The organism is Synechococcus sp. UW179B, assembly GCF_900474245.1.
GTDB lineage: Bacteria > Cyanobacteriota > Cyanobacteriia > PCC-6307 > Cyanobiaceae > Synechococcus_C.
This window is the reverse complement of record NZ_UCNZ01000010.1, coordinates 113,516-169,313: the sequence shown is the minus strand read 5'-3', so window position 1 is coordinate 169,313 and position 55,798 is coordinate 113,516. Positions and strand designations below refer to the sequence as shown.

Below are 55,798 nucleotides of genomic sequence, written 5' to 3'. Positions count from 1 at the left end.
TACGCCAAGCATCAAAAGCCCCAAAAGGAAGAAAGTAAATGACCCCATATAAAAGCAAAAGATAGACAAGAGGGAACACATCAACCTTTGGAGACAGATCGCCCCAAGGGGTTCGAATGATGCGAGGGCTCGATACGTGGTCGATCAAGGCTTAAGCAAGGGTTGGAGATGATGCAAGAGTAGGCGCACAAGCAACCTCTTCGCTTGCTAGGCCATTTGTAATGCAGAGGATCTCTCCCCAAAAGCAAGCTGCTTTAGCCGCAGTGATTTTTGCCGTTGTCGCAATCACACTCCAGTGGTGGCGACTCATGAGCTTGAACGCAAGCTACGACCAAGGGATATTTTTTCAAATTTTGTGGAACGGGCTCAGCGGTCATCCATTCGAAAGCACGCTTTCATCACAGCTATCCACCAACGTGATCCATAGCGGGGAATTTCCAGCTCTTGGATACCAGCGCCTAAGTCAGCATTTCACTCCCATTTTGGTGACCTGGATCCCACTGATTGGCCTACTTGGCATCTGGGGCTTACCAATCATTCAGGTGGGAATGATTACAGCCGCTGGAATCGTTTTATACAAGCTTGCAGCTCTTGACCTCAGCCCATCACTATCAGCAAAAATAACATTTTCTTTCTACTTTGCCAATGCCGTCATCGCTCCAACACTTGCAAACTTTACCGATCTCTGCCAACTACCACTGCTTGTATTTGCTCTTCTCTATGGATTGAGAACACACAACAAATTACTAACGCTCATATGCACTGTCTTAATTCCATTAGTCAGAGAAGATACAGGCGTTGTTCTAGCAGGAATTGCTCTTTGGCTAGGAGTAAAACAACCTCAACGCCGGCCCCTCGCTACAGCAATGTTTTTGGTCGGAGTGAGCTGGGTTGTCATTGTTACCAACGTCTTAATGCCGATGTTCGGCGATGACAATGCGCGGAGATTCATGGTTTCCAATTTTGGACAGTTTGCACCCGGCGTTGATCGTGCCACAAGCCTTGACATCTTGGGCCAGGTATTGCGCCAACCCATCACTTTGCTTCGCGAGCTAGTGAGTCCGCCAGGAGACACTCTGTTGTACCTCGCCGGACAAGGGCTCCCGCTTCTATTTATCCCATTGATTGCAACTGATGCTTGGCTAATGATGGGATTTCCACTACTGGGCTTACTACTTGCAAAAGGCAGCAATGATCCACTCTCTATCAACATACGATATACATTTTTGGTCGTTCCAGGACTTTTCGGAGGATCAATCTATTGGTGGCGATCTAGAGAAAAGATCTTCTCGTCAAAGCGATTTCGACAAATCTGGACTGGATGCATGGTTCTATCCTTACTTTTCGCAATCGCAGGAAACCAAAATCGTAGCTTTTCATTTTTAATCCCCGATAGCATTCAACCTTGGCTTTATAACAACCCTGTTCAGCAGTGGAAGCATGGACAATCAGCACGCGCGTCAATAAAGGAGATCCCGGCTCAAGCATCTGTTAGCGCAAACACCAATCTCGTCCCATGGCTAGCCAATCGCTCTGTGCTTGTAAGATTCCCCCACTCACTTAATTTTCAAGACGAAACCGGCATTCAAAAATCAGTGGACTGGATTGCGGTCGACCTTAAGGATTTAAGCCATTTCGCATCTGCGTTCCCACGAGATCGGAAAATGCTCAACAAGAGCTTATCTAAGCTACAGAAAAACAGAAGTATTTACTCCGTTTATTCAATCAATGATGGCGTTGTCCTAATGCAAAAACATAAATCGCAATCAAAAAAGTTAGAGAAAGAGCTTGACCAGTTAATTATTAATTTGTCAGCCCAAAACGATGCCCCTCAATGAATGATTAAATCACTCATTGAGGGGCTCTCGCCGGGTCCGCTCTGTCGCGGAACCGATTGATCTAGGAACTAGATGCCGTAATCAGACGGCGTTCTCCACGATCAGCAGACCCTGAATCAAAGAACTAGAACTCATGGACACCTCCTCCTGAAGGGATAAGTGATCGCCGGCAATGCATTCGGAAGGAAATCAGTGCTAGAAGCACTAAAAAACTTCCACAAAGCTGCGAACAGTACTCACTTATCCTAACTGAATATTCTCCATAGGGCCTCAAAAAATCCTTAAGCACGCCCAGAAAGCAACGAAGAGACGGGGGCTTAATCAGTTTTGAGGAACTTTCATGGCCAACTCAGCGACAGTAAGAAAGAGAGCTTTGACGAAGACAACAAAAAAGCGCTCAATTAAATAAGCGCTTGAAGTAATCAGAAAAGCAATCGAATTTTTCGACTTAATCAGAGAGCGTTGCCGCGGGGCAGAACCTCTTCAGGGAAGACGAAGTTTTCGTGCGGCTGGTCAGCCGGTGCCATCCAGGCACGCAGACCTTCATTCAGAAGAATATTCTTCGTGTAGAAGGTTTCAAATTCAGGATCCTCAGCAGCGCGGATTTCCTGTGACACGAAGTCATAGGCACGCAAGTTGAGGGCAAGGCCAATGATGCCGATGGAGCTGGTCCACAGGCCCATCACAGGCACAAACAGCATGAAGAAGTGCAGCCAACGCTTGTTAGAGAACGCAATTCCGAAGATTTGGCTCCAGAAACGGTTGGCGGTGACCATCGAATAGGTCTCTTCTTCTTGGGTGGGTTCAAACGCCTTAAAGGTGTTCGACTGTTCACCATCCTCAAAAAGAGTGTTTTCCACGGTTGCGCCGTGAATAGCGCAAAGCAGTGCACCGCCAAGAATGCCGGCCACTCCCATCATGTGGAAAGGATTCAGGGTCCAGTTATGGAAGCCCTGGAGGAACAACAGGAAGCGGAAAATTGCAGCCACACCAAAGGAGGGTGCAAAGAACCAGCTGCTCTGTCCCAAGGGGTACATCAGGAAGACACTGACGAACACCGCAATCGGACCGGAGAAGGCGATGGCGTTGTAAGGACGAATGCCGACCAAACGAGCAATTTCGAACTGACGCAGCATGAAGCCGATCAGTGCAAAGGCGCCGTGGAGTGCGACGAAAGCCCAAAGGCCTCCGAGCTGACACCAGCGGACGAAGTCACCCTGGGCTTCTGGGCCCCAGAGCAAGAGAAGGCTGTGACCCATCGCATCAGCGGGGGTGGACACAGCAGCGGTGAGAAAGTTGCAACCCTCGAGGTACGACGACGCAATGCCGTGGGTGTACCAGGAAGTTACAAAGGTGGTTCCCGTTAACCAGCCACCAATCGAGAGGTAGGCCGTGGGAAGAAGGAGAATGCCGGACCAGCCGACAAACACAAATCGGTCGCGTTTGAGCCAGTCATCGAGGACGTCGAACCATCCCCGCTGCGGCATGCGACCTGCAGCGATCGTCATGAGAGAGCTTCATGAAGCTTTACGTTTGTGAGCCTAGAGGCCTTGGCTCTTTTTGCAGGGGCAACACAGCCGAGAAACCCATAGATGAGTGAAAATACTCAAGCCTCCGTTTCCAGCTCCTAGTGAGGAGAATGGAATCACAAACACTCTTTTATCTGTGTACGTCGTCGAATTAGCTCTTCGCATGAGCCCGATGCCTATCTCTGTCCAACGCAAGGAATCGGGAGATGCCGAATCTGTGTATCAGCAGGTTCGGCAAGCCCTTGAGCAGGGACAGCCACGCTTGCTTGAAATGACCTGCGAAAAAGTAGAAGGCAAACGACTCAGCGTTCTAACGAGCGACGTTTTAGCGGTTCAGATTTACGAGAAGACAGCAGCTTCCGGGGGGAGCAAACGCCCAGGCTTTTCACTCGACAGCTAAATCCCTGTGGGAACGGACACCAACGAGCGGGTTCTTCAGTTTGAAAGCGTGAGTTTTTGCTGGCCCTCTGGCACCCACGCTCTGGACCGCTGCAGCTTCAGCGTTCCAGGGCCAGGCCTTTGGATGCTTGTAGGGAGCAACGGCAGCGGAAAGAGCACTCTCTTTCGCATGATCGGAGGCTTGATCCAACCTCAGTCAGGACAAATGGACTGCAACGTCCAAACAGCCTTGGTGTTCCAAAATCCCGACCATCAACTGCTCCTTCCCAGTTGCGGTAGCGATCTTCTCCTCAACCTTCCCCCCACGCTTGCCCCGGCCCTCAAGCGAAAGCGGATCGCCCACCTGCTCGAACAGGTTGGGCTCGCCGGTATGGCTGGCCGGCAAATTCACACCTTGAGTGGAGGCCAAAAACAGCGCCTAGCGATTGCTGGTGCTCTAGCCAGCGAAGCCAAACTTCTGCTGCTTGATGAGCCCACAGCCCTGTTAGACCCATCCAGCCAAAACTCGGTCCTGGCAACCGTTCAACAGCTTTGTCACCGCTCACTCAATCCACTCACAGCTCTTTGGATCACGCATCGACTGGATGAACTGGACCATGCTGACGGCGCAGCACTGATGGAAAAGGGCATGATTGGCCCCTGGGAAAAAGGCCTCGCCTTGCGCCGCACACTCAAGGCACTTGCCTAAGTCAGGGCCTGGCAGTTAAGGTCTCCAGGTCTCAATCCTCGGTAGCTCAGCGGTAGAGCGGTCGACTGTTAATCGATTGGTCGCAGGTTCGAATCCCGCCCGGGGAGTTTCAAACGAATGTCATCACCTTCACGGTGGTGACATTTTTTTTGCCTAGGTGGCAATGGTTTTTCTTCATTCAGAAAAAAACTGCCACCCAACGTCCTCCAAATCAAAAGATTTCCTGTAGAGCCGCAGGCGTCAATCTCCGCGTTACTCCAGCAAAACCCAGTCAGGCATTCATTTTCCAGGGACATGCCACCCATGAAGGCAAGCACCGGAATTCTGCACAAACTGGTTGATCTTGAGAGAATTACTCCTTAATGGCGCGGCCTTACCTCGTCCATCTGTTTTTTCGCCAGCATTTAGATGAAGCCTTCCATCCTGCTGATCGAAGACGACCGGGACATGAGCGAACTGGTAGGCGGCCACTTAGAGCACAGTGGTTTTGATGTTCAACGCGCCGACGACGGTATTAAGGGTCAGGCTCTCGCACTGCAATACACCCCGGATTTAATCCTTCTCGATTTAATGCTGCCCAATGTGGACGGGCTCACCCTCTGCCAACGACTGCGCAGAGATGAAAGAACAGCTTCTATTCCCATCCTGATGTTGACAGCTTTAGGCGGCACGAAAGACAAAGTGAGCGGATTCAATTCAGGAGCTGATGATTACCTCACAAAACCCTTCGACCTCGAAGAGCTTCAAGCACGCGTGAAAGCGCTTCTGAGGCGTAGCAACAGAGCTCCTATCGGAACATCCGGGAATCATCACGAAATTCTTAGTTATGGACCGCTAACCCTGGTACCAGAACGTTTTGAGGCCATTTGGTTCGATCATCCCGTCCGCCTCACCCACCTGGAATTCGAGCTTCTTCATTGCCTGCTCCAACGCCATGGTCAAACGGTTGCCCCCTCTCTCATCCTCAAAGAGGTCTGGGGTTATGAGCCAGACGACGATATCGAAACGATTCGCGTTCACGTCCGTCACCTACGCACCAAATTAGAACCAGACCCACGCAAACCCCGTTTTATCAAAACGGTTTATGGAGCTGGGTACTGCCTTGAACTGCCCACCGGGTCTCAACTCGATGGACTGCAAGATGTGCTCACTCAAGCGCGCCAAGATCGAGAGCAAAAAGCTGAAGCCACAAATCGGGCAACCGCTTGATCTTGAGCGATTAGAGCCCCATCAAATCCAGAAACGTCACTTCCCAGGCCAATCTGGGTTGCACAAACGAAAGCAATTGAACGCGTAATTTCTCGAGTTTTCTGAGAATTTGCTCGTTCTTTTGCTCCCTCCAATGGTGCTGTTGTAGCCAATTGATGAGCCAAAGCTGTTGCTCACCATCAAGGGCCTCAGTGAGATCACGGGCGAGGCCGAGGGCTTCAATCGGCTGGGTTGGCAAGGCGTGCAAACGTCCCATCAAATCGGCAGAAACCCTGGACCACTGCTTGACATGACCCAATAGCGCGCCTGGAGAGCCCCCAGCCATTGCAACCAACTCAGGCTGCATGAGCGCTTGCTTTGCAGACTCTTGGTCGACCTCAGCGGGTAAACGTTGGAGCACGGACTGCATGTCTTCCACACTTAGCTGGATCAATCGAATCAACTGACAGCGGGATCGAATCGTGGAGAGCAACCGTTCGGGAGCCGCTGACAACAAAATCAACACTCCATGGCCTGGTTCCTCAAGAGTTTTGAGCAGAGCATTCGCAGCGGCTTCCGCCATCGCTTCAGGCTCCTCAAGCACAACAAGACCTCGCGACGACTCCAGAGGTTGCCGTGACAAGAAACGACTGATGTCGCGAATCTGATCCAACCTCACAAGGGGAGGGGTTCGCCGACTCACGCCGGCCTCTTCAGCTTCAGAGCGGGAGAGCAAACGTCCCTGATGGCTGTAGCTGGGTTCGACCCAGAGGAGATCAGGGTGGTTGCGCTCTGCCAAGCGACGGCGCTGGCGCGGATTGCACTGGCCTTCACTGAGCACACCCTCGAGGAATCGCAAAACAGCCAGGCGACGGCCTACGCCTTCTGGACCAGCGAAGAGATAGGCAGGAGCGAGCCGGTCTTGCTGCAGAGCTGCCTTTAAAAGGGTCTCAGCTAAAGGCTGGCCCACCAAATCAGTAAACAGATCCTGGTCTTCGCGCAACACCTGGCTCATGACTGCCAAGCTGCCGCCCGGGTGAGCAAGGCCGTTTGAATCGCCTCCGCAACCTCCAGAAGCGGACGGTCAGCCACAACCGACACCCAGCCTCGCGTCTTAGCCAAATCAGAGAAACCCTTGGCAACGCGCTCTAAGAAAGCAAAACCTTCCGCTTCCATTCGATCTTCCTCACGACTTCCGCGGCGCTGAACGCTCAATTCCAAAGGGAGATCAAGCCAGATCGTCATGTCGGGGCTGAGCCCTCGCGTGGCAATGCGTTCAAGCTCAGTGATAAGCACACGGTCGAGACTTCGTCCATATCCCTGGTACGCCATCGTCGATCCCGTGAACCGATCACTGAGCACCCAATCACCCCGCTCCAAAGCAGGCTGAATGACTCGGTCCACATGTTGGGCACGATCCGCTGCATACATCAACAACTCTGCTGTTGGCCCCGGGTCAGCATCTTGAGGGGGGTGGAGCAGAAGCTCACGCAGGCTTTTCCCCAAGGCCGTTCCTCCCGGTTCTCGGGTAACAATCAGCTGAGACCCCGCAGGCATCAGTCCGCTCGTCGGGAGCCAACTCGATAGCTGCTGAAGCTGGGTGGTTTTGCCACAACCATCAATGCCTTCCAGCACCAGCAGTCGTCCCTTGCTCCTGGCCATGGTTAACGAAGCCGCAGGCTGAGGGCATTCAGCACAACTGACACCGAGCTGAACGCCATGAGCAACGCTGCCAAGGGCGGGGACAGCAGGAGTCCAAAGCCGGGCAGAAGCACACCCGCAGCAATCGGCAAAGCAATGAGGTTGTAACCAAAAGCCCAAATCAAGTTCTGACGGATCTTGGACATCGTTCGCTTCGCCAAGCAAAGGGCCTCGGGCACCGCTTCGAGCCGGTCACCAAGCAGCACAAGATCAGCCGTGTCCTGAGCGATTTGAGTGCCTGTGCCGACGGCGATGCCGAGGTCGGCTGCCGCCAAAGCGGGGGCATCGTTAATTCCGTCACCCACCATCGCCACAGCACCCTGGTCTCTCAAAAGCTCAAGCCGTTCAAGCTTTTGATGCGGCAAGAGCTGCCAAGCCAGATCAGCGTCTGCAAAGCCAAGCTCACGTCCCACCCGTTCCACGGTCTGGCGACGGTCTCCACTCAGCATCGCGACGGACTGGCCCTGATCTCGTAAGCGCTGGATAGCGAGCGATGCATCCGGGCGAAGTCGATCGTCAACGGTGACGAGACCCAGTGGATTTTCTGCCAAAGCAACAGCCACTAACGACTGCCCACGCTGGACAGCCGAATCGAGGGTTTGTTGCTGTTGCTCCGTCCAGGACACCCCTTGATCCTGTAGCCATTCCGGAGAACCAACGCGGACCAGACCTTCCACTCCCTGCAAACGACCTTCCATCCCCGCACCCGGAGTGGTGCGGCTGGACTCAACCCCTAGGAGAGGCAACTGAAGCCGCTGTGCCTCCTGCAACAGCGCATGGGCGAGTGGATGCCGGCTTGTCTGCTCAAGGCTGGCCGCTAACTGAAGCGTCTGCGGTGGATCCTTGCTCGCCAACACCGAATCAACCAGAGGCCGGCCAAGGGTGAGCGTGCCTGTTTTATCGAACACCATGCGCTGCACGGAGGCTGCCAGCTCGATCACATCACCGCCTCGAAACAACCAGCCCTGCTTCGCGGCCAAGCCTGACGAGACGGTGATCACGGTGGGAGTGGCCAATCCCAAAGCACAAGGGCAAGCCACCACAAGCACCGCAATGGAGAGTTGGAGAGCGAGACCAAGAGGCGTCTCAGCTCCCGCACCAAGAGAGCCATGGAGACCATGCGCATGGCCGTGATCCATCAAGGCCACAGGGACATCAAGGACCTGAGGCCAAAGGCGACAACCGACCTGCCACCAGAACAGGAACGTGAGAATGGCAAAGCTCACCACCGCATAACAAAACTGGCCGGCTACACGATCGGCAAGCCCCTGAATCGGCGCTTTTCTTGCCTGGGCTTGCTCCACCAAATCAATGATCCGAGCCAGAGCGGTTTCACGACCAATCCGCTGCACCTCAACCATCAGGGTGGCTTCCAGATTGAGGCTGCCGGAACTGAGCTCAGCGCCTGGAGAAGCATCCAGCGGTAAGGGTTCACCCGTCAGGCTGGAAAGATCCACAGCCGAATGCCCCTCACGCACGATTCCATCCACCGGGACGCGGTCGCCGGCCAAAAGCTGAACACGCTCTCCTGGCCGAAGCGCCGAAACGGGCACCTCACGGATCGTGCCATCGTCCATCAACAGGCGCGCCACATCAGGCTGGAGAGCCGCTAAGTCCTGCAGTGCCCGGCCCGTGCGGCGGCGCGCCCGCTCTTCCAGAAAGCGGCCGAGCAACACAAAGCCCAGGAGCATGACCGGCTCGTTAAAGAAGCAGGGCCAACCCACCTGCGGCCAAGCCAAAGCGACCAAGCTCGCCAGGTAGGCACTTCCAACGCCCAGGCTCACCAGGGTGTCCATCGTCGGCACCCCCATGCGGGCGGCTCGCCATCCGGCGATGAGAATGGGTCGCCCAGGCCCCACCAAAGCAACCGTGGCCAAGCCGGCGTGAAAAGGGAGAGAACCAAGAGGTGGAACGTGGACGGTTCCGGCTTCAGCCAGATGCCCCACCACGGACAACACGAGCAGCACAAGCGCGACGATTAACTGACGCCACTGCTGCCACCACCCCCAACTGCGATCAGCCTCAACCGCTGCACCAAATGCATTGGTCTCGCGAGGCTGGGCAAGGAAACCTCTCGCCGTTAAAGCCTGAACAACACCATCAAGATCCGCAACGGCATCGTCTTCAAAACGAATCCAAGCGCTGCGGGTTACCAGATTCACGCTGGCTTCACAGACCCCGGGTTGATCCAGAAGTGTGCGTTCGACCGAACGAACGCAACCACCACACTTCATTCCATCCACGTCCAAAAGCATCGTGGGTGGTGAATTTGTGGCGCTAGCGGAATTTGTCACAACTGCAGAACGCATCAACGAACGCTAGGCAGGGCTGCTGATTGCAGTCAGGATGGGAACACACCTTTTTTGGCTTCCTGTGCCGCGCAGCAATCGAAACGACAACTTTATCGACAAAAGCTTCACGGTCATGGCCGATCTGATCGTGAAGCTACTGCCGATTAATGCCCGTGCCAAAGAAGCTTATGTGTACTACCGCGACGGCCTCTCCGCCCAGAACGACGGCGATTACGCCGAAGCCTTGGAAAACTACGAGGAAAGCCTGAAGCTGGAGGAGAACGCGATCGACCGGGGCGAGACCCTCAAAAACATCGCCATCATTTACATGAGCAATGGCGAGGAAGAGCGGGCGCTGGAGACCTACCAAAAGGCCTTGGATGAGAACCCCAAGCAACCGTCATGCCTGAAAAACATGGGTCTGATTTATGAAAAACGAGGTCGTACAGCGGAGGAAGAGGGGCGTCGTGATGATGCAGATGGCTGGTTTGACCTGGCAGCTGACGTTTGGACCCAAGCCGTCAGGCTGAATCCTGGTGGCTATCTCGATATCGAGAACTGGCTGAAATCAACTGGCCGCAGCAACGTCGACGTGTACTTCTGAACCTCATGCTTGGTCGTCAGCAGGGTTAACGCCAAGGGCAAGAACCAGCGCTTCCGTGATCGAACCAGCTTCGTGCAGCTCCAAATCCACGCTGGCCTGCCCTTTGGCGAGTCCACAGCCTTTGGGAACCACGGCTCGTCTGAATCCAAGACGGACGGCCTCTTGCAAGCGCAACTCCAACTGCCCAACAGGCCTGAGCTGACCACCAAGGCCAAGTTCACCCAGCAGGACGGTCCCTGCCGGCAAGATGAGATCGCGATAACTCGCCACAACAGCTGCAGCCACGCCCAAATCAGCCGCAGGCTCCTCCACATCAAGACCACCCGCTACAGCTAGGTAGCAGTCGAAACGTGAGAGGGGCAGGCCCATGTGCTTTTCGAGCACCGCAAGGATCTGATGCAATCGATTCACTGCAATCCCTGTAGCCGTCCGTCTTGGACTCGCATAGCTCGTGGTGCTGACCAAGGCCTGAAGATCCACCACAAGAGGCCTGGTGCCCTCACAGGCCACGATCGTGGCGACACCGCTGGCCTCATCTCCACTCAGGAACAACTCACTCGGATTGTTGACCTCCACAAGACCTTGGCCCTGCATTTCGAACACACCCAGTTCATGGGTGGCACCAAAGCGATTTTTTACGGCACGCAGAAGTCGATGACTGGCAAAACGATCCCCCTCAAACGTGAGCACGGCGTCGACCAAGTGCTCTAGGACCTTCGGCCCTGCCAACATGCCCTCCTTGGTCACATGGCCGACAAGCAGCAAAGCTGTGTTCTGGCGCTTGGCCAATCGCTGCAGAGACGCGGCGCATTCCCTCACTTGAGCAACCGACCCTGGAGCACTCGACAGGTTGGCGTCATGCAAGGCCTGAATGCTGTCGATGATCGCCACATCGGGCCGCAGAGCCTCAAGCTCTTCCAACACCAACTCCAGGTCTGTCTCGGCAAGCAGTTGAAGCCCCTCGCTCTCTCCACCCAAACGCAACCAGCGCAACTTCACTTGCTGGGCTGATTCCTCAGCACTCACATACAAAACGGACAGCCGGTTCGCCATGACCGATGCGCTTTGCAGCAGCAGCGTGCTTTTGCCGATCCCTGGGTCACCCCCCACGAGCACGAGCGAGCCGGGGACGACGCCACCGCCCAAGACGCGATCCAATTCTGGATAACCGCTCTCAAGCCGCTGAATCGGGCGATCACCCAGATCAGACATGGCGGTGGAACGTCGCGCCACTGGAGCTGCTGCTGACTCGGCGGGCGCGCGTCTGCGCCGGCCGTCGGGTTTCGGAGCTGTTTGCTCAACCAAAGAATTCCAGCTGCCGCAACTGCTGCAGCGGCCAAAAAACTGTCGAGTCTGGGCACCACAGCTCTGGCAAACGAAGATTGAAGCGGGTCGGGACACGTCGAACTATGAAGAAAGTTGGCTTTCGGTGAAAAAACGGGGCCTCCGTCCACTTATCTGTAGCCAATACCTGTACGAAATAAGTTCGGATATGACGGCCACAGCCGCCAGCAAGGAAACGATTCTCGTTGTCGACGACGAGGCCAGTATTCGACGCATTCTGGAAACTCGTCTGTCGATGATTGGTTACAACGTTGTAACCGCCTGCGACGGCACTGAAGCTCTCGAAAGCTTTGAACAGTGCAATCCAGACCTGGTGGTCTTGGACGTGATGATGCCCAAGCTGGACGGCTACGGCGTCTGCCAAGAATTGCGCAAGGAGTCGGATGTTCCGATCGTGATGCTCACCGCCTTGGGTGACGTTGCAGACAGGATTACTGGCCTTGAGCTCGGTGCTGACGACTATGTCGTCAAACCGTTTAGTCCTAAAGAGCTAGAAGCAAGAATCCGCTGCGTTCTTCGCCGCGTTGAGAAAGAACAGGTGGCTGGCATCCCCAACTCTGGGGTGATTCAAGTCGCAGATCTCCGCATCGACACCAATAAGCGTCAGGTGTTCCGTGCGGATGAACGCATCCGCCTCACCGGAATGGAGTTCAGTCTCCTCGAACTGCTCGTGGGTCGCTCTGGTGAACCATTCAGCCGCGGTGAAATCTTGAAGGATGTGTGGGGATATACACCTGAGCGTCACGTGGACACGAGGGTCGTGGATGTTCACATCTCACGGCTTCGCTCCAAACTCGAAGACGATCCGGCCAATCCCGAGCTGATCCTTACGGCTCGGGGAACCGGTTACTTGTTCCAGCGCATCATCGATTCCGTTGCACCCGAAGGATCCTGAATTCAGCCCGGCCGACGAAGCCAGGAGCAAACCACGCCGATCGAAGGCGGTTAGAAGACTGGTGATTTGGTACCGGCGCAATAGCGCCGTGACCACCCTTGTTGATACCGCTACCACCTCTGCCAGCGCCGCGGGCAATGTGGCTGAATCGGTTGGATCAATGGCAGGGAGCGTCGTCACCAACGCCGGAAGCATGGCGGGACAGATGCTCCAACCGGTGATGGACCCCCTACGCCGCCTGCAAAGTTCAGAGGTCGGCGCTGACGGGCTGATCCATGAGCGTGATCGCCTTTGGGTCGCCGTGGATGGCATGGGTGGAGACCATTCCCCTGGGGAGATCCTGGACGGCTCTCTTCAAGCCATCGATCGGCTGCCCTTGCGGATTCGCTTTGTTGGCGAAACAAACCGTGTCCTGGAAGCTGCGGAGGCCTCTGGACTCACAGAACCGCTCAACAACGCCATCAATGCAGGGCACCTGGAGCTGATCCCCAGCGGCCCCTCCGTGGAAATGCACGAAGAAGCCACGGTTGTGCGCCGGAAGCGCGATGCCAGCATCAATGTCGCCATGGACCTGGTGAAGCGCGGAGACGCCTTGGCGATTTACTCCGCAGGAAATTCTGGTGCTGTGATGGCTTCGGCCATCTTTCGCCTCGGTCGCTTAGCGGGTATCGATCGACCTGCCATTGGAGCTCTGTTTCCCACCAAAGACCCCGGCCAACCGGTGCTCGTGCTGGATGTAGGAGCCAACATGGACTGCAAGCCTGCCTATATGCATCAATTTGCGTTGCTCGGCAACATCTATTCGCGCGACGTTCTCCAAGTCGATCGCCCTCGAATTGGCTTGCTCAACATTGGCGAAGAAGAATGCAAAGGCAATGAACTCGCCCTACGCACCCACGAGTTACTGAAAGAGGAAACCCGTCTTCATTTCGCCGGAAATTGCGAAGGAAGAGATGTTTTATCCGGGGAATTTGATGTGGTGGTTTGCGATGGCTTTACGGGCAATGTGCTGCTGAAATTCCTTGAGTCCGTCGGCAGTGTTCTGCTCGGTGTGCTCAGGGCCGAATTACCGCGGGGACGCCGCGGCAAAGTTGGCTCAGCCTTCCTACGCAGCAATCTCAAACGCATCAAAAAACGGCTCGACCACGCGGAACACGGCGGCGCGCTTCTGCTTGGGGTGAATGGGATTTGCGTGATCGGTCATGGAAGCAGCAAAGCCCTATCTGTAGTGAGCGCTCTGCGCTTGGCACACTCCGCTGCAAGTCATGGTGTGATGGACGATCTCGCCGAACTCAGCAAGCCAGCACCGCTCAAAAGCTGAAGCCCCCTCGCTGGACTGTGATTGACTGACGCCACTCACACCGCTTCCACATTGGCTGGATCTCCCCCACCCTTCCGTGGCATGGCTCTGGTCGCAAGTGGCAGCGCCCAGGCGAACCAAACCATCAGCAATGCTGACCTCAGCGAGCGGGTGCAGACCAGCGATGAATGGATTCGCACCCGCACCGGAATTCAGTCTCGGCGTGTCAGCACTCCGGATGAGTCGCTAAACGACCTGGCGATCCGTGCTGGGGCAAAGGCCCTGGAGATGGCCCACTGGGAGCCAGACACCCTCGACATGGTGTTATTGGCCACCTCCACCCCTGACGACCTGTTTGGGTCCGCACCAAAGGTTCAGGCCGGATTGAAAGCGCACAATGCCGTGGCCTTTGACCTCACGGCGGCCTGCAGCGGCTTTCTATTCGCGCTCGTGACAGCCGCCCAGTATCTGCGCACTGGCGCCATGCAACGGGTGCTGGTGATCGGCGCCGACCAGTTGAGCCGATTTGTTGACTGGGACGACAGAAGCACCTGTGTGCTGTTTGGTGACGGGGCTGGCGCCGTTGCCCTCGAAGCCACTTCTGCAGAAGCGGACGGCTTGTTGGGTTTTCGGCTGCGCAGCGATGGCAGCCGCGGCCATTCCCTGACCTTGCCCCAGATCCCCACCAGTCTTCCCCTGGTCAACACCACGCGCCATCAATGCGGTGGCTATCTACCGATTCAGATGAATGGACAAGAGGTGTACAAATTTGCCGTGCGCGAAGTGCCAGCCATCCTCAAGGAGCTTCTAGAACAAACATCCACAACCCCAGAGCAGCTGGACTGGCTGCTGCTCCATCAAGCCAACCAGCGCATTTTGGATGCCGTGGCGGATCGATTTTCCATCCCTCACTCCAAGGTCTTGAGCAACTTGGCGAACTACGGCAACACCTCTGCCTCCACGATCCCGCTCATGCTTGATGAAGCTGTGCGCGACGGGCGCGTAGCCCCTGGTCACCTACTGGCCAGTAGTGGCTTTGGCGCTGGCCTCAGTTGGGGAGCCGCATTGTTGCGTTGGCAAGGTCCCGCTTAGGCTCCCAGCCATCTTTACCTGCCAACCGATGACGATCGCCTGGGTGTTCCCCGGACAGGGGTCTCAGAAGTCGGGCATGGCTGCGCCCGTGCTGACCCTTCCAGGAGCGGAAGAACGATTTGCACTCGCCTCCCGTCTGCTTGGCCGAGATTTGCTGGCGATCTGCCAAGGAGAACCCGATGGGGACGCTGATCCAGCCGATCTCAACGACACCCGCAACACGCAACCAGCGCTCTTCGTCGTTGAAAGCCTGATTGTGGATGAACTCCGCAGGCAGGAGCGCGAGCCCGCATTTGTCGCTGGCCATAGCCTCGGAGAACTGGTGGCCCTGTATGCCGCTGGTGTCTTTGATGTGACCACAGGCCTTGCGTTGATGCAGCGGCGCTCGGAGCTGATGGCAGCCGCTGGAGGCGGAGCGATGACTGCCGTCATCGGCTTTGACCGCGATCAGCTTGAAAGCCTTGTCAACAGCACGGCCGGCGTGGTGATCGCCAATGACAACAGCGCTGCGCAGGTGGTGATCTCAGGGACACCGGACGCCGTCAAAAGCGTGAGTGAGCAACTCACCTGCAAGCGCGCCATTCCCCTCGCCGTCTCCGGGGCCTTCCACTCGCCCCTGATGGCAGAAGCGGCTGCAGCCTTCAAGGTCCACCTGGAGGGTCTCACCTTCGAAGATGCTCGCGTCCCTGTGCTGAGCAACACCGATCCCACCCCCTGCAGCGACGCCGATCAACTGAAGCAGCGCTTGTCTCAGCAGATGACCACGGGCGTTCGCTGGAGAGAAACCATGGAGTCGCTGACCTCAGCCGGGGTCGACACCTTGATCGAGATCGGGCCAGGAAATGTGCTGAGTGGCTTGGCCAAAAGAGCCATGACGGGTGTCACGTCCGCCCAGCTCTCGAGCTCCGCTGATTTGGGTCTCTAAAAAGCCATGTCTCGCCTTGTGCCCACCACGGACGACAGCTCGACTGTTGTGACATCCATCACGCCTAAACCCAGCCTGATCTACCAACTCGTTAGCTACTTGCTGGTTTTTCCTGTCTTTCGAGGGCTCTTAAAAGGTCGCACGAGCGGCAACGCTTTGGTGCCCCTGCAGGGGCCATTGGTGGTAGTTGCAAATCACGGCTCCCATCTCGATCCACCGTTGCTTGGCCACGCCTTGGGCCGTCCTGTGGCCTTCATGGCCAAGGCCGAGCTCTTCCGGATTCCAATCTTGGGGGCCCTGATTCGGGCCTGCGGTGCGTACCCGGTGAAACGGGGAGCCAGTGATCGAGAGGCGATTCGTACAGCAACAGCTCGGCTGGAAGAAGGCTGGGCCATTGGTGTCTTTCTGGATGGCACCCGTCAAACGGACGGCCGCGTGAATCAACCAAGACCGGGCGCAGCCCTCCTTGCAGCGCGCAGCGGCGCCCCCCTTCTCCCGGTGGCCATCATCAATAGCCATCGCGCCCTAGGCGCGGGGAAAAGCTGGCCAAGACTCGTTCCTGTTGAACTTCGCATCGGAGAGCCAATTCCTGCTCCTACAGGACGCAGAAAGCCAGAGCTAGAGGCCACCACAAGGGAGCTTCAGCAGCGCATCAACGCCTTGATCGATCAAGGCGTCGGGAAGCCTTGAGGCCAATTCCGTAGCGCCCAAGGCTTGAGGTCCCGACCTGTGATGACCCAGGTCAGCGCCCTGATCCCATCACCCAAACGCTTGCCCCACGTCTCCTCTCGACAGGCGGGCTGACAGGCCACAGGAACTCCCGTTAAGCGAATCCCCCGGCTTCCTGCCACAAGCCGTCCCACGGTCATGGCGCGGGGCAAATGATCTTCACTCGTCACCAAATAAACGTGCCGCACACCGTCGCGTTTCAAGTCATCGACCAAGGAGGTGAAGTTACTGAAGGTGTCTTTGGCTCTGTAATCCAGCAAGACACGGCTCTGATCCATCCCCGCATCCCTGACGAGCCACTGTGCATACTCCGGATTGCTGCCACCACTGACAACCAGGGGCAAAGACAATTGCTGCGCCAAGCGCAGTCCCACTCTTTCGCGATCGAGGTCTCCGCCCAGCACGAGAATCCGTTGAGGAGGCTGCACGGTGGTGAGGGCCTGACGAAACGGCCTTAAGGGGCCTGCAGTGCTTGCCCACGCCAGAGCCGCAAGGATCACAAACGTGGAACGCCAACCTGGGGCCATCAGACAGGTCCCACCGGAGACGTGGGGTAAATGGGCAGCACAAGCTCCCAGGGGCCTGGAGCGGCCTCCTGCTCCCAGTGACAACAACGCTGGAGCAGATGCTGCACATCCGACGCAACATCCAGCTCCATGCTGAGAGCTGGAGAGGGGTCCTCGTCCTCACTCAGTAAACGAGGACGTTCCAGCTCTTCCACCGGAATGGAGCCAGAGAGTAGGCGGTAGCGACCCGCCACTCGACCACGACGGGGAAGGGTCTGCACGATCGAGAAGGGCTCCAAAGCCTGACTGGCCGGCAAGGCCACGGATAACCGTGGGGCCATCAAAGCGAAACTGCTCGCACCGTGCAAAGGGCACCCCAACTGCTGGGCCAAGGTGCGTGCCATCACCACGGTCAAGCGAGTTCCCGTGAATCCTCCAGGACCTGTGCTCACAGCCAAACGGACAATCGAAGCCCATTCCGCTCGTGGAAGCAGCTCCTCAACAGCAGAAATCAAACCATTAGTGAGCTGACGTCCCATCGAGCGAGACAGGATGCGAGTCCCCCCAGCAGGGTTTTCAGCGTCGCAAACAGCAAGACCAAGGGTTTCGCTCGAACTATGCAAAGCCAACAGCCAACGGCTCATCGAGGCAACTCCTGCTCTGGGCGCAACCGCTGCCATCGTCCGTAATCAGCCTCAAAGCTGGTGCAAGCGCGCACATCCCATTCCACGCCGACACCACCCCCGCTCAGGTCATGAAGACTGATATGAATGCGAGGTTCTTCAGGACACACGTCAGGCCTGTCAGTGAGATGAGCCACACCATGCTGCCGCTCCACCGCGTGATAGGCCTGACAACGATCCACCCAGCGGCAATCCACGCAGATGCACATGCACCCCACCTCTGCAGAGGACTCCATTCTGGAGGGGGATGCCGGCCAGATGGCAGGTCAACTCATGACACGGCTGCAGCCACAACGCTGGCCGATCCCTCTCGATCGCTTCCCCGCAGGAACGGTGCTGGTGGGCGGAGCCGTCCGTGACGGATTGCTTAACCGTTTAACGGAGCATCCAGATCTCGACATGGTGGTTCCGGACGATGCGCTGGGAATGGTCCAAAAACTCTCTCAAGAGTTTGGAGGCGCCTGTGTGGTGCTTGATCGAGACAGGGACATGGCCCGCCTGGTTCTGGGGAGATGGACCATCGATCTTGCAAGACAAGACGGTGATGATCTCACCGCTGATCTGTTGCGAAGGGACTATCGAATTAACGCCATTGCTCTCACCCTCACGACGGAACCAAAACTGTTGGATCCCAGCGGTGGACTTGCGGATCTACGCGATCAACGCATTGCTGCCGTTCACGAACAGAACCTCTTGGATGATCCCCTGCGCTTGCTGAGAGCTCCAAGACTGGCCGCCGAGCTCTCGATGAGGATCGACGAGGCAACACTCGAGATGATCGCGCGCCATCGTCAGCAATTGCCCAAGGTGGCACCAGAGCGGATACAAGCGGAGCTGCTGAAGCTCGTTCAAGCCAACAACGCCGATCAAGCGATCAGCTTGCTGCACTCTTTGCAATTGATCGCGCCATGGTGTTCCGATCAAACGCCAAAAACGTTCAATACAAGCGCTTTAACAGCAGCAGAACAACAACTCGCCTTGCCGCTAGCGCGCTTAACGCAGTTACTCAGCGATCAAGGCGTGCGCGATTTGCGGTTTAGCAGGAAACAAATCCAACGCTGCTTGCGACTGAGAACCTGGTGGTTGAGAGATCAACAGCAAAGCGCTGAGACCCTGGAAGAGCAGGAGCGCTTAAAACTGCATCAAGAGCTTGAAGAGGATCTCCCGGCCTTCACATTGGCTTGGCCATTGGAGCGCCAAACGAAATGGCTCAGTCGCTGGCGTGACCAGGAGGACACCTTGTTCCATCCCAGTGCACCCCTGAATGGTCGAGCGTTGCAGGCGGAACTTGGCTTGCGTCCAGGCCCCGAGCTTGGGGAGCTGATTCATCATCTTTGCCTTGAACGGGCCTTCGGGCGGATTGACAGCGAAGCCGAAGCCATTCAGTGCGCACGCGACTGGATTAACAGGCCGCTGTGATTAACTGACTTGCCTTAACGACAGCGATCGGCCTGATAGGCAGTTTTCTTCTCTCTCTCCCCCCCGTCTCATGAGCGTGCGTCTTTACATCGGCAACTTGCCGCAAACATTCGAAGCCAAAGAGTTGGAGACCCAACTCACCAGCGTGGGGGAGGGAATCCGCTTCAAAACCGTGCTCGATCGAGAAACGGGAGCCTGTCGTGGCTTTGGGTTCGCCAATGTTGACGACGAAAAAGTTGCCGATGCTTTGATCGAGCAATTCAACGGCAAGGACTTCAATGGCAACACTCTGCGCGTAGAACGCTCTGAACGACGAGAGAGCAACGCAGGTGGCGGAGCTGGTCGTCGAGGCGGTCCCGGCGGCCCTGGCAATGCCCCAGGCTCGGCACGGAAAGCTGTCAACAAGGTGGTTCACAGCGACGCAAAAGCAGAATCGGCACCCGATCCTCGCTGGGCTGGAGAACTATCCAAACTCAAAGATTTACTTGCAGACCAGAAGACTTCAGTCTGAGTTTCTTGAGCTTTGTGATCACTTAGCGAGACTGAGCGATCACAAAGCATCTTGGAAGTTCAAGAGCTTTGCTCAATTTGCCAACGAAGGCACGGCGATTGAAAACATCATAATTATTGCGTTCAATCGCATCGAGAATTCCCCTATAAAGACGGAGAGAAGTCCAAACAGGCCAGCGCGCGTCTGCAGACAACCAGCGCACCCCAGCTTCCGAACGAACGAACCATTCTCTGGCACGGGCCAGCTGAAACATCATCAGCTCAATCCAAGCCTCATTGATCTTTCCGGCCAAAAGATCATCTTCACTGACTCCAAAATTGCGGAGATCTTCTTGCGGGAGATAGATACGACCTCGCGCACGATCTTCACCAACATCACGAAGAATGTTGGTGAGTTGATTCGCAATCCCCAGGGCAACGGCTGCGTCTGAAGGATCAGGACACTCACTCCATGGAGCTGAGGTGTAAGCCTCATCAACACCCATCACTCCCTGAGTCATCAAGCCAACGGTTCCCGCAACGCGATAGCAATAGAGCTTTAAATCTTCAAAAGTGGGGTAGCGGGTCCAAGACAGATCCATGCGCTGCCCTTCAATCATGTCTAAATAAGGCTGAATATCCTGCGGATATCGCTGCAAAGTGTCGTGCATCACTGCATCCAAATTGTCTTCAACAGAGCCGTCGAAAAGTGCTCTGGTTTTTTCTTCCCAACGATCGAGTCGCTCGGCAAGCTCCTCGACCGGACGGAATTGAGCCTCCTCGCTATCCATGAGTTCATCGGTCCGTCGACACCAGACGTAAATGGCCCAAATTGCCCGCCTCTTCTCAAGCGGCAACAACAACGTGCCCAAATAAAACGTCTTTGCCCACTCGGCTGTCTCAGAACGACAAGCCTCGAAGGCTGCATCGAGATCCGAAGCTGCGAGGGTCATGACTCAGGCCGAGACCGGCTCGCTGACAGAAGCAGATGATGACAGCTGATCATGCTTGCGGTCTACAGCCTCAGCACAAAGTTTGCCGCTCAACACAGCACCCTCCATAGAAGCCAGATAGCGCTGCATGGTGTAATCGCCTGCCAAGAAGAAGTTTTTGATAGGAGTTGTTTGATCAGGTCGAAGCTGCTGACAACCAGGAGTTGTTTTGTAGACAGACAAAGGTGTTTTAACAACCTTTGACTTACGAAGCTTTGCAGGATTATCAGTCCCAAAATGCATGGGGAATAACTTCTTAAGCTCGCCCATTGTTGCTTCAATAATATCCTCATCACTCCGGCCGATCCAATCCTTCGCAGGTGCAAAGACAAGCTCAAGCATTGAACGATCCGGGTCCTCATACTCCTTACACGCAATACTCATATCGGCATAAACACTCAGCAGAGGTGAACGGCTGAACAGCAAATGATCGATATCCGTCAGCTTTCGATCAAACCAGAGATGAATATTGATCACCGGCACTCCGCGGAGACCATCCAACTTACGAAAAACATCCATTTGCTGCCATGCCTCTGGTATCAGCAGCTTGAACGGATCCACAGGAAGTGCGCTCACGTAAGCATCAGCAACAAGATCAAAACTTTCCTTCCCCTTCACTCCTCCGATATGAAAAGCAGCAACGCTTCCATCGGCGTTGAGTTTAATCTCTCTCAATGGGCTATCCAGGTGAACTTCACCGCCTAATGATTGGACATGTTCAACAATTGGATCGCAAAGACGTTCTGGAGGTGCTCCATCGAGAAAAGCCATCCGAGAGCCATTTTTTTCCTGTAAAAAACGATTGAGAGCGGTTAGTAAGACCGTGGCTGAAATTTCGTCAGGATCAATAAAATTCAAAGCCTTACTCATGGCAATGAAGACTTCATCATTCACACGCTCAGGAATGTTGTGAAGCTTGAGCCACTCAGTCCATGAATATTTATCGCACTCTTCCACATAACCCTGCCCCCTCAGCATTGCTGGCACCAGGCCAAGACCAAAACTGATTTTCTCTGGCCAGGACAGCATGTCGTTGTTACCCAAAATTGCCGCAACACCATTAATAGGTGCCGGTAAGTCTGGAAAATCAAAACGACTATAAGTACCAGGCTCCTCTGGCTGATTGAAAATCATCGAGTGGCTCTTCCATTGGAGCCTGTCCTCAATATTCAGTTCTTTGAACAACTGCAGCATGTTCGGATAGGCCCCGAAAAAAATATGCAAACCCGTTTCGTACCAGTCGCCGTCTTCATCTTTCCAAGCAGCAACTTTCCCGCCAAGCACGTCCCTGGCTTCCATGAGGATGGGGGTATGACCGGCGTCCGCCAGATATTTCGCACAGGAGAGACCCGCCAGACCTGCTCCCGCAATGGCGATACGCATGCTTCAAACCACAATTTGAAGACAACCTTAAAAGGATCACGGCCCGGTTCGCTTCCTAAAGTCTTCGACAACCGCAAGCGCGGTGTCCTTACGCAATACAAGCCCCATGGCCGACACCCTGCTGAAGAGCACCACTCGCCACGTGCGCCTATTCACAGCTCGAGTGGATGACGGGCGGCTCGTCCCAGCCCCCAATCAGCTCACTCTCGACCTCGATCCAGACAATGAGTTCCTTTGGGACGAAAACTGTATTCAGACGGTTCAACAACGCTTCCGTGAGCTGGTTGAAGCCCATGCAGGACAGCCTCTGAACGATTACAACCTTCGCCGAATCGGCTCTGAACTCGAGGGAAGTATCCGCCAGCTTCTGCAGGCAGGCCAGCTGAGCTACAACCCTGATTGCCGGGTTCTGAACTACTCCATGGGCCTGCCCCGCACACCTGAACTGCTGTGAGCCGCTCCCCCTACGACCGTCCACGGGGCGGGAATCCCCGTCGTCCTGATGAGCGCAGAGGAGGTCGTTACAACCCTCCGCCACCAGGCAACAACGAGGGTGGAGATGGAGGTGGTCGTTTCAACACCACCAGAATTGCTGTCCTCGCTGGAGTTCTGGTGGTGGGGATCGGAATCGGCAGTGCCGTGACAAGCACCACCCAGGGAGATCAAGGCAACATCGCCAGCAGCCAGCAGTTGGATATGGCGGTGCCCGATCCAGAGTTCTGCAGGCAATGGGGAGCCAGCGCCTTTGTGATGGACATTGAGATGTACACCACACTCAACCCATCCAGCAGCTTCGTCACGCAGCCCACCCTCCAACCAGGCTGTGTAATTCGCCGAGAGAACTGGGCTGTATTACGCAAAGAAGGCGCCGTCACCGCCGCTCAGGAAAGGCAATGCAAACAAAGGATGAACACCTTTGCTTACATCGGATCCGTGAGGGACAAACCCGTTGTTCGCTGCGTCTACCAAACCGACATCACGCAAAACAAATTTCTCACCAAGGGAATCGCCGACGACACCGTGGGAATCACCCCAGAAGCTGATCAGTTTTAAGGCGCGTCAAGATCTGTGATCACGGGCTCTGGCCCTACAGCCGCAGGTCTTGGCTGACGCAAAGGACTATCGGCGCTGGCAAACACCGGCAAAACATCACAGCGAAACGCCTCTGCCGCCCGTGAGCAGTAGCGAGCTGGATGGGTAATCAGCCTTAATTGCCGCCGCACCTGCAGGCCCGCCACGGATGGCTTGTGCAAACTACCTGCCGTGAGCTCCCTCTCAATCGAGACCACCGGCAGGAAAGCCGCACCTAAACCTGATTGCACAGCATTTTTGATGGCCTCAAGGGAATTGAGCTCCATCTCAATCCGCAATCTCTGCACATCCAAGCCAGAACGCGCCAGCAGCTGATCCACCATCTTGCGCGTGGTGGACTGGGCATCTAAACAAACAAATCCCAAGCGATAGAGATCCTCCTTACTCAGTTCAGGCAGGCGAGCCAGGGGATGCTTCACAGGAAGCACCAGGGCCAATTCATCACTGGCGTAAGGAACCACCTGCAGCAACTCGTTCAACTCAGCAGGTAATTCGCCGCCGATGATGGCGAGATCGATCTGGCCATTCGCCACGCTCCAACCGGTTCGTCTCGTGCTGTGAACATGCAGCTGCACGGCCACATCTGGGAATTTTTGCCGAAACAGACCAATCATTCGGGGCATCAGGTACGTCCCCGTGGTTTGGCTAGCACCCACCACGAGAGATCCCCCCTTCAGGTTGTGCAAGTCATCCAAAGCGCGACACGCTTCATGGCATTGACTCAGAATTCGATCGCAATAGCTCAGCAGCAAATGACCGGCTTCGGTGAGCTGAGCCTTGCGACCTCCACGATCAAACAAGGACACCTCAAGCTGCTTCTCCAGGTTCTGGATCTGCAAACTGACCGCTGGCTGCGTCACATAAAGACTGTCAGCAGCTTTTTTAAAGCTGCCTTCGCTGACGATGGCGCGGAGAATACGCAGCTGATCCAGTGTGAAAGGCAGATCGGCCATATGCGACAGCCGACCCGGCAGGGATAGCTCCAAGATTTTATAGGGAAGGAACCCACCGCCCGGCAGAATTACCCTCCATGCAGCAACTCTTTGGATGAGCTCCTAGGCGGCGGAAGGCATCACTCCAGCGTGGTGATGCTGGTGATGCTTTTGGTCTTCGCTGTGATTCACAGCGGCGGGGCTGCCCTTCGCACGCGCGCTGAAGCCAAAATTGGGGCCAGGGCCTGGCGCTTGCTTTTCGCTGCCTTGAGTATTCCTTCCGCGATTGTCGTCATCGGCTATTTCCTTGCCCATCGCTATGACGGCATAAGGCTCTGGAATCTTCAAGGCACGGAGGGCTTGGTGCCCGTGATCTGGGTGCTCACAGCCATTAGTTTTCTGTTTCTTTATCCAGCCACCTACAACCTGCTGGAAATCCCCGCTGTCCTGAAGCCGCAAGTGCGTCTCTACGCCAGCGGCATCATCCGGATTAGCCGTCACCCTCAAGCCGTTGGCCAGGTTCTCTGGTGCTTTAGCCATGCCCTATGGATCGGCAGCAGCTTCATGGTCGTGACCTGCATCGGCCTGATCGGACATCACCTATTCGCTGTTTGGCATGGAGATCGACGCTTACAAGCTCGATTTGGTGATGACTTCGTAAAGCTGAAACAAAGCACATCCGTGCTGCCTTTCGCCGCTGTCCTCGATGGACGTCAGACCCTGATTTGGAGCGAATTGCTGCGGCCAGCACAACTCGGCATCGCGATCGCGGTGGGGGTTTTCTGGTGGGCCCATCGCTTCATTTCATTGGGAGGCATCGCGTTCCTTCACTCACCTCTTGAAGGGCTTTTGAGCTGAGCTGCCTACACTCAAATCACTCTGCTTCACTCGGATGCCGTCGGCTGCCGATTTTGCCTGGCTGATCCCAGTGCTCCCCCTCGTTGGGGCATTGATCACAGGTCTTGGTCTGATTAGCTTCAATCGCACCATTAACCGGCTCAAAAAACCGGTTGCCTTGCTGCTGATCAGCTGCATTGGAGCTGCAGCGGTCATTAGCTATGCCGTTCTGTTTGAGCAGTTGGGTGGAGCGCCCCCCGTTGAGCATCTGTTCATCTGGGCGAGTGCTGGAGATTTCAGTCTTCCGATGGGGTACGTGGTCGACCCGCTGGCAGCAGTGATGCTCGCCTTGGTGACCACGGTGGCGCTGCTGGTGATGATTTATTCCCACGGCTACATGGCCCACGACAAGGGCTATGTGCGCTTTTTCACCTACCTAGCCATCTTCAGCAGTTCCATGTTGGGGCTCGTGGTGAGCCCCAACCTTCTGGAAATTTATGTTTTCTGGGAGCTGGTGGGGATGGCCTCCTACCTCTTGGTGGGCTTCTGGTACGACCGTGAAGGCGCTGCTCACGCCGCCCAAAAAGCATTCGTCGTCAATCGCGTTGGCGACTTCGGTCTCCTGCTAGGCATCCTCGGGCTTTATTGGGCCACTGGAAGCTTCGGATTCCAGGGCATTGCCGATGGCTTATCTGCAGCCGTCAGCAGTGGTGTCGTACCTGGCTGGGCTGCACTCGCTCTCTGCCTGTTTGTCTTTATGGGGCCAATGGCGAAGTCGGCCCAATTTCCACTCCACGTGTGGTTGCCTGATGCCATGGAGGGGCCCACACCGATCTCTGCTTTGATCCACGCGGCCACCATGGTCGCCGCAGGCGTTTTCCTCGTCGCCAGGCTGGAACCCCTTTACAGCCAATTCCCAGCTGTAGGCACATTTATCGCCGTCATTGGAACGATCACCTGTTTCTTGGGAGCCTCCATCGCTCTCACGCAGATGGATCTCAAGAAAGGGCTTGCTTACAGCACCGTGTCGCAGCTGGGTTACATGATGCTGGCCATGGGGTGCGGCGCTCCCGTTGCTGGCATGTTCCACCTGGTGACCCATGCCTTCTTCAAGGCGATGTTGTTCCTTGGATCTGGATCTGTGATCCATGCCATGGAAGATGTGGTGGGTCACGAACCTGTCCTGGCCCAAGACATGCGGCTGATGGGTGGACTGCGCAAAAAGATGCCGATCACGGCCATCACTTTTTTAATCGGGTGTGTTGCCATTAGTGGCATCCCACCCCTGGCTGGCTTCTGGAGCAAGGATGAGATTCTTGGCCAGGCCTTCAACAGTTTCCCGCTGCTCTGGGCTGTTGGTTTCGCGACTGCGGGCATGACCGCCTTTTACATGTTCCGCCTTTACTTCCTGACCTTCGAAGGGGAGTTCCGGGGGAACAACTCTGCTCTGCAACAGGAGCTCATGGCTGCCGCAGGGAAACAAGTCGAGGAGGGTCACGATCACCACGCAGCCGGCAGTGTCCACGAGTCACCCTGGTCCATGACCCTTCCCCTAGCGGTTCTCGCCGTGCCCTCAGCCCTGATCGGCCTGCTCGGCACCCCCTGGAATAGCCGTTTTGCTGGGCTGCTGAATCCCGAAGAGGCTGCGGAAATGGCCGAACACTTCAGCTGGGGAGACTTCCTTCCGCTCGCCGGAGCGTCCGTTGCGATTTCCGTCACCGGACTCACGGTGGCCGTTCTCGCCTACGCCCTGCGCAGGATCGACCTCGGCGAACTGGTGGCAGCTCGGTTCCCAACCCTCAATGCCTTTTTGGCAAACAAATGGTACTTAGATGCCATCAACGAGAAATTATTTGTACGCAGTAGTCGCAAGCTGGCCCGCGAAGTCCTGGAAGTGGATGCAAAGGTTGTCGATGGTGTGGTGAATTTCACCGGTTTGCTCACCCTTGGTAGTGGCGAAGGCCTCAAATACTTCGAAACGGGTCGAGCCCAGTTCTATGCCCTGATCGTGTTCGGTGGAGTGATTGCCATGGTGGTTCTCTTCGGCGCTCTGGGCTGAGCGATTCGTTGATTTCCAACCTTCAGGAGTGGGGGTTATGTGTGTCAACGCCTATCGAGTGGATGCGCATTCGCCCAAGATTTCTACACTGCCAAAAGTGGTGAAAGACCTGTCCCGTGCTCGAATTTGCCGTTAGTGCACCCTTTGATCCGGCATTCGACATCTCAAGCGGTATCGTTCCGGCCACTTTCCCGTGGTTGAGCCTTTCGATCCTGTTTCCCATTGTTGGGGCCTTCATTGTTCCCTTCGTGCCAGACGATGGAGATGGCAAACAGGTGCGCTGGTTTGCACTCGGAATTGCCCTCACCACTTTCCTCATTACAGCGGCGGCCTATCTCACGGGATATGACCCCAGTTACAGCGGACTCCAACTATCGGAACGGGTGAGCTGGCTGCCCAATCTCGGGCTCACATGGGCTGTTGGGGCCGACGGCCTCTCCATGCCGCTAATCCTGCTAACGAGCTTCATCACAGCCTTGGCGGTTTTGGCAGCCTGGCCCGTGACGTTTAAGCCCAAGCTGTTCTTCTTCCTGATCCTGGCGATGGATGGCGGCCAAATTGCCGTCTTCGCTGTTCAAGACATGCTTCTGTTCTTCCTCGCCTGGGAGCTGGAGCTACTTCCGGTGTATCTCTTGCTGGCCATTTGGGGAGGGAAAAAACGTCAATACGCGGCCACCAAGTTCATTCTCTACACAGCTGGCAGCTCTCTGTTCATCCTCTTGGCAGCCCTTGCCATGGGCTTTTTTGGAGGGGGCGTGCCCAACTTTGAATACAGCGTTCTTGCCCAAAAGGGTTTCAGCACTGGATTTGAGTTGCTCTGTTATGCGGGGTTATTGATTGCCTTCGGGGTGAAATTACCGATTGTTCCCCTCCATACCTGGCTTCCTGATGCCCATGGTGAGGCCACGGCACCTGTTCACATGTTGCTGGCAGGCATTTTGCTCAAGATGGTGGGCTATGCCTTGATGCGCTTTAACGCCGAAATTCTGCCTGTCGCGCATGCCCAATTCGCGCCCCTCCTAGTGGTGCTGGGAGTCGTGAACATCATCTATGCGGCGCTCACCTCCTTCGCTCAACGCAATCTCAAACGCAAGATCGCTTACAGCTCCATCAGCCATATGGGTTTCGTGCTCATCGGCATTGGCAGCTTCAGCGAGCTGGGGACGAGTGGAGCCATGCTCCAAATGATTAGCCATGGATTAATCGGCGCCAGTCTTTTCTTCCTCGTGGGTGCCACCTACGACCGCACTCACACACTTCAGTTGGATGAGATGGGGGGCATTGGCCAAAAAATGCGGATCATGTTTGCCCTGTGGACTGTTTGCTGCCTCGCCTCCCTTGCTCTGCCTGGGATGAGCGGATTTGTGAGCGAACTGATGGTGTTCACAGGCTTTGCCACCGATGAGGCCTACACCCTCAGCTTCCGAATCGTGATTGATGGCCTAGCTGCCATCGGCGTGATCCTGACTCCGATCTATTTGCTGTCGATGTTGAGAGAGATCTTCTTTGGGAAAGAAAACAGAGAACTCGTTTCTCACTCCAATCTTGTGGACGCTGAGCCCAGGGAGGTTTACATCATCGGTTGTCTGCTCGTTCCAATCATTGGCATCGGGCTCTATCCAAAGCTGATGACCGACAGTTACAGCAACACGATCTCAGCTCTTGTAAGGCGTGATGTTGACGCCATGGAGAGGGTCACACGACCCACAGCGCCACTCATCCGCAGCAGTTCCATTGTGCCAGCGCTCTTCTCGGCACCAAAACTGACACAAGCATCTCAGCCCGTCTCGTAAAGATCTTCGTCCTTTCTCTGGAAATGCGATTCAGACCCTGAATCGCTCCTTAATTTTCAGACGCCTGTCGCACACTCTGTTCGCCATGCGTCAGATCAATTTCAGTTTAATTTTCATCTTCGGCCTCGGCACGGTGTTTTTCACGTTGGAGAACACCAGCCCCACCACGGTGAATGTTTTGCCATGGATGCACTACACCTTGCCTCTGGCCGCTCTGCTGCTCTTAGCAGCGGGTATCGGAGCTGCTGCTGCCTGGCTTTTTGCAAGCTGGAGTGGAATGCTCAATACGGTGGAGCGATTGGGCAAAGCCACTGAATTCGAAGCTCAGCAGGTTCGCATTCAAGAATTAGAAACCGACCTCGATCGCTACCGCTCAACGGTCCAGACCCAGTTAGGACTGCTGCCATCAGGCAACAGTGACTCGGCCTCAACCACAAGCGCGAATCCCACCGTCGACATCGATTCCAATTCCTAAAAAGGAAAGGCTTGACGGGAAGAAGGAAGCGAATCTCCTGTGGGGACTGGCGTCCCCCGGATTGGGCCGATACCTTGCCATCAGATTGAGGTTGTTTTTGTCTGATGCTGGCCTGACCTCAAAAGCGGATGCCGGCGCCCGTCTTGCGATCCGTCTTCTCCAGGATGCCGCCCAAAGCGGCACGCTTGATCCTTGGGATGTCGACGTCATCTCAGTGGTAGATGGATTTTTAGATCAACTCAGACAACGCATCGACGTTCCTCGACGGGTTGCTGCTCAGCTGGGCCAACAGGGAGGAAGCTACGAACGTGATTTGGCCGAAAGCAGCGAAGCCTTTCTTGCGGCTTCCGTGCTGGTGGGGCTCAAGGCGGAGGTGCTTGAAGCCAGCACCCTCCCTCCAGACCCGGTCGTGGAAGACGCCTTTGACCCCGACTTCATGGAACAGGGTTGGCTCGATCCCCGCTTCAATTTGCCGCGCCATCCTGAACGCCACCTCTTAAGACGTCCTGTGGCTCCACCTCCCCTGAGGAGGCCGGTCACGCTTGGGGAACTGATCGAACAACTGGAGACCATTGCCGAGCAACTGGAGACAGACGAACTGGACATGCGCCGGCGTCAGCGCCAGAAGCGCTTTAGCAATCGAGAGGCGATTGCCCAGGTCGCAGCCTTGGCCCATCGGGAAAAACTTCCTGAAACCACTGCCGCCTTGGGAGTTTTCTTGAAAGAATGGGAGCAAGCCTTGCACTGGGTTGATTTTGAGCTTCTTGTCAGCCGTTGGGCAGAGGCGGCGGCTCCTGACCTCGACACAGACCGCGTTGGAGTGTTCTGGGCCCTTTTGTTTCTGTCTTCTCAGAGTCAGGTCGAGCTAGAGCAAGTGGGCTCGCTGCACGCACCCATTCGTTTAAAGCGTCTGCTCCTTGCCGGCGAAATCACTCAGTTGCCGATCACCAGTCTGGAAGTGCCAGATATCACGCCGACCTTGCCTGCGATTGCCGCCTAATCACCCTCTTATGTTGATGACTACGTTTTCAAGCTTGGTACGTCAATGAAGGCCATGATCCTGGCCGCAGGCAAGGGAACCCGGGTGCAGCCGATCACGCATGTGATCCCGAAACCCATGATTCCGATCCTGCAGAAACCGGTGATGGAGTTCCTGCTGGAGCTGCTCAAAGAGCATGGTTTCACTGAGGTCATGGTCAACGTGTCTCATTTGGCCGAGGAAATCGAAAACTATTTCCGAGATGGTCAGCGTTTTGGTGTCGAAATCGCTTACAGCTTCGAGGGAAGCATTCAGGACGGCGAACTGATCGGAGACGCCCTGGGTTCTGCGGGTGGTCTCAAAAAAATCCAAGATTTTCAGACCTTTTTTGACGACACCTTTGTGGTGTTGTGTGGTGATGCCCTCATCGACCTCGACCTCACCGAGGCTGTCAGACGTCACCGCGCCAAAGGCGCACTGGCCAGTCTTGTCACCAAAACGGTCCCCAAAGACCAGGTGAGCAGTTATGGCGTTGTGGTGAGTGATGACGATGGCAAAATCCAAGCCTTTCAAGAGAAACCCAGTGTTGAGGAAGCGTTAAGCGACACGATCAACACCGGCATCTATCTCTTCGAGCCTGAGATTTTCGAGCACATTCCCTCCGGAAAATCCTTCGACATCGGTTCCGATCTCTTTCCCACTTTGGTGAAGCAAGGCGCTCCGTTTTATGCCCTCCCCATGGATTTTGAATGGGTCGACATCGGCAAAGTACCTGATTACTGGCAAGCCATTCGCAGCGTTCTCCAAGGAGAAGTTCGTCAAGTTGGCGTTCCTGGGAAAGAGGTCAAGCCCGGTGTGTTTACGGGCCTGAATGTGGCGGCCAATTGGGACAAAATCAATGTTGAAGGCCCGGTCTATGTCGGCGGAATGACCAAAATTGAAGATGGTGCCACCTTGATCGGTCCCACGATGATTGGGCCAAGCTGCTACATCTGCGAAGGTGCAACCATCGACAACTCGATCATTTTTGATTACTCAAGGATCGGGACGGGCGTGCAATTAGTGGAAAAACTCGTGTTTGGCCGCTATTGCGTTGACAAGGAAGGCGATCACATCGATCTCCAGGAAGCTTCACTCGATTGGTTGATCACGGATGCCCGTCGTCAGGATTTGGTGGAGCCCTCTCCCCAACAGAAAGCGATGGCAGAACTCCTGGGCACCGACCTCACCCAGGCAAGCTGACGGCAGCCTGTTTCAAAATCGCTGGAATGCGTTCTTCTGCTTTGATCGCCATCAGATGAACGCCTTGAGCCACTCCTAGGTATCGCTGAACCTGTTCAGCAGCAATTTGAATGCCTTCTGCCGCCGGGTCCGCCGCGCCCTCCAAGCGGGCGATCAGACTGTCAGGAATGCAGGCACCAGGCACCATCCGATTGATAAACGCTGCATTGCGCGCCGACTTCAACAAGAACACACCCGCTAGCACTGGAAGTTCCATGGGCTCTGAGATCTCACGGCAAAACCGTTCCAATACAGCAGCATCCATCACCATCTGCGTCTGAACAAAACGCGCTCCTGCGGCTTTTTTTCGCTCCATCCGTCGCACCAAGCCTGACCAACTTGCACATTGGGGATCTGCCGCCGCTCCCGCGAAGATGTCGGTAGGACCATCAGCAAGATCACCCTTCACCGGATCATCTCCCCGATTGAAGGCCGTGACCTGCTGCAGCAAGCGCACAGATTCCAGTTCATTCACAGGACGGGCCTTGGGCTGATCACCAGCACGCACAGGATCCCCGGTAAGGCAAAGAAGATTACGGATCCCCAACGCATGGGCACCCAACAGATCAGCTTGAATCGCAATGCGATTGCGATCGCGACAGGCCATCTGCAGCACGGGCTCGATGCCTTCGTCCAAAAGGAGACGAGCCACAGCAAGACTGCTCATCCGCATGACTGCACGACTGCCATCCGTGACATTGACAGCATGGACAAACCCCTTGAGGGCCCTTGCCATCTCGAGAGCATGGGATGGGTCTCCACCTCGTGGAGGCATCACTTCAGCCGTAATGGTGACGGCTCCAGCCTCGAGGCTGCTTTGCAGCGCTGAACGCAAACGAATGATCGCTACTGAAAACCACTATGGAAGATCAGGTTCTCCATACCTGCTTAAGATGCAAACCATGGTCCAAGAAGAATGGCCATCGGTGAGGAGCCCTGTTCAATGACTGTTTCCCTCTCCAGCCGTGAAATAGAGATCATCGAACTGGTAGCCATGGGGCTGACCAATCAAGAGATCGCTGAACGACTGACGATCAGCAAGCGTACGGTCGACAATCACGTGAGCAATGTGTTCACAAAAACCGGCTCAAAAAATCGCGTGGCTTTGTTGAACTGGGCGATGGATCACGGAAAAATTTGCCGAGATGGCTTCAATTGCTGCACCCTTCCCCCTGATGCCTCCGACGCGTCCTGATTGGAAGAGGGGCAGGGATTGGGATATCCGTTAAGGAGCAGCTCGCCAAAGAAAGTCCAAACAAACTGGCATAAGCGAGGCAGGCTTCACGATCCAATCCTGTGAAACGCAGGATCCCATCAGAGTCATATAGACCGAGCATGCCGTCTCCCCTTGCGAACCATGCTCCAAATCTAAAGGAAATCAAAAGAATTTTTAGGTTTTCAGTCGATATTCGTCAATCCAATCCCGAGGCCAGGTAGCAAAAGGCTGATAAGCCAGTGCTGCATTGCTCCAGCGCGGATCCCCTGTGATCTCAACACCACACCAGTCGGGGATCGTTAAGGGGCTATCGGGGGCCTCAAGTTCAACCTCAGCAAGAATTAACGGTGAATTGCTGCCTTCAAAGCAATCAACGACCCAATCCCCCCCTCCCTGCTGAAGGGAATAGCGCGTTTTCGTGACGCGATGGGGCGCAAGTGCCCAAAGCTCTTCCGCATCCATTCCGGGGATGTCGTATTCGAATTCATGGCGAGCAATCCCTGCAGCAGGGGCCTTCAAGGTCAGCCATGCCTTGCCATCAGCGCGCAACCGCATGCGAACGGTGAATCCATCGGGCGAAGCGGACAGATACCCCTGTCGCAGCGCTTGGGGGGGACCCGCCACAAGACGCCATCCGGGATGGGTCACCAGGAATCGCCGTTCAATCTCCAGGGCCATCTCAGTTTGAGGAGGGAGCACTATCCAGCAAACTTCCCGCCCAGTGAAGTTTGCGTGACAACGTTCGGTAATAGGAAGGACTTTGATCCAGCTGGACCATCAACGCATGATGGGCAGCCTGCTGAATGACGCAGCATTCACCTGGGCCAAAAACCTCTCCAGCCGCCCCATCTTTCCAAAGTTTCACCTGACGACTGGCATCACCCAGAGGCCAAATCACAACCCTGGAGCGAGGAGGCAGCACCACGGTGCGACTTGACAAACTCATCGGACAAATCGGACTGACAACAATCGCATCGATCCCTGGATGCAAGATCGGGCCACCAGCAGCCATCGCATAACCCGTTGATCCCGTAGGCGAAGCCAAAATCAAGCCATCTCCTCGAACTTGATCCACAACCTCTCCATCGATCTCCATTTCAAGAATGCAGGTTGGAGACAAATCTTCGTGATAGGGCTTGAGGTAGAGGTCATTCAGTGCCCAGTGAATCTCCTGATCGTCAGGAAGACCATCGTCTGCTCCAGAGGTCTCCTCATCCTCAGAACCATGCAGATCCCCCATGCGCTGGATCACCGCCTGCAACATCATGCGCCGCTCCAAGGCAAAACGATCTTCCAGCACGCGCTCCCAGAGCCCTTCACTGCGAAGCAAGCCGGGATCATGCGTGAGAAAGCCAAGATGGCCTCCTACGTTGAAACTCAGAATCGGGACATCCAGAACGGCGAGGTGTCTGGCGGCACCGAGCACGGTTCCATCACCCCCAAGCACCACCGCCAAATCCGGTAGCCGAGGCTCCGAAGCCAGCAAACCGGGGAACGGGTCTGCCGTCAGGCCACTCATCGCCAAGACGCAGGTCACGCCAATCGTCTCAAGCTCATCGGCGCAACGACGCGCCTCTTTGAGCGCCAGTGGGCTATCTGCGCGATAAATCAGCCAGACCCGTTGAAGGCGCATAACAGCGTGACGTCTTTACCAGCGCAAAAGATTGAAGCGCTCCATGTCCACAGTGACTCTGTTCCTGTACAGCGACAACAAGATCGCCAAACCGACAGCAGCCTCAGCGGCAGCAACGGTGATCACAAACACTGAGAACACCTGGCCACGAATCAGTTGGCCATCGACGTAGGAAGAAAAGGCCATCAGGTTGATGTTCACTGCATTGAGCATCAACTCAATGCTCATCAACACGCGAACAGCATTTCGGCTGTTAATAAGACCCCAGACTCCCGTACAAAACAGGACTGCTGCCAAGAGCAGATAGGCTTGGAGAGGAACAGAACCAGAAAGCAGCTCAGAGAGCATCACAAGAAAGGAGAAAGAATTCAGGCGCGAGGCTGGTCGGTCAATAAAGGGGTGCGTGCCTTTTCTATTAGGCCCTGATCGACCTCTTCGCCAGTGACAGGATCTACAGATTGAACGTCACGACGGGCCAAAACAATGGCCCCAATCATGGCCATCAACAATAAAACAGATGCCAACTCAAAAGGCAGCAAGTAGTCGGTGAACAGATGTTCACCGATGCGAACGGTGGCATCCTCCCCAATCGGCATTGGGCCCTTGGCCCAGGGCGTGGTGACCACAACACGGGTCAAGAGTGCAAACAGGCCAACACACACACCACCCGAGAGAAGACGGCGTATGGGGAGTCCGGGGATCGGAGCCAGATCCTCCTTTTTGTTCACCAGCATGATCGCGAACAGGATCAAAACGTTGACGGCACCCACATACACCAGGACCTGGGCCGCCGCCACAAAACTGGCGTTAAGCAGGAGGTAGAGACCTGCCACTGCCAAAAACACACCGCCTAGGAGGAAGGCTGAATAGACAATGTTGCTCAAGAACACCACGCCGAGGGCTCCCAGGACGATGACGGCACTCAGAGCCAAAAAACAAATGAGCTGCGTTGACGCGGCGATCGTCATCCTGCGCTCTCCTCCTCGTTGGAAGCTGATAAAGATGATTCTCTCCCATCCTCGGCAGCCTTCCTGGATCCAGCGGCCTTGAGCTCCTCAAGGATTTGCTCAGGAAGCTTGCCTGCTCGGGGGCGATCAGGAGAAACGCCATGGGGCTGAACTTCCCCAGCGGGCAAATACACCAGTTCCCGCAACGGCTGGACCGATGGATCTGTCGTCACACTGGTTGGCAGGCGACCTAAGGCAACGTTGTCGTAATTCAGGCTATGGCGATCGAAGGCTGCCAATTCATATTCTTCGGTCATCGACAAGCAATTGGTAGGGCAGTACTCCACGCAGTTGCCGCAAAAAATACAAACCCCAAAATCAATCGAATAATTGCGTAGCTCTTTTTTCTTCGTCTCCTTGTTCATCACCCAATCAACCACGGGAAGATTGATGGGACAGACGCGCACACACACCTCACAGGCGATGCACTTGTCGAATTCGTAATGAATCCGTCCTCGATACCGCTCAGACGGGATCAGCTTCTCGTAGGGGTACTGCACCGTGACCGGACGGCGCTTCATATGGTCGAAGGTGACCGACAGGCCTTGCGTGAGATTACGGGCCGCATCCACTGCATCCCTGGTGTAATCACCAACCTGTTTAAGGAAGCCGAACATGGTTTGGAATCGGGGAAGGGAACGATCGAGGAATCAAAACCCGGCTTTCATGATGCCGCCGGGAGAGGGGAAGTGACGAAATCAGCCGCCAAAAGCAACCGGAAAGGCCAGCTTGAGGGCTGCTGTGACCAGGAGGTTGACCAGGGCCAAAGGCAACAGGAATTTCCAGCCAAGATCCAACAGCTGATCGATCCTGACCCGTGGAGTGGTCCAACGCAAAAGGATCGCGATGAAGACCAACAGATAGGCCTTCAAAACCGTCATCACAATGCCCACGGTGCCTGTGATCAACTGCACCAAAGGCGCATCAATCGGCTGGTTTAACCAAGAGGCCAGCCATTCAACGGGGATCGGGAAGCCCCAACCACCTAGATAGAGGATGGAAACAAGGAGAGCAGAGAGAACCAGATTGATGTAACTGCCCAGGTAGAAGAGGGCAAATTTCATCCCTGAGTATTCGGTCTGATAGCCAGCAACCAGCTCTTCCTCAGCTTCTGGGAGGTCAAAAGGCAGACGCTCACACTCCGCAAGCGCACAAATCCAGAAAATCAGGAAGCCAACCGGCTGACGCCAGATGTTCCAACTCAGAACACCAGCCCCCGTTTGTTGGTTAACGATATCGACAGTGCTTAAGGAGTTGCTCATCATCACGACGGCCAGGACGGCCAACGCGAGCGGAATCTCGTAACTGATCGATTGGGCTGCCGCACGAAGACCTCCCAACAACGAATATTTATTGTTTGAGGCGTAGCCACTCATCAGAAGACCAATGGGCTGAACGCTGCTCAGCGAGATCCAAAGGAAAATGCCAACGCCCACATCGCTGATCAACAGGTTCTGCCCGAAGGGCACGATCAACCAAGACAAAATGACCGGCACCACCACCAGCACAGGGCCGAGGGTGAAAAGAATGCTGTCCGCTCGGTCCGGAATGATGTCTTCCTTGACGAGCAGCTTGAGCCCATCGGCAAGAGGCTGAAGAACACCGAGGGCTCCGGCGTACTCAGGCCCAACCCTTTGCTGCACGGCCGCAGAAATCTTTCGTTCCAGCCACACCGTGACCAGAACCCCCACAACAGCGGCCACAAGGACCAGCAACATCGGGAAGGGAAGCCAGAGCATGCGGGCAGCCTGGGCCGAGAGCCCAAACCCCTCCAGGGCCTGACTAAAGCTCTGCTCAAGGTCAAGACCCGGGCTCACCAGAGCCGGCGCGGTGGTGGCGAGGGAAGTCACCATGGTCAGAGAACAGATTGATGCAACTTAAGCGCCCGCGGCATTCACCCGCTCGTCTGCAGGGACCCAATGACGCATGGATGTGCCGGTATAAATCTGAGAAGGGCGAAAAATCCGATTGGCGCCGAGCTGCTCCCTCCAATGTGCCAACCACCCGGCCACCCGGGAAATCGCAAACACCGGGGTGAACAGATCTCTTGGAATCCCAAGTTTCCGGTACACAAGCCCTGAATAAAAATCAACGTTGGGATAAATCCCCTTGGGCCCGAGTCGAATCGCCGCAGCCGTTTCAAGGGCATGGGCCACGTCATAGAGCTCGTCGTGACCAAAGCGAGCAAACAACTCCTCAGCCAAGGACTGAAGGATCACGGCCCGCGGATCTTTCACTTTGTACTCACGGTGGCCAAAACCCATCACTTTGCGTTTGCTCGCCACGGCTGACTCGAGGTAGGAGTCGGCCTGTTCCGGAGTACCAATCTCCTCCAACATCGCCAGAACATCTTCGTTAGCGCCTCCATGGAGAGGGCCCGCCAGCGTTCCGACCGCCGATGCCACGACGGCATAGGGGTCGGTCAACGTGCTCGCCGTCACCCTGGCGCTGAACGTACTGGCATTGAGGCTGTGCTCAGCGTGGAGGATCAAACAGCGATCAAAGATTCGAGAGGCCAGGGGATCGGGCTCTTGCTCCGTGAGCATGTACAGAAAGTTGGCGGAGTAAGCCAGGTCGTCGCGGGGCTGGATTGGATCCTGGCCTTTTCGGATCAACTGGAAGGCCGCCACCATGGTTGGAATCTTGGCAATCAGCCTGACAACAGCGTCGTAGATGTATTGCGGATCATCGATGGCCCGGCGGGAATAGAAGAGACCCAAGGAAGCCGCGCTCGATTGCAGCGCATCCATCGGATGCCCGTTGGCGGGGAAGCACTTCATCATGTCGCGCACCCGAAAGCTGACTCGGCGATGCATCTGCACTTCGTGCTCAAAATCACGAAATTGCTGCGGTGTCGGCAGTTCACCCCAGATCAACAGATAGGTGGTCTCCAGGAAACTGCTGTGGACCGCAAGGTCATCGAGGGAGTAGCCCCGATAGGAGAGACGCCCCTGGAGGCCGTCAATGTCGCAAATCGAAGATTGGGTGGCGGGGACGCCCTCCAGACCAGGCCTGAACACCAACCCCGTGCGTTCATGCCGGATTTCGGTACCGCCGGTCTGACTCACCACCACCCACAACAACAACTTCTCACCGCAACTTAAACGCAGCCCGGCAATAACAGACGTGGTCTTAGCAACCCCTGCAGCTGCGCAAGGCCACGGGGATCTTGATGGGATGGGTCCCAATGAAGATGACAAAGCCCCGCCTTACGCAGCCTCAGGCCAGCGGATGGCGCTCCGATCAACGCTGCCGCAAGCCGACTCAAATCAGGCTCATGCCCCACCAGCAAACACGAGCCTTGCAAGCGCTCGACCAAGGGCCATGAATCCCCGCCGGGCTCAAGACAACGAGCGAGCTCAACCGCAGGAGCCATCCCGCTTTTTACGGCCAGCTCAGCGGTTTCACGCGCTCGGCGATATGGGCTGCTGTACAAGCGGTCGGAGATCAATCCGAGATCGCGCAGACGGCAACAGACTTTGAACGTGCGCTCGCGGCCCAAAGGGGTCAGAGGGCGATCCGAATCATCCGTACCTTGATGGCGCTCAACCGCGATGCCATGCCGCAACAGCAATAGGTCAACCAAACCGCAGCTGGGCACGGAGACGCAAGCGGTGAGAGCCTGCTTGACCATCTCCCTCCTCACCAGATCCCTCCTCTTGATCGGTCCCAACCGCCAAAGCAAGCTCATGCACCGCCGGGAGTAGGGGTCGGCCGGCCACCGACTGAATCAAGCTCCAGGGCCGCCACTTTTGGAGCTGAGCGCGGCTGGGCTCCGTCGCCAAGGCCAACTGCTGTGCCAGAGGCGCCGCCCCATCGTCCTGCAAGGCCCGTAGTTGATCCAAGCGCGGCTCAAGGGCGGAGTGATCCTGACGCGTTGTCAGAGCATCCAGGGTCTGCCCCCACCAGTCTTGACCAGATTCACGCTCCAAGGCCACCGCAAGCTGGGCCTGAAGAGAGGCTTCACCCCGCTGCCGCTGCCGGGCTAGCCGGGTCCATACCTCAAGGGCCGATCCATCAGACGGCAGGGCTGAGCGCACGAGCCCCTTGACTTGGAGGTCCGCATCCACGGCCTCCAAACCAGGCTGATCACTGGATGTTCCCAATAGCCATCCCTCTTCACCCTGCTTCCAAAGCAGGGGGCCCGCATCCAACCCCACCACAGCGGAAGCCCCCTCGGCTCCCAGGGTTTGGAGAGTCTCCTCAAGAACAGGCGCCAACCATTGAGCGACGGGGTCCTGATCATGAGGACTTAGGAGCCCTGCAGGATCCGAGAGCAAAGCGAGGGCAGAGGCTGATCCACCGGCTGAACGCATCAAGGATTGCGACTGCAGGCCGCCAGTCCCTGAACCTCCAAGCGGCTGACGAAAACGCAACACAGCATCCAGATCGAGAGCAGTCCCTTTGGGTTCCAGTGCTGCTACCAGACCAACCAGGTCGTCGTCATCAGAGATGGAGCGCGGCATTCCAAGCCACGTCGCCATCGCGACAGGATCAGCCGTTAGCAGCGCCGCACCCCGACCAAGCTGCTGCAAGTCAGCCACGAGAGCTTCGTCTCCAAGCTGGTGCAAAGCATCCAGTTGAGACACATCCAAAGACTGCTCCAGCACACCACGACCGGAGGCAATTAAGAGCAGGTCATCGTCGATCAAGGCTGTAGCGATGGGCTGTGGATCTTGACCAAGCAGCGCTCCGCGACCGCTGATCACACCCATTCCCCGGTAACGACTGATTTGCAGATCGGTGCCTGCCAAGCTGCGCGTTTGCCAAAAGCGTTGCAGGAAACGCTTGGCCCCGTCTTGATCAAGGCTGGTGAGGGCGAGCACCCAACCCGCAGGAGCATCGGAGACGGGCGCAAACAAGGACAAACTGACCTGGGGACCGATCCAATCCGCGAGTTCTCCCACAAAATCCAAGCCCGCTAGAGCAAAGGCTCCATCCCGCAATTGCTGGGTGCTGTCCCGAGCTTTGCGTCGGCGTGACACCGGAGCCACGGCCTGGGCATAGGCAGGCATGCGCCCAGGATCAGCAAGCCAATGCAAACTCAGGGATGCATTTCTCGGAACGAACCGAGCGGCTCGTGGCAAGACGAGGGGTTGCCCGACAATCTTGAGGGGACTCTGCTGAGCCATCGCCCACCACAGGCCCAAGGCGGTGGTTAGCAGCAACACCACCGTTGCAGCGACAGCTAAAAGGAAGGAACGCGCCTTCATGAAGCAGCAGGCGTGGGTATGGCCTCATCTTTGTTCATGATGAATCCCATGACACCCTCTTCACCCCAATCGATCAGCGCCAAAGACCTTCACGCGTGGCTAGCGAGCGGCAGTGCCCTTCAGCTCGTTGATGTTCGCGAGCACTCCGAACTGGAGATCGCTCCCTTCCCCGGGCAGGTGGAACATTTACCGCTAAGTGAATCAAATCTATGGCTTTCCGATCTGCCCGCAAGGCTGACCACCAGCAAACCCATCGTGGTCATTTGTCACGCCGGGATCCGTAGCCGAAATTTTGGCTGCTGGCTCTTAGAGCAAGGACCGGATTATGAGGTCTGGAACCTAGAAGGCGGCATTCATGCCTGGAGTGTGGACGTCGACCCGAGCGTTCCCCGTTACTGAGCAGCGGTTCATGACAACGCCACCAATCCGAGGGGAAACCTCCGTACGATCAAAACGCTGATTGTGTGCCTGTGCAGCCGCTGCCCCGCCGACAACAGGAGGTGCTCAGGGCCACAGTGCACCACTACGTTGACACCATTGAGCCAGTGGGGAGCCGAACCCTGGTTCAGAGGTTCGATCTGCAAGCCAGTGCTGCCACCGTGCGTTCAGCCATGGGGGCTTTAGAGCAGCGGGGTCTTCTCACCCAACCCCATACATCTGCTGGACGGGTTCCAAGCCCCAGTGGATACAGGCATTACGTGGATTGCCTACTTCCGAAGCCCGGAACAATCGCCCAACATCTCGATCAGGAGTTAACCCAACTCAGCCTTCGCTGGGCAGCTCTGGATGATCTGCTCCAAAACATGGCGAGAAGGCTCACCGATTTCACGGGACTGATGAGCCTGATCACGCACCCCAGCCAAGGGCAACCCGCACTGGAAGCGATCCGACTGGTGCGCAGCGAGGAGCGATTGCTGGTGATGTTGGTGCAAAATTCCAGCCAAGCCAGTCACCTCAATCTTCGGCTGCCCCACGGCAGTGAGCATCAAATCGAAGCGATGGATCAATGGGCGCGTCGGCAGCTCGACGGCAATGGCCGTTTGAATTGGAATGCACTGCCCAGAGAATTGCAGGCCTGCGGCAGAGCCCTCCGCGATGCCATTGACAGCCATCAGACCTTGCAAACCACCCAAGAAACCAAGGCTCTCTTTCATGGCGTGTCTCGGCTCATAGCCGAGCCCGAATTCAGCCAAAGCGCCAAGCTCAGACCACTCCTTGAATTGATGGATCAAAGTCCTGCAGCCCTAACCCTCTCCGCTTCCAGTCCTGGATATGGCATCTGGATCGGCCAAGAACATCCCGAACAGGCTTTGCACCACTGCTCAGTGGTCCAAGCCACCTACACAAGCGCCACAGACGGCGTGGGGCATGTGGCGCTTGTGGGGCCAATGCGCATGGCCTACGCCACAGCACTCGCTGCCGTTAAGAGTGCCGCCCATCATCTCGAGAATCTTCTGAACTGACATGGCGTTCCAAGGAAGACCCCTGCCCCCCCCGGTCGCCATCGTCCTCGGACTCAGCATCGGGGGGGCTTTGTTTGCCATTTGGAGCGGTGTCAACCTGACAACGAACCAGGAGCCGTTTGAGCCCGCGCCGAACACCTCGATTGCCTCCAACGAGGCAGAACGAAGCGTTGCGAGCGAGAACCTTGATTCACTTCTCAACGAAGAACCCCGCCCTTGGTTGCTGGCACAGTCCCTTCCCCTGAAAGGCCCCTCCGGGCATATCGGAGAGCGCTTCGCCCTAGGGATCGACACTGTTCTACGAGAGTTGAATAACCGTGGTGGCATCGCCGGACGCCCCGTCAAGGTTTGGCGGATCGATGATGGCTATGAGCCAGAAAATACGCTGCGTAATACCCGCTTTTTTGCGGCCGAGCCTGATGTTTTGGCCCTCTTCGGCTTTTTTGGCACACCCACGAGCAAAGCGGCCCTACCGATTGCCAAGAAGGCGGGACTCACCCTTGTTGCTCCTCTCACAGGTGCTAGCGCCCTACGGGCACAAGGTCAGACAGGGGTGTTGCACTTCCGAGCCAGCTATGCGGAAGAAGCTCGGCGGATCGTCAATCACCTCGTCAACGACGGCTTCGTCAGAATTGCAGTGGCGTATCAGAACGACGCCTATGGAAAAGACGTGCTTGCCAGCACAGTGGAGGCCCTGAAAAAGCACAATCTCAGCGCTGTCAGCACAGCGGCCCTACCACGAAACTCCATTGAAACAAAGCAAGCCGCCGACACGATTATCAAATCAAAGCCCGATGCCCTGATCGTGATCTCACTGAGCAAAACGATGGCCTCGTTGGTGAACAACCTGCATCGAAATGGCAGCCGCCCGCAATTAATGACCATCTCTCCAACAGGAACCAAAGCGCTGTTTCGAGATCTACCTCAAGCAGCCGCCTTTGGCGTTGGTGTCACACAAGTTGTGCCCTTCCCTTGGGATGCACGGCACCCAGATGTCGCGAGCTATCAACGACTCCTACGTCAGCAGCAGCAGGATGGTGAAGTTGATTTCGATTTCTACAGCCTCGAAGGCTTCATGGCAGCGCAATGGCTCGTTGAGGCGATGGAATCGATTGCTCCAGATATCAACCGGGACCGACTCGTCGATGAACTGAGACGCACCACGCCAGGATTACATCGCAGTATCGATTTGGTTTTCCTTGGCAGTGATCCCTGGGAACCCTAAAAAGGTTGTCAGATCAACAACCAGCTAGCTATTGACAATAAAACCATAATTATAAGAGAAATAGGAGGCCAGAATTGCTCATAGAAATGGATACGTCCCAAAATCAAGTCTCGACGATCACTGGCCTCTAATTCCGCTCGCCTCTTGAGACTCTCAAGGTAGAGGACCAGTGCGAAGCTAACAATCGAAAGGATGTAAGCAATCGCATAAATCGAATCTAAAAACGAAAGATAAGGGAGGCTTGGCAGCTCTGATCGATATCCATCTTGCAAAAAGATCAGCGTTAACAAAACGGCGATCGGAATCTCAACACGAAACTCTGTCAGCACCCGGGTAATCAAAACAATCGAGGCCATCACCACAACCAGGGGCTGAATCAAAGTCCAGAATGCAGACCAAGAAGACTTTTGATAAGACACATCAAAAATAAGCTGGCTGTATTCCTCATCCACAGCGCTAACGCCAAGTCCCGAGGCAAAGTGATGCCGAAATTCCCCAAAAGACCAGCCGCGTGTGAGCCAGCCAAAGAGATCAGAATACTGACCAATCCCGCTATCCCTTAAATCAGGAATCAAACGAAGACTTTGATAGGTCAGATCACCGACAGGATCATCAGCCTCAAGAACAACAGGGAGACTCACCGAGTTAAAAGGAAACCTCCGCAAGTCCAAGTTGTCAATGTAAAAGTCCCCTGTATACAACATCCCTTGCCCAAAAGTGCCGTCTTCAAATTCACGGACGTCCCGCAAAGGCGTGATTACAGATGTTTCCGGATTGATATCATTTTCAAGTCCAATCACCTCGGAAATAGCCAAGCCTCTTTCTTCCAAGTAATCCTGGAAAGGCTTTCCCCAACGCATCCAGATATATCCCTTGCTGGAAAAGCTAGGAACCTCCAGATCCAGACTGAAGTTATTCGCAACGTAAATACCTGCATAGACCTTGTATTTTGCCGCTTCCAGAAGTTCCGAATCACGCAGGACTTCCGCCCCCTTTAATGGCCTGCCACGAGCCGCAGCATCAGGCGCTTCATTACGAATGTGAGGAGTACTCGTGAGCCGAAGCAATTCTCGAGAACTGATCACGTCTAAATTTTCTCTACCAAGAAATTGAACCAGAAAAATCCCAGAGATTACAATCACCAGGACGAGGAGAAAGTCCCAAAAGTTTAATCTGATGCGCAACATCTTGGGATGCTTCAACAAGCGCTGAAGCACAGTCTTCAAAGCTGACTTCCAAGTTTTTCCGCCACGGTGTTCACATCCTTATCACCACGGCCAGAACAATTGATCACAATTTCGCTGCCGCTGGGAAGCGTGGGGCACAACATTTCCAGCCAAGCAAACGCATGGGCGGTTTCCAAAGCGGGAATGATTCCCTCCAACTCACTCACAAGCCGTAAAGCGGAAAGCGCCTCATCGTCCGTAACGGCAGCGTATTCAGCGCGGCCGATATCCCGCAGATAACTGTGCTCTGGCCCCACACCGGGATAGTCAAGCCCAGCACTGATGGAATGCGCTTCCTGGACTTGGCCGTCCTGATCTTGAAGAAGCAGGCTCATCGCCCCATGCAGCACCCCCACTCGGCCCTCCGTAATCGTGGCGGCATGACGTCCGGTTTCCACTCCATCACCAGCGGCCTCAACACCAATCAGGCGAACTGAGGTGTCTTGCACAAACGGATGGAAGAGCCCCATCGCATTGGAACCTCCACCCACACATGCCAACAACACATCAGGAAGCCGCCCAAACGACTCCATGCACTGCTTCCGGGCTTCATTGCCGATCACTGCATGGAAGTCACGCACCAACATCGGATAGGGATGTGGACCAGCCACGGATCCAAGGATGTAGTGGGTGGTTTCCACATTGGTCACCCAATCGCGGATGGCTTCGCTCGTCGCGTCCTTCAAGGTGGCCGTTCCTGCCGTGACCGGCTGAACGGTGGCTCCCAATAAGCGCATACGGAACACATTCAGCGCCTGACGGCGCATGTCTTCAGCCCCCATATAGACCACGCACTCCAGGCCGAAACGAGCGCATACCGTTGCGGTGGCCACGCCATGCTGACCGGCGCCGGTTTCAGCAATGATTCGCTTCTTGCCCATACGCAAGGCCAACAACGCCTGACCAAGGGCATTGTTGATTTTGTGCGCACCCGTGTGATTGAGATCTTCGCGCTTCAACCAGATGCGTGGACCACCATCGGAACGGCGATAGTGAGCGGTGAGACGCTCCGCTTCGTAGAGGGGTGTGGCTCGCCCTACATAGGATTTCAGCAGCCGGTTTAGCTCAGTCGTGAAGGCTGAATCCTTCCACGCTTCAGCCGCCGCTTGTTCAAGCTCAGCAAGCGCTGGCATCAGCGTTTCGGGAACGTACTGCCCTCCATAACGACCAAACCGACCGTGAGCTTCAGGCCGAACCGAAGGCGTCAGGCTGGCTGGATCTGGGGTGCTGGCAGTCGGCAGAGTGCTTGTCACAGGTCTGGCATGCCGCTGAAACGGCGTCTTGCAATAAGTCAGCGTAAACAGGCGATTACACGATGTCGTGGATCACAGGCCTCAATACGCAGATCTCGAAACCCTGCCTGCAGGAGAGCAGCGCCCATATCGAGGCCGAAATAGTCCTCGATGTAGGGCTCGGTGCTCTTCAGCAGGGTCGCAACGGCGGCTGGCAGGCGTTGCAATACCGATGAAGCTGGATCCTGATCCACCATCAGCAACACGCCCCCAGGCTTCAGAAGACGCGCTGCTTCTTGCAACACCTCACGGGTGGCGCTTTGAGGCAGCTCGTGGCAAACAAACTGAAGGCTGATGAAATCAATGCTCTCACTCGCCAAAGCGGTGTGTTCGGCAGCGGCATGGCGCCACTCACTGATCAAGCTGTCGCGATCTCTGACCCTTGCCACAGCCAGCATCTCCGGGGAGAGATCCAAACCGATCAGCCTTGGCCTGTTCAAACCACGTTGATCGGCCCGAGCGTTCAACCAACGGGCAAGCGCCTGGGTGCTGACGCCAACGGAACAACCCAGATCCAAAACCTCGCAGGTGGAATCGCTGAGAAGCGGTTCCACCACGGCATGGATCGCATCGCGGAGTCGCGTTTGAGCCTGGAGCGGCTCCAGCTCTTCCTTCGGCCAAATTCGCAGGGCCATCGCATCGGTGGCTTGCTCAGCCTCCGCTGCCGCCTGCCAGCAGAGGTTGCCCTGCTCATAGGCATGGAAACGCGCTTGGTAGTAGGCGGGAGGAACCAGGCCCTCGGCGCGACTCTCCGCCAGAAGGGGAGCGGCCGCCTCCAACAACTCAGACCGTCGCTTCCGCCAAGGGATGCCGTTGCGCTCAGCCGTCCGGATGATCAGCTGTCGTGCCTGAAAAAACAGGGGGCGACGCAACAGGCGGATGCCAATCAACCGTTCAATCCAGCGGCCGAGCCCCCGACTGGAATCAGCCCATTGGGGAGCGGGAGCAGACCCACTCATGTTGAGAAACGGCAGGATAGGAACGGATGCGAATAGCTCATGCGCAAGGGAGGCTGGCAAGAATTCAGCAGTGCTGACAGTCTGCAACGCCCAACTGGACCATCAGCAGGCGTCACACCCAAAAATGAGCAGGTGGTTCGCGTGCAGCCCACCCGCGGAGGGAAAGGGGGCAAAACCGTCACGGTGATCCGAGGTCTTGAGTTAGAGCCAGATGGCTTGAAGTCCCTCCTCAAAAAGTTGAAAACGCGCATTGGCAGTGGCGGCACCGCAAAGGATGGCGTGATCGAGTTGCAGGGGGATCAGGTTGAGCTCAGTCTCGAATTGCTTAAAAAAGAGGGCTACAAACCCAAGAGAGCTGGAGGCTGAGACCTCAGCGGCTTCATGCCGAGATTGTGCCGTCGTCGTTTACGCCAGGAGACAATGCCATCTTTCGCGCTCCGTTCATGGCCGCCGCCGACAACACAAAAGCAACCAACATCGTTTGGCACCAGGCCTCGGTTGATCGCGACACTCGCGCTAAACAACGGGGCCACGGCAGCTCAATCCTCTGGTTTACGGGCTTAAGCGGGGCTGGCAAAAGCACCTTGGCCAATGCCGTGAACGCTGCTTTGTTTGAACGTGGACTGGCGACTTACGTGTTGGACGGCGACAACGTTCGCCACGGGCTCTGCAAGGACTTGGGCTTTTCCGACGCCGACCGAGAAGAGAACATCCGGCGCATCGGCGAGGTGGCGAAGCTGTTCCTCGATGCCGGCGTGATTGTGCTGACGGCGTTTGTGTCTCCTTTTCGGGCTGACCGCGACAAAGCAAGAGCTCTTGTGAACGCAGGAGACTTCATCGAGATCCACTGCGCAGCCGATCTCAGCGTTTGCGAAGAACGTGACACCAAGGGGCTCTATGCCAAAGCGCGTGCGGGAGAAATCAAAGAATTCACAGGGATCTCCAGCCCCTATGAAGCACCGGAACATCCTGAACTCAATATCAACACCGGCCACAGCAGCCTGGACAGCTGCGTCGACCAGGTGATCCATTATCTGGTTGCGCAAAAAATCATTCCTGCGCAGAGCTGAGCGCTTTCGAAGGGAGATCAAAGCCCTGACGATCAGCCCAGGCATCGATCAGGGTTTTGATGCAACTCGCCACTGGCACGGCAAGCAACAGGCCCAGAAGCTCTCCAAAACCGAACAAAGCGCCCGCTCGTGCACCAAGCGGAAGAGCAATCAGCAGCCAAGCCGGCTGCAAGCCAACGATGCTCCCCATCAAGCGTGGCTGGATCACCTGATCCACAACCTGACCGACGCCAATCGCGGCCGCCAGGATGGCGAGGCCCATTCCAGGATCTTGCACGGCCAACAAAACACTCACCGCAACGATGGTGAAAGCACTGGCATAGGGGATCAACGTTGTTAGGCCAATCAAAACAGCAAACAACACGCCATAAGGGATCTTCAGCAAGGTGAACACCGCAATCTGACCAGCGCTCAAAATCAAAGCGAGCACGACCTGACCGGCGAAATAGCCCCGAAAGGTGCGCGTGATGGTGGCCACCACCAGCTCACGCCACTCCTGCGGCAACCAACGCACCAACCCTGCCGTAATGGATTCGCCTCCCAGCAGAAAGAACACCGCCAGCACCAGGACGATGACGGTGTTGATCGTAGTGCCGAGGGTCGCCCCAAGAAGGCTGAGCAACTGTTGACTGAACTGGCTCGCTAAACGACTGGCACGCGTCAAAACATCGCTGCTCAGATCTCCGAATTCACTTGGCAATCCACGGGCCAGCGCCCATTCCTGGAGACGGCCGATCAACCCTTGGGAGGCTTCAAGCCAACCTGGCAAGGCATTGATCAATTGCGCGAGTTGGTCAATCAAAAGGGGCACCAATGTGATGCCTGAGATCACCAAAATTCCTACAGCCAGCAAAAACACCAGGGAAATCGCAAGCCAACCCGGAAGCCCCCGGGCACGAAGCCAGCGGGAAGGAATGCTGAGGAGGAAGGCGATCAGGGCCGCGGTCAAAAACAAACCCGGAAAGGGCGCCAGCGGCACAAGCAACTGACGCAACACGAATAAGTTGAGTGTTAACAGAGGTAGGGCGAGTCCCCAACGCATCCAGGCAGGACCGAACATCAAACGTTCCGTTGAGATTGAATTGTGAAACTGACCACGACCAAGGGTGTGTGATCAGCTACTCGACATGGAATCCAGATAGGCGTCAGCACCGAGATTTTTGAGGCGGGCATCCTTGGCAACCACCATGTCGTGGAGTTGCTGGCGGTAGGCCTCGAGTTGTTCAGAGAGGGTCGAATCACTGATCGCCAGAATCTGAGCGGCCAGCAAACCAGCGTTTAAACCGCCGCCAATCGCCACCGTGGCCACAGGGATACCCCCAGGCATCTGAACAATGGAGTGCAGGGAGTCGACCCCGGAGAGCGCGCGACTCTTCACGGGAACGCCGATGACGGGAAGCGTGGTGAGCGAGGCCACCATGCCTGGGAGGTGGGCAGCACCGCCGGCACCAGCAACGATCACTTGAAATCCCAGCGATTTTGCATGCCTTGCAAAGTCCACCATTTCCAGGGGAGTGCGATGGGCCGAAAGCACACGCACCTCAACGTTGACACCCAGTTCTTCAAGGACCGAAACCGCTGGCTTCAGGGTCGGCAAATCAGAATCACTTCCCATGATCACTGCAACACGGGACGTCGCGACGATTGTGGGCTCCGATGGCTTGGACACAGCAAGCTTGCAGCGAGACTGCCATCGTCCCGCACTGGCTTCAGAGGACCCTTCCCCATGCGCCGGATCACACACGTCTGTCTGCCCCAAAGCACGAGCAAGGACGGGCACTCTCAGCAGTGGTGGCTGCAACTCGATCAAAAAGACCGCATTGTGGATCGAGGATTGATGCCTAAGGGGACGGCCTTAGCCGGTGAAAGCTGGGGCGGAGACGTGCTCAGCCCGATGGGTGTGGACCTCCAGATCAATGGGGGTTTGGGACTGCCGTTCCCAGAGCTGACCGATGCTGCGTTGCCACAACTCCTGCAGCTCCTCGATCAGCTCTGGCGCGATGGCGTGGAAGCGATCAGTCCCACTCTTGTGACCTGCGGCGTCGAGCCCTTGCGTGAAGCTCTCACCGTGCTCAGGCAGGCGCGTGCCGCTCACCAACCCTTGCGCTGCCAGCTGCTTGGTGCCCACTTGGAAGGACCTTTTCTGGCCGAGGCAAGACGGGGAGCCCATCCACGCCAACACCTCGCCAGTCCCACCATGGACGAACTCAAGGCACGCATCAGCGGCTTTGAGCAAGAGATTGCCCTGGTCACGCTGGCACCAGAACGCGATGGCGCCGCGGCCTTGATCGAACACCTGTGTGGTCTGGGCATTCGCGTGGCCCTTGGTCACAGCACTGCGGATGCAACCACGGCCAACGAGGCCTTCAACAAAGGCGTGACGATGTTGACCCACAGCTTCAATGCGATGCAGGGGTTGCATCACCGCAATCCCGGACCGATCGGAGCTGCCTGCCTACGGAGTGACGTTGCACTCGGCCTGATTGCTGATGGGGTTCACGTGGACCCCACGATGGCGGTGCTTTTGCAGCGGCTGGCGGGCGATCAACTCGTGCTGGTCAGCGATGCACTCGCCCCCTACGGACTCGAAGACGGAGTGCACCATTGGGATGAGCGTGCGCTTCTGGTGAAGAACGGCACCTGCCGGCTTGAGGATGGAACCCTTGCGGGCGTGACCTTGCCGTTGCTTGAGGGAGTAAAGCGGCTGGCGCGCTGGAGCGCCCAGCCAAGTGCTTCCATCTATGCCGCAACCGTTGCACCCAGGAAGGTCCTGAATTCCCAAGCAACGTTCCAGCTGCTGGGACGACCTCTGAACGAGCTGTTGCGCTGGCATTGGGATGCCGAAACCAACAACCTCAGCTGGCAACACGCTGACTAAGCTTTCGCGATCCTCCCCTCTGATGCCATGTCACCCGAGTCCCTGCTGGACGACACGCAGGCTGAAAAGCAGGAGGTGAAGGGGTACTTCGAAACAACAGGGTTCGAGCGCTGGAATCGCATCTACAGCGACACTGATGATGTCAACAAGGTGCAGCGCAACATTCGCATCGGTCACCAGAAGACCGTGGATGAGGTGTTGAGCTGGATCAAGCAAAGCGGCGAGCTCAGGGACGTGAGCTTCTGTGATGCTGGCTGCGGTGTAGGCAGCCTCAGCTTGCCTTTAGCCGAGATGGGCGCCGGTTCCATCGATGCCAGCGACATTTCAGAAGCGATGGCACAGGAGGCTCAGCGCCGTGCAGAAGAGGCGGGCTTGACCATGAGCAAACTCCATTTCTTCGCCAGTGATCTCGAAAGCCTCCGCGGCTCGTTTCACACCGTCTGCTGCCTCGATGTGTTCATTCACTACCCACAACCAGCTGCGGAGGAGATGGTTCGCCACCTCTGCAGCCTCACCGAACAGAGACTGATCGTGAGCTTTGCTCCCTACACCCCTTTGTTGGCATTGCTTAAAGGCATCGGCCAACTGTTTCCTGGCCCAAGCAAAACCACCCGCGCGTACACCCTGAAAGAGACAGGAATTGTGCAAGCCGCTGAACGCTGTGGATTCGAGCTAGTTCGCCGCAGTTTGAACAAAGCACCGTTCTACTTTTCTCGCCTGATTGAGTTCCGAAAATATCGCACCTGCTGAGGGGTTCAGGTTCACCTGGCATAACGCCAGGACCGTGACCAAAAGCAGCTATTCGGATGGCAAATCAATTTCCAATAACCAGATCAGTTCAGCTCAAATTGCTTTAACGATCGATCGGTTGGGTCAAATAATTTTCTACAACATATAGACCACACCGTAAAAATCATTTCATGGCCTTCTTCGCTGAATGGACGAAGAAAATGTCTCTTACCGAACAGCACAATGAGGAAATCCAGAAAAGCAATCTCGGCTTTAACAATTAGCCTTCTTGCAGTCGCTCTAAGCGAAACTTCTCAAGGAATTCCAGCTCATGCGGACGCGGTCACAGCGGAGAAAAAGGAAATCATCAAGATTGGAACTGTTGACAACTATTTGCCATGTTCAGATCAGATTGACGATAACTTTGAAGGGCTCTCAATTGATATCTGGAGGCGAATCAGTGAGCGGCTCAACCTTCAATACACTCTCTCCGCAATCTCAAGCTTCGATGAGGCGGTCAACCTCGCGGCAGAGGGTCAATTTGACATCATCGCCTCGTGCCACGAAGTTACGCCAGAACGCTTAAAACGCGTCGAGTACGCGATCCCATACACAACTGGCGGAATTGTTATCGCCAGCCAACAAAGCAATCGCCCAGTCCTAACACTTGTTGGGAAGATTTTTCAAAATAAAATTGTAGTACGTTGCAGCATTTTACTTCTCATCGTCACAGGAATAACGGCCTGGACGTCAAGCTATTTCAAAAAACCAAAAAATTCACGGAAATCAAAGGTCAGGCGCCTCACAAAAGCATGGACCTTCCTGATCCTTAACGACGGGATAGACACCATTGTCGGGAGAAAGATAAGGGACCACTTAACTGTTTTAGTTACCAGCCTGTTACACACTTTGCTCATGTCAGCAATCATCGGCACAACTGCTGCCATTATTTTCGAAGAAAATATCGCGAGAAAAACGAATGAACTAACTAACAAAGAATTACACTTAATACTCAAACAAGGCTTGGCCGTTCAAGCAGGAACATCCAATGCAAACTGGCTCAAAAAACAAATGAGAAGCGCGGGCATCACACCAAACAGAGAGACACTTCCCCTATACGCAGATTCCAAGGCTCAAATGATTGAATTCATCCAGGGGAAACAAGCACGACCTGCCAAGCATTTCGTGGCAAACATAACAACCTACAAAACCTTGCTCAAGCAATCCGACCTCCAGGAAAAGTACCAACTCACCTACCAATTACCCAGCAAAACACCTCAAGCTTTCTTATTTGGAGGCAAAGTAAAACCAGAGCTAAAGAAAATGATCAACATCGAAATCGCAAAAATGAATCGACAAGGCCTGACAGAGCAAATCGAAAAAGACTGGAGCGATTAATCCTTAAAGCTTTGATCTCAGTTGTTCTCAAACTCAAGTGAGCTACTGAAACTGTGCCTTCCAAGAAGACGGCATTGTGCTTGCAGCAGCCATAGCTTTATACGATCCCCTCCGATGAAGTAGTTCAGCTCAAATCGCTTTAGTGATCGATCGGTTGGGTCAGCAAATCGTTTTCAGTTGTATACACCATCCCATCGCTGATCCGGGGCAAATTCTTGCGCAAACGAGCTGCCTCCAGACGCTTGGAAACCAGTGCATCACGATGGAGTTGAGCCCAATCCGCCCATTGCTGGCGCCAGCGATTGCGCTGATGAATCGCCGCGTTGGAACGGCGCCAACCAAACCAACGCAACAAAGGCAGGGCCAATAAAAGAAGGGAATAGCCAAGACCAAAGCAGGCAATTCCAACAAGTGCTGCCGACAGGGGCAAACTCCAGTGCAAGAGCAATAGCGACAACCCCAACAAGCTCACAACCAAGAAGCCATAGGCCTGGCGCTGCGACTGGTTGGCGTGGGTGAACGCAATTCGACGCTCCCGTAGAGGCAACGAAGCTCCCTCCGCCAGCGCGTGGTCTTCAGCAGAGGACGCCTCCACTGAGCGGTGATGAAGAGACGGAAAGCAATAGAGCAAATCGCCTTGTTCCGTCACCTGGGGGCGCCCATCAAAATGCAAAAGCACTGACAACATGCCCTGATCGGCCTGCTCCGAAGCCAAGGCTATTTCTGACGACTGTGTTACAGACGAATGTGTTGCAAAGGGTGGATCCGCCAAATCCAACAGGGGGGCAAGATCTTCGGCGATGACAACTCCATCGCGATGACGCAGAAAGCCACCGATGCGCTGCCATCTCCTTGTCTCCAGGGCCTGGTTTGGATCTCCATCCCCAAACAGAATTGAATACACCGACTCCAGAAACGCAACACGCTGCGGTGGCGACTGTTCATCAGCTGCGGGGAAGCGACCGGGAGAGCCAATCCAGAACTGATCGGTTAGCACCGCCACCACGATGCGAACGATCAGCTCAAATCCACCGCCTACAAGGGAAAGCAGCGCGTTCGCCGCGTCATCTTCTGCCCAAAACAACGCCAAACCCAGCAAGAGCACAAGCAGGCTGATCAAGACAACCAACACAACAAGCACCACCCCAAAACTGCAGCGGATGATCCAGAACAACAGTGACCAAACCTTGCGCAAACAAGCATCAAGGCGCAGCTTCCAGGAACGCGCCAAGAGCAAACGGCGCAGCTGAGCTGAAAAGACATAGGTGACGTTGCCGTCATCAGCCACACGCAACTGGGCGCCACTGGCTACGGCTAGAGAGAGCAGCCTTGGTTCAATGACATCCAGTGGCATGCCCGTGGCGATGGCAACATCCGTGGTGGTCCAAGCGCCGCCTTGAACACCAAGCAACTTCAAAAGGGCACGGTCAGTCTTAGATCGTCTTTGCAACGCCCTGCGCGGTCCTGATCTCTAAACATTTTGGGGGCTGAGCATCAAACGCAAGCAGTGCCTGCAGCGGCCCACGCAAACCCTCCAAGCGCCAAGCATGCAATTGATATCCACCATCACCTGGCGTTGCAGTTGCAGAAAGCTCCTGATCGAATTGATACAAGGGATCTCCGAGTAAGGGAGACCCCAGTTGGGCGAGATGAATGCGGATTTGATGGGGGCGACCTGTATGGATCAGCACTTCCAAGAGGTCTCCTGTCTCCCTTCGCTCCCTCAGTTGCAATGAAGAGTGAGCCGATAAGCGCTTACGCAATCGCTCCGGTGTTGTGGGCTCTGGACCCCAAATCCAACCAAGCAAAGGATGTTGCCGTTCGACAACATCGGTTTGGATGACAAGCGTCTCACCCTGTTGGAGACGATCCAAACGATGCGTCAAGGCCAGGTAGGTTTTTTGGCAAACGCCTTCAGGGCGAAATTGCTTCGACAAGGCAGCCCGGGTTTCGGGCCGACGGGCACAAACCTGAAGGCCAGACGTGAACCGTCCGAGGCGATGAATCGGTTTTGGCACCAAAGCCTCTCCAACAGAGCGACTCCTCCGCTCCAGCAAGGACGTCAGCGTGTGGGCCAGAAAGCCGCCACCTGGCATCACCGGCAATCCTGAGGGCTTATTCACGACCAGCAGATCGCCGTCATCGTGAATGACCTCCCATTGATCAGGAACCGCAGCCTCCACCCAGGGAGGGCGCTGCCAACGAATCCAATCACCAGTTTTCACCTCAACGTCATCGGGACAAGCCAAACCATTCCGGGTGATTTCCCCGCGCGCCAAGCGCTCCTGCCAGGTCGCTGCACAGGAATGGCGATAGCGCTGTGCCAGAAAATCGCTCAATCGAAAAGACCGTTCCCCTGCTCGAACCCGATCGCAGTACGTCCAGCCGTTGTTCAACGCCGCCGGCCGCCATCCCGCCGGCTCAGCCATCAGTTCACAAGGTGATGTTGGAGGGCATAACGCACAAGCTCTGTGCGGCTGGAGGTTTCCGTTTTGATGAAGAGCCTGCTCACGTATTTCTCCACATTGCGAATCGAGGTCTCGAGCTGCCGCGCGATCTCTTTGTTCATCAGGCCCTCAGCCACAAGCTGCAACACGCTGGCCTCCCTGGGCGTGAAATTGTGTTGAACAGGGTCCTGATTGGGTAGGGCATCGGCCTGGGCGAGAAGCGAGCGAATCTCCGTGATCTGCTTAGCCATCTGACCCATATCGGTGTCAGCGAACCGAGCTGCTTCCTGCAACAACCGCTGCTGCCGCTGGGCAACATTTCGGACCCTCGCGACGAGTTCATCTGGATCAAAGGGTTTAGGGATGTAGTCATCCACGCCGGCGAGATAGCCCTGCGTCCGATCCGCCGTCATCCCTTTGGCGGTAAGAAAAATCACGGGTGTTCCGCCCAAGCGCTCGTCTTCGCGAAGCTTGCGAAGCAAGCCATAGCCATCAAGGCGAGGCATCATCACGTCGCTGATGACAAGATCCGGCAGCATTTGTTGGGCTTTGCTGAATCCTTCCTCCCCGTCCTCGGCGGTTGTGACATCGAACCCTTC

General features: G+C 55.8%; 59 protein-coding genes and 1 tRNA gene (2 of these 60 cut by a window edge). 30 read left to right on the top strand and 30 right to left on the bottom strand.

Features of this window, described 5'->3' with window-relative positions; all coding sequences use genetic code 11:
• Positions 1 to 148 carry the 5' portion of a hypothetical protein gene (locus tag DXY38_RS06365; protein ID WP_006853963.1) on the bottom strand. 554 nt of this gene lie to the left of the window's left edge, so the window shows 148 of its 702 coding nt (coding positions 1-148); it begins with the start codon at positions 146 to 148; its stop codon lies off the left edge, out of view.
• A gap of 73 nt (positions 149 to 221) precedes the next feature.
• Between DXY38_RS06365 and DXY38_RS06360 the strand changes: the two genes are divergently transcribed.
• Positions 222 to 1,838, top strand: coding sequence for a DUF2079 domain-containing protein (locus DXY38_RS06360; protein ID WP_115070909.1), 1,617 nt, complete (start codon positions 222 to 224; stop codon positions 1,836 to 1,838).
• A 452-nt stretch (positions 1,839 to 2,290) separates the two neighbouring features.
• On the opposite strand, the gene psbD is transcribed toward DXY38_RS06360, so the two are convergent.
• Positions 2,291 to 3,346, bottom strand: a complete 1,056-nt coding sequence (psbD, locus tag DXY38_RS06355; RefSeq protein ID WP_006853965.1) for a photosystem II D2 protein (photosystem q(a) protein) — start codon at positions 3,344 to 3,346, stop codon at positions 2,291 to 2,293.
• A gap of 157 nt (positions 3,347 to 3,503) precedes the next feature.
• Between psbD and DXY38_RS06350 the strand changes: the two genes are divergently transcribed.
• From DXY38_RS06350 to DXY38_RS06335, 4 genes are all read left to right on the top strand, one after another.
• Positions 3,504 to 3,767 (top strand): hypothetical protein, encoded by a 264-nt coding sequence (locus tag DXY38_RS06350; RefSeq protein WP_041426744.1) that lies wholly within the window; start codon positions 3,504 to 3,506, stop codon positions 3,765 to 3,767.
• 6 nt (positions 3,768 to 3,773) lie between these two features.
• Positions 3,774 to 4,454: an ABC transporter ATP-binding protein gene (locus DXY38_RS06345; protein WP_115070907.1), complete on the top strand. Its 681-nt coding sequence runs from the start codon at positions 3,774 to 3,776 to the stop codon at positions 4,452 to 4,454.
• A 35-nt stretch (positions 4,455 to 4,489) separates the two neighbouring features.
• Positions 4,490 to 4,561 (top strand) — tRNA-Asn (locus DXY38_RS06340).
• A 301-nt stretch (positions 4,562 to 4,862) separates the two neighbouring features.
• Complete coding sequence (locus DXY38_RS06335; protein WP_115070906.1) at positions 4,863 to 5,663, top strand: response regulator transcription factor; 801 nt, start codon at positions 4,863 to 4,865, stop codon at positions 5,661 to 5,663.
• A 10-nt stretch (positions 5,664 to 5,673) separates the two neighbouring features.
• On the opposite strand, the gene DXY38_RS06330 is transcribed toward DXY38_RS06335, so the two are convergent.
• Genes DXY38_RS06330 through DXY38_RS06320 form a run of 3 tightly spaced genes read right to left on the bottom strand, consistent with a single transcriptional unit; the run spans position 5,674 to position 9,598 of the window.
• Entirely contained in the window at positions 5,674 to 6,657 is a 984-nt protein-coding gene (locus tag DXY38_RS06330) for a DNA polymerase III subunit delta' (RefSeq protein ID WP_115070905.1), read from the bottom strand.
• A complete protein-coding gene (tmk, locus tag DXY38_RS06325; RefSeq protein WP_115070904.1) occupies positions 6,654 to 7,304 on the bottom strand; it encodes a dTMP kinase in 651 nt (216 codons plus the stop codon). Before tmk ends, DXY38_RS06330 begins: the two co-directional genes overlap by 4 nt.
• Positions 7,305 to 7,306: 2 nt before the next feature.
• A complete protein-coding gene (locus DXY38_RS06320) occupies positions 7,307 to 9,598 on the bottom strand; it encodes a cation-translocating P-type ATPase (protein ID WP_170952873.1) in 2,292 nt (763 codons plus the stop codon).
• A gap of 91 nt (positions 9,599 to 9,689) precedes the next feature.
• On the opposite strand from DXY38_RS06320, the gene DXY38_RS06315 reads away from it, so the two are divergent.
• Entirely contained in the window at positions 9,690 to 10,238 is a 549-nt protein-coding gene (locus tag DXY38_RS06315; protein WP_006853973.1) for a photosystem I assembly protein Ycf3, read from the top strand.
• A 3-nt stretch (positions 10,239 to 10,241) separates the two neighbouring features.
• On the opposite strand, the gene radA is transcribed toward DXY38_RS06315, so the two are convergent.
• Entirely contained in the window at positions 10,242 to 11,639 is a 1,398-nt protein-coding gene (gene radA / locus DXY38_RS06310; RefSeq protein WP_115070902.1) for a DNA repair protein RadA, read from the bottom strand.
• A gap of 91 nt (positions 11,640 to 11,730) precedes the next feature.
• On the opposite strand from radA, the gene rpaB reads away from it, so the two are divergent.
• The 5 genes from rpaB (at position 11,731) to DXY38_RS06285 (ending at position 16,484) form a co-directional block, all read left to right on the top strand.
• On the top strand, positions 11,731 to 12,477 hold the full coding sequence (gene rpaB, locus DXY38_RS06305; protein ID WP_011620489.1) for a response regulator transcription factor RpaB: 747 nt from the start codon (positions 11,731 to 11,733) through the stop codon (positions 12,475 to 12,477).
• On the top strand, positions 12,458 to 13,798 hold the full coding sequence (plsX, locus tag DXY38_RS06300; protein WP_038014213.1) for a phosphate acyltransferase PlsX: 1,341 nt from the start codon (positions 12,458 to 12,460) through the stop codon (positions 13,796 to 13,798). The genes rpaB and plsX overlap by 20 nt, the downstream gene beginning before the upstream one ends.
• Positions 13,799 to 13,879: 81 nt before the next feature.
• A complete protein-coding gene (locus DXY38_RS06295) occupies positions 13,880 to 14,869 on the top strand; it encodes a beta-ketoacyl-ACP synthase III (protein WP_115070940.1) in 990 nt (329 codons plus the stop codon).
• 28 nt (positions 14,870 to 14,897) lie between these two features.
• On the top strand, positions 14,898 to 15,794 hold the full coding sequence (gene fabD / locus DXY38_RS06290; RefSeq protein WP_115070901.1) for an ACP S-malonyltransferase: 897 nt from the start codon (positions 14,898 to 14,900) through the stop codon (positions 15,792 to 15,794).
• 6 nt (positions 15,795 to 15,800) lie between these two features.
• Complete coding sequence (locus DXY38_RS06285) at positions 15,801 to 16,484, top strand: 1-acyl-sn-glycerol-3-phosphate acyltransferase (protein WP_115070900.1); 684 nt, start codon at positions 15,801 to 15,803, stop codon at positions 16,482 to 16,484.
• On the opposite strand, the gene DXY38_RS06280 is transcribed toward DXY38_RS06285, so the two are convergent.
• From DXY38_RS06280 to DXY38_RS06270, 3 genes are read right to left on the bottom strand one after another with little or no spacing between them, the layout of a single operon-like run.
• On the bottom strand, positions 16,463 to 17,050 hold the full coding sequence (locus DXY38_RS06280; RefSeq protein ID WP_115070899.1) for a YdcF family protein: 588 nt from the start codon (positions 17,048 to 17,050) through the stop codon (positions 16,463 to 16,465). The genes DXY38_RS06285 and DXY38_RS06280 overlap by 22 nt on opposite strands.
• On the bottom strand, positions 17,050 to 17,673 hold the full coding sequence (gene tsaB / locus DXY38_RS06275) for a tRNA (adenosine(37)-N6)-threonylcarbamoyltransferase complex dimerization subunit type 1 TsaB (protein ID WP_115070898.1): 624 nt from the start codon (positions 17,671 to 17,673) through the stop codon (positions 17,050 to 17,052). Before tsaB ends, DXY38_RS06280 begins: the two co-directional genes overlap by 1 nt.
• Complete coding sequence (locus DXY38_RS06270; RefSeq protein ID WP_115070897.1) at positions 17,670 to 17,921, bottom strand: Ycf34 family protein; 252 nt, start codon at positions 17,919 to 17,921, stop codon at positions 17,670 to 17,672. The genes tsaB and DXY38_RS06270 overlap by 4 nt, the downstream gene beginning before the upstream one ends.
• On the opposite strand from DXY38_RS06270, the gene DXY38_RS06265 reads away from it, so the two are divergent.
• Positions 17,914 to 19,131 carry a CCA tRNA nucleotidyltransferase gene (locus DXY38_RS06265; RefSeq protein ID WP_115070896.1) on the top strand — a complete coding sequence of 406 codons (1,218 nt, stop codon included), beginning with the start codon at positions 17,914 to 17,916 and terminating at the stop codon, positions 19,129 to 19,131. The genes DXY38_RS06270 and DXY38_RS06265 overlap by 8 nt on opposite strands.
• Positions 19,132 to 19,201: 70 nt before the next feature.
• Positions 19,202 to 19,642 carry an RNA-binding protein gene (locus DXY38_RS06260; protein ID WP_006853984.1) on the top strand — a complete coding sequence of 147 codons (441 nt, stop codon included), beginning with the start codon at positions 19,202 to 19,204 and terminating at the stop codon, positions 19,640 to 19,642.
• A gap of 22 nt (positions 19,643 to 19,664) precedes the next feature.
• On the opposite strand, the gene DXY38_RS06255 is transcribed toward DXY38_RS06260, so the two are convergent.
• Together DXY38_RS06255 and pds are read right to left on the bottom strand one after the other, a co-directional pair.
• Entirely contained in the window at positions 19,665 to 20,573 is a 909-nt protein-coding gene (locus DXY38_RS06255; protein ID WP_115070895.1) for a phytoene synthase, read from the bottom strand.
• A gap of 3 nt (positions 20,574 to 20,576) precedes the next feature.
• A complete protein-coding gene (gene pds, locus DXY38_RS06250; protein WP_115070894.1) occupies positions 20,577 to 21,995 on the bottom strand; it encodes a 15-cis-phytoene desaturase in 1,419 nt (472 codons plus the stop codon).
• A 106-nt stretch (positions 21,996 to 22,101) separates the two neighbouring features.
• Here pds and ndhM point away from each other — a divergent pair, with 106 nt between their 5' ends.
• Both ndhM and DXY38_RS06240 read left to right on the top strand, forming a co-directional pair.
• A complete protein-coding gene (gene ndhM / locus DXY38_RS06245; protein ID WP_115070939.1) occupies positions 22,102 to 22,449 on the top strand; it encodes an NAD(P)H-quinone oxidoreductase subunit M in 348 nt (115 codons plus the stop codon).
• On the top strand, positions 22,446 to 23,048 hold the full coding sequence (locus DXY38_RS06240) for a DUF3172 domain-containing protein (protein WP_006853988.1): 603 nt from the start codon (positions 22,446 to 22,448) through the stop codon (positions 23,046 to 23,048). The genes ndhM and DXY38_RS06240 overlap by 4 nt, the downstream gene beginning before the upstream one ends.
• On the opposite strand, the gene DXY38_RS06235 is transcribed toward DXY38_RS06240, so the two are convergent.
• Entirely contained in the window at positions 23,045 to 24,040 is a 996-nt protein-coding gene (locus tag DXY38_RS06235) for a LysR family transcriptional regulator (RefSeq protein ID WP_115070893.1), read from the bottom strand. The two genes, DXY38_RS06240 and DXY38_RS06235, sit on opposite strands and share 4 nt — an antisense overlap.
• A 135-nt stretch (positions 24,041 to 24,175) precedes the next feature.
• Here DXY38_RS06235 and DXY38_RS06230 point away from each other — a divergent pair, with 135 nt between their 5' ends.
• The 6 genes from DXY38_RS06230 to DXY38_RS06205 all read left to right on the top strand — a co-directional run bounded on the left by DXY38_RS06230 (position 24,176) and on the right by DXY38_RS06205 (position 31,404).
• A complete protein-coding gene (locus DXY38_RS06230) occupies positions 24,176 to 24,877 on the top strand; it encodes an NnrU family protein (RefSeq protein ID WP_115070938.1) in 702 nt (233 codons plus the stop codon).
• 34 nt (positions 24,878 to 24,911) lie between these two features.
• Entirely contained in the window at positions 24,912 to 26,915 is a 2,004-nt protein-coding gene (locus DXY38_RS06225; protein WP_115070892.1) for an NAD(P)H-quinone oxidoreductase subunit 5, read from the top strand.
• 116 nt (positions 26,916 to 27,031) lie between these two features.
• Positions 27,032 to 28,708 carry an NAD(P)H-quinone oxidoreductase subunit 4 gene (locus tag DXY38_RS06220; protein ID WP_115070891.1) on the top strand — a complete coding sequence of 559 codons (1,677 nt, stop codon included), beginning with the start codon at positions 27,032 to 27,034 and terminating at the stop codon, positions 28,706 to 28,708.
• An 85-nt stretch (positions 28,709 to 28,793) separates the two neighbouring features.
• On the top strand, positions 28,794 to 29,183 hold the full coding sequence (locus DXY38_RS06215; RefSeq protein WP_115070890.1) for a lipopolysaccharide assembly protein LapA domain-containing protein: 390 nt from the start codon (positions 28,794 to 28,796) through the stop codon (positions 29,181 to 29,183).
• A 97-nt stretch (positions 29,184 to 29,280) separates the two neighbouring features.
• Complete coding sequence (locus DXY38_RS06210) at positions 29,281 to 30,183, top strand: segregation/condensation protein A (RefSeq protein ID WP_115070937.1); 903 nt, start codon at positions 29,281 to 29,283, stop codon at positions 30,181 to 30,183.
• 45 nt (positions 30,184 to 30,228) lie between these two features.
• Positions 30,229 to 31,404: an NDP-sugar synthase gene (locus tag DXY38_RS06205; protein ID WP_115070889.1), complete on the top strand. Its 1,176-nt coding sequence runs from the start codon at positions 30,229 to 30,231 to the stop codon at positions 31,402 to 31,404.
• On the opposite strand, the gene DXY38_RS06200 is transcribed toward DXY38_RS06205, so the two are convergent.
• Positions 31,388 to 32,278, bottom strand: a complete 891-nt coding sequence (locus DXY38_RS06200) for a methylenetetrahydrofolate reductase (protein ID WP_170952869.1) — start codon at positions 32,276 to 32,278, stop codon at positions 31,388 to 31,390. The genes DXY38_RS06205 and DXY38_RS06200 overlap by 17 nt on opposite strands.
• An 81-nt stretch (positions 32,279 to 32,359) precedes the next feature.
• On the opposite strand from DXY38_RS06200, the gene DXY38_RS06195 reads away from it, so the two are divergent.
• On the top strand, positions 32,360 to 32,638 hold the full coding sequence (locus tag DXY38_RS06195; RefSeq protein ID WP_115070887.1) for a helix-turn-helix transcriptional regulator: 279 nt from the start codon (positions 32,360 to 32,362) through the stop codon (positions 32,636 to 32,638).
• A gap of 195 nt (positions 32,639 to 32,833) precedes the next feature.
• Here the strand turns inward: DXY38_RS06195 and DXY38_RS06185 are convergent, their stop codons facing one another.
• From DXY38_RS06185 to DXY38_RS06145, 9 genes are all read right to left on the bottom strand, one after another.
• Positions 32,834 to 33,337, bottom strand: coding sequence for a CYTH domain-containing protein (locus DXY38_RS06185; protein WP_115070885.1), 504 nt, complete (start codon positions 33,335 to 33,337; stop codon positions 32,834 to 32,836).
• Position 33,338: 1 nt separating this feature from the next.
• The gene (locus DXY38_RS06180) at positions 33,339 to 34,292 is read right to left on the bottom strand and encodes an NAD(+) kinase (RefSeq protein WP_006854000.1); all 954 of its coding nucleotides are present in this window, start codon (positions 34,290 to 34,292) and stop codon (positions 33,339 to 33,341) included.
• Between the two features lie 15 nt (positions 34,293 to 34,307).
• A complete protein-coding gene (gene nuoK, locus DXY38_RS06175) occupies positions 34,308 to 34,640 on the bottom strand; it encodes an NADH-quinone oxidoreductase subunit NuoK (RefSeq protein WP_006854001.1) in 333 nt (110 codons plus the stop codon).
• A gap of 20 nt (positions 34,641 to 34,660) precedes the next feature.
• A complete protein-coding gene (locus DXY38_RS06170) occupies positions 34,661 to 35,260 on the bottom strand; it encodes an NADH-quinone oxidoreductase subunit J (protein WP_115070884.1) in 600 nt (199 codons plus the stop codon).
• Positions 35,257 to 35,916, bottom strand: a complete 660-nt coding sequence (ndhI, locus tag DXY38_RS06165) for an NAD(P)H-quinone oxidoreductase subunit I (RefSeq protein WP_115070883.1) — start codon at positions 35,914 to 35,916, stop codon at positions 35,257 to 35,259. The genes DXY38_RS06170 and ndhI overlap by 4 nt, the downstream gene beginning before the upstream one ends.
• Positions 35,917 to 35,997: 81 nt before the next feature.
• A complete protein-coding gene (nuoH, locus tag DXY38_RS06160; RefSeq protein ID WP_170952871.1) occupies positions 35,998 to 37,116 on the bottom strand; it encodes an NADH-quinone oxidoreductase subunit NuoH in 1,119 nt (372 codons plus the stop codon).
• A 60-nt stretch (positions 37,117 to 37,176) separates the two neighbouring features.
• Positions 37,177 to 38,373, bottom strand: a complete 1,197-nt coding sequence (locus DXY38_RS06155; RefSeq protein WP_115070936.1) for a citrate synthase — start codon at positions 38,371 to 38,373, stop codon at positions 37,177 to 37,179.
• A 26-nt stretch (positions 38,374 to 38,399) separates the two neighbouring features.
• Positions 38,400 to 38,933 carry a histidine phosphatase family protein gene (locus DXY38_RS06150; RefSeq protein ID WP_170952868.1) on the bottom strand — a complete coding sequence of 178 codons (534 nt, stop codon included), beginning with the start codon at positions 38,931 to 38,933 and terminating at the stop codon, positions 38,400 to 38,402.
• Positions 38,878 to 40,512, bottom strand: coding sequence for a DUF3352 domain-containing protein (locus DXY38_RS06145; RefSeq protein ID WP_115070881.1), 1,635 nt, complete (start codon positions 40,510 to 40,512; stop codon positions 38,878 to 38,880). The genes DXY38_RS06150 and DXY38_RS06145 overlap by 56 nt, the downstream gene beginning before the upstream one ends.
• A gap of 48 nt (positions 40,513 to 40,560) precedes the next feature.
• On the opposite strand from DXY38_RS06145, the gene DXY38_RS06140 reads away from it, so the two are divergent.
• From DXY38_RS06140 to DXY38_RS06130, 3 genes are all read left to right on the top strand, one after another.
• Positions 40,561 to 40,911 carry a rhodanese-like domain-containing protein gene (locus DXY38_RS06140; RefSeq protein WP_115070935.1) on the top strand — a complete coding sequence of 117 codons (351 nt, stop codon included), beginning with the start codon at positions 40,561 to 40,563 and terminating at the stop codon, positions 40,909 to 40,911.
• Between the two features lie 71 nt (positions 40,912 to 40,982).
• On the top strand, positions 40,983 to 41,975 hold the full coding sequence (hrcA, locus tag DXY38_RS06135; protein ID WP_115070934.1) for a heat-inducible transcriptional repressor HrcA: 993 nt from the start codon (positions 40,983 to 40,985) through the stop codon (positions 41,973 to 41,975).
• A gap of 1 nt (position 41,976) precedes the next feature.
• A complete protein-coding gene (locus DXY38_RS06130; RefSeq protein ID WP_115070880.1) occupies positions 41,977 to 43,200 on the top strand; it encodes an ABC transporter substrate-binding protein in 1,224 nt (407 codons plus the stop codon).
• A gap of 8 nt (positions 43,201 to 43,208) precedes the next feature.
• Here DXY38_RS06130 and DXY38_RS06125 read toward each other — a convergent pair whose 3' ends face one another.
• The 3 genes from DXY38_RS06125 to DXY38_RS06115 are packed head-to-tail and all read right to left on the bottom strand — an operon-like array spanning position 43,209 to position 46,677.
• Positions 43,209 to 44,402, bottom strand: a complete 1,194-nt coding sequence (locus tag DXY38_RS06125; protein ID WP_244279031.1) for a hypothetical protein — start codon at positions 44,400 to 44,402, stop codon at positions 43,209 to 43,211.
• A gap of 20 nt (positions 44,403 to 44,422) precedes the next feature.
• Positions 44,423 to 45,679 carry a tryptophan synthase subunit beta gene (gene trpB, locus DXY38_RS06120; protein WP_115070879.1) on the bottom strand — a complete coding sequence of 419 codons (1,257 nt, stop codon included), beginning with the start codon at positions 45,677 to 45,679 and terminating at the stop codon, positions 44,423 to 44,425.
• Positions 45,680 to 45,717: 38 nt separating this feature from the next.
• Entirely contained in the window at positions 45,718 to 46,677 is a 960-nt protein-coding gene (locus DXY38_RS06115) for a class I SAM-dependent methyltransferase (RefSeq protein WP_115070878.1), read from the bottom strand.
• Positions 46,678 to 46,716: 39 nt separating this feature from the next.
• Between DXY38_RS06115 and DXY38_RS06110 the strand changes: the two genes are divergently transcribed.
• Entirely contained in the window at positions 46,717 to 47,043 is a 327-nt protein-coding gene (locus tag DXY38_RS06110; RefSeq protein WP_115070877.1) for a translation initiation factor, read from the top strand.
• Positions 47,044 to 47,120: 77 nt separating this feature from the next.
• Entirely contained in the window at positions 47,121 to 47,747 is a 627-nt protein-coding gene (cysC, locus tag DXY38_RS06105) for an adenylyl-sulfate kinase (protein WP_115070876.1), read from the top strand.
• On the opposite strand, the gene DXY38_RS06100 is transcribed toward cysC, so the two are convergent.
• Together DXY38_RS06100 and purE are read right to left on the bottom strand one after the other, a co-directional pair.
• Complete coding sequence (locus DXY38_RS06100) at positions 47,728 to 48,807, bottom strand: AI-2E family transporter (protein ID WP_115070875.1); 1,080 nt, start codon at positions 48,805 to 48,807, stop codon at positions 47,728 to 47,730. The genes cysC and DXY38_RS06100 overlap by 20 nt on opposite strands.
• A 54-nt stretch (positions 48,808 to 48,861) precedes the next feature.
• A complete protein-coding gene (gene purE, locus DXY38_RS06095) occupies positions 48,862 to 49,416 on the bottom strand; it encodes a 5-(carboxyamino)imidazole ribonucleotide mutase (protein WP_256359564.1) in 555 nt (184 codons plus the stop codon).
• Between the two features lie 57 nt (positions 49,417 to 49,473).
• Between purE and DXY38_RS06090 the strand changes: the two genes are divergently transcribed.
• From DXY38_RS06090 to DXY38_RS06080, 3 genes are all read left to right on the top strand, one after another.
• A complete protein-coding gene (locus DXY38_RS06090) occupies positions 49,474 to 50,625 on the top strand; it encodes an amidohydrolase family protein (protein WP_115070874.1) in 1,152 nt (383 codons plus the stop codon).
• A 27-nt stretch (positions 50,626 to 50,652) separates the two neighbouring features.
• On the top strand, positions 50,653 to 51,375 hold the full coding sequence (gene bchM / locus DXY38_RS06085) for a magnesium protoporphyrin IX methyltransferase (protein WP_115070873.1): 723 nt from the start codon (positions 50,653 to 50,655) through the stop codon (positions 51,373 to 51,375).
• A gap of 222 nt (positions 51,376 to 51,597) precedes the next feature.
• On the top strand, positions 51,598 to 52,752 hold the full coding sequence (locus DXY38_RS06080; RefSeq protein WP_115070872.1) for an ABC transporter substrate-binding protein: 1,155 nt from the start codon (positions 51,598 to 51,600) through the stop codon (positions 52,750 to 52,752).
• Positions 52,753 to 52,891: 139 nt separating this feature from the next.
• Here the strand turns inward: DXY38_RS06080 and DXY38_RS06075 are convergent, their stop codons facing one another.
• The 3 genes in view from DXY38_RS06075 to DXY38_RS06065 are tightly spaced (each overlapping or abutting the next) and all read right to left on the bottom strand, a layout consistent with a single transcriptional unit that may run on beyond the window.
• Positions 52,892 to 54,202, bottom strand: a complete 1,311-nt coding sequence (locus tag DXY38_RS06075) for a hypothetical protein (protein WP_136988037.1) — start codon at positions 54,200 to 54,202, stop codon at positions 52,892 to 52,894.
• Entirely contained in the window at positions 54,186 to 55,181 is a 996-nt protein-coding gene (locus DXY38_RS06070; RefSeq protein WP_115070870.1) for an RNA pseudouridine synthase, read from the bottom strand. The genes DXY38_RS06075 and DXY38_RS06070 overlap by 17 nt, the downstream gene beginning before the upstream one ends.
• A protein-coding gene (locus tag DXY38_RS06065; RefSeq protein ID WP_006854021.1) for a response regulator transcription factor crosses the window boundary here: on the bottom strand, positions 55,181 to 55,798 show its 3' portion. 96 nt of this gene lie beyond the right edge of the window; the window shows 618 of its 714 coding nt (coding positions 97-714); its start codon lies beyond the right edge, outside the window; it ends in the stop codon at positions 55,181 to 55,183. Before DXY38_RS06065 ends, DXY38_RS06070 begins: the two co-directional genes overlap by 1 nt.

Excerpts from the sequence above, each read along its gene's own strand:
- DXY38_RS06360 (WP_115070909.1), top strand. The coding sequence starts at position 222 with ATGCAGAGGATCTCTCCCCAAAAGCAAGCTGCTTTAGCCGCAGTGATT.
- psbD (WP_006853965.1), bottom strand. The coding sequence starts at position 3,346 with ATGACGATCGCTGCAGGTCGCATGCCGCAGCGGGGATGGTTCGACGTC.
- DXY38_RS06335 (WP_115070906.1), top strand. The coding sequence starts at position 4,863 with ATGAAGCCTTCCATCCTGCTGATCGAAGACGACCGGGACATGAGCGAA.
- DXY38_RS06330 (WP_115070905.1), bottom strand. The coding sequence starts at position 6,657 with ATGAGCCAGGTGTTGCGCGAAGACCAGGATCTGTTTACTGATTTGGTG.
- tmk (WP_115070904.1), bottom strand. The coding sequence starts at position 7,304 with ATGGCCAGGAGCAAGGGACGACTGCTGGTGCTGGAAGGCATTGATGGT.
- DXY38_RS06320 (WP_170952873.1), bottom strand. The coding sequence starts at position 9,598 with ATGCTTTTGGACGTGGATGGAATGAAGTGTGGTGGTTGCGTTCGTTCG.
- DXY38_RS06315 (WP_006853973.1), top strand. The coding sequence starts at position 9,690 with ATGGGAACACACCTTTTTTGGCTTCCTGTGCCGCGCAGCAATCGAAAC.
- rpaB (WP_011620489.1), top strand. The coding sequence starts at position 11,731 with ATGACGGCCACAGCCGCCAGCAAGGAAACGATTCTCGTTGTCGACGAC.
- DXY38_RS06295 (WP_115070940.1), top strand. The coding sequence starts at position 13,880 with ATGGCTCTGGTCGCAAGTGGCAGCGCCCAGGCGAACCAAACCATCAGC.
- fabD (WP_115070901.1), top strand. The coding sequence starts at position 14,898 with ATGACGATCGCCTGGGTGTTCCCCGGACAGGGGTCTCAGAAGTCGGGC.
- DXY38_RS06285 (WP_115070900.1), top strand. The coding sequence starts at position 15,801 with ATGTCTCGCCTTGTGCCCACCACGGACGACAGCTCGACTGTTGTGACA.
- DXY38_RS06280 (WP_115070899.1), bottom strand. The coding sequence starts at position 17,050 with ATGGCCCCAGGTTGGCGTTCCACGTTTGTGATCCTTGCGGCTCTGGCG.
- tsaB (WP_115070898.1), bottom strand. The coding sequence starts at position 17,673 with ATGAGCCGTTGGCTGTTGGCTTTGCATAGTTCGAGCGAAACCCTTGGT.
- DXY38_RS06265 (WP_115070896.1), top strand. The coding sequence starts at position 17,914 with ATGCACATGCACCCCACCTCTGCAGAGGACTCCATTCTGGAGGGGGAT.
- DXY38_RS06270 (WP_115070897.1), bottom strand. The coding sequence starts at position 17,921 with ATGTGCATCTGCGTGGATTGCCGCTGGGTGGATCGTTGTCAGGCCTAT.
- DXY38_RS06260 (WP_006853984.1), top strand. The coding sequence starts at position 19,202 with ATGAGCGTGCGTCTTTACATCGGCAACTTGCCGCAAACATTCGAAGCC.
- DXY38_RS06255 (WP_115070895.1), bottom strand. The coding sequence starts at position 20,573 with ATGACCCTCGCAGCTTCGGATCTCGATGCAGCCTTCGAGGCTTGTCGT.
- pds (WP_115070894.1), bottom strand. The coding sequence starts at position 21,995 with ATGCGTATCGCCATTGCGGGAGCAGGTCTGGCGGGTCTCTCCTGTGCG.
- ndhM (WP_115070939.1), top strand. The coding sequence starts at position 22,102 with ATGGCCGACACCCTGCTGAAGAGCACCACTCGCCACGTGCGCCTATTC.
- DXY38_RS06235 (WP_115070893.1), bottom strand. The coding sequence starts at position 24,040 with ATGGCCGATCTGCCTTTCACACTGGATCAGCTGCGTATTCTCCGCGCC.
- DXY38_RS06230 (WP_115070938.1), top strand. The coding sequence starts at position 24,176 with ATGCTGGTGATGCTTTTGGTCTTCGCTGTGATTCACAGCGGCGGGGCT.
- DXY38_RS06225 (WP_115070892.1), top strand. The coding sequence starts at position 24,912 with ATGCCGTCGGCTGCCGATTTTGCCTGGCTGATCCCAGTGCTCCCCCTC.
- DXY38_RS06215 (WP_115070890.1), top strand. The coding sequence starts at position 28,794 with ATGCGTCAGATCAATTTCAGTTTAATTTTCATCTTCGGCCTCGGCACG.
- DXY38_RS06205 (WP_115070889.1), top strand. The coding sequence starts at position 30,229 with ATGAAGGCCATGATCCTGGCCGCAGGCAAGGGAACCCGGGTGCAGCCG.
- DXY38_RS06195 (WP_115070887.1), top strand. The coding sequence starts at position 32,360 with ATGGCCATCGGTGAGGAGCCCTGTTCAATGACTGTTTCCCTCTCCAGC.
- DXY38_RS06185 (WP_115070885.1), bottom strand. The coding sequence starts at position 33,337 with ATGGCCCTGGAGATTGAACGGCGATTCCTGGTGACCCATCCCGGATGG.
- DXY38_RS06180 (WP_006854000.1), bottom strand. The coding sequence starts at position 34,292 with ATGCGCCTTCAACGGGTCTGGCTGATTTATCGCGCAGATAGCCCACTG.
- nuoK (WP_006854001.1), bottom strand. The coding sequence starts at position 34,640 with ATGCTCTCTGAGCTGCTTTCTGGTTCTGTTCCTCTCCAAGCCTATCTG.
- DXY38_RS06170 (WP_115070884.1), bottom strand. The coding sequence starts at position 35,260 with ATGACGATCGCCGCGTCAACGCAGCTCATTTGTTTTTTGGCTCTGAGT.
- ndhI (WP_115070883.1), bottom strand. The coding sequence starts at position 35,916 with ATGTTCGGCTTCCTTAAACAGGTTGGTGATTACACCAGGGATGCAGTG.
- DXY38_RS06150 (WP_170952868.1), bottom strand. The coding sequence starts at position 38,933 with ATGGTCAAGCAGGCTCTCACCGCTTGCGTCTCCGTGCCCAGCTGCGGT.
- DXY38_RS06145 (WP_115070881.1), bottom strand. The coding sequence starts at position 40,512 with ATGAAGGCGCGTTCCTTCCTTTTAGCTGTCGCTGCAACGGTGGTGTTG.
- DXY38_RS06140 (WP_115070935.1), top strand. The coding sequence starts at position 40,561 with ATGACACCCTCTTCACCCCAATCGATCAGCGCCAAAGACCTTCACGCG.
- DXY38_RS06130 (WP_115070880.1), top strand. The coding sequence starts at position 41,977 with ATGGCGTTCCAAGGAAGACCCCTGCCCCCCCCGGTCGCCATCGTCCTC.
- DXY38_RS06115 (WP_115070878.1), bottom strand. The coding sequence starts at position 46,677 with ATGAGTGGGTCTGCTCCCGCTCCCCAATGGGCTGATTCCAGTCGGGGG.
- DXY38_RS06110 (WP_115070877.1), top strand. The coding sequence starts at position 46,717 with ATGCGCAAGGGAGGCTGGCAAGAATTCAGCAGTGCTGACAGTCTGCAA.
- cysC (WP_115070876.1), top strand. The coding sequence starts at position 47,121 with ATGGCCGCCGCCGACAACACAAAAGCAACCAACATCGTTTGGCACCAG.
- DXY38_RS06100 (WP_115070875.1), bottom strand. The coding sequence starts at position 48,807 with ATGTTCGGTCCTGCCTGGATGCGTTGGGGACTCGCCCTACCTCTGTTA.
- DXY38_RS06090 (WP_115070874.1), top strand. The coding sequence starts at position 49,474 with ATGCGCCGGATCACACACGTCTGTCTGCCCCAAAGCACGAGCAAGGAC.
- bchM (WP_115070873.1), top strand. The coding sequence starts at position 50,653 with ATGTCACCCGAGTCCCTGCTGGACGACACGCAGGCTGAAAAGCAGGAG.
- DXY38_RS06080 (WP_115070872.1), top strand. The coding sequence starts at position 51,598 with ATGAGGAAATCCAGAAAAGCAATCTCGGCTTTAACAATTAGCCTTCTT.
- DXY38_RS06070 (WP_115070870.1), bottom strand. The coding sequence starts at position 55,181 with ATGGCTGAGCCGGCGGGATGGCGGCCGGCGGCGTTGAACAACGGCTGG.